The organism is Romboutsia sp. Marseille-P6047, from assembly GCF_900604535.1.
GTDB lineage: Bacteria > Bacillota > Clostridia > Peptostreptococcales > Peptostreptococcaceae > Romboutsia_E.
This window is the reverse complement of record NZ_UWOT01000015.1, coordinates 1-57671: the sequence shown is the minus strand read 5'-3', so window position 1 is coordinate 57671 and position 57671 is coordinate 1. Positions and strand designations below refer to the sequence as shown.

Below are 57671 nucleotides of genomic sequence, written 5' to 3'. Positions count from 1 at the left end.
AAGGTACAGATAATACTAAAAGATAGAAGCAAAACTCACAATAGGGTCTATGATAGTGAGCTAATTCTAAGTGGTCTATTAAAGTGTCCTGTTTGTGGAGCATCAATGACAGTAAGTAGGTCAACTAGAAAAAGAAAGGATGGAACAAAAGCAGTAAATGAGTACTATGCATGTGGTAATTGGAAGAATAAAGGAACAGCAGTGTGTAATTCAAATTCTGTAAAAGCTGAGATAGCAGATGAAGTTGTAATTAATAAGCTGATAGAAACAGTAAACAATGAGCTACTACTAAAGAAGGTAATAAATAACATCAACAAGAACAAGTCTAATAAGTTAAAGCCAAAACTAGATGAAATGAACTTAGTAAATAAAGAAATTGATAAGTTAAATGGTAAGAAAAACTCCAGCATAGAGCTATTTGAAGATGGAATACTAACTAAAAATGAATTAGCAGAGAGAGTCAAGAAACTAAATGAAGAGATAGACACATTGAAGTTTAGATTAGATGAAATAAAGCAGGATGTAATGTTAGCAGAAGGAGAACCAGTACCTTTTGAGTTAGTAAGTAAAGTAATGAAGAAGTTTGGACAAGTTTTTAAGGAGAGTAGTACAAGACAGCAAAGAAAGCAGTTGTTGAGTTTACTTGTGTCAAAGATTACGATAGATAAGTCAAGAGCAATAGACACTATAGAGTTACAGATAAACGAAGATGTAATAAGATACTTAATGAAGGAAGGGTCATCTGAAGAAGATGAAGACCCTTCCTTTTTTAATGTTTCTATGCTTAATTATACTTGCTTGAAATTTGTAATATAATGTAGATATAAAAAGAGAAGAGGTTAAAAGTAGTGATTTAGGAGATGTAGGAAAATATTGCTTTATAAGTTGTTGGACAGAAGATGAACAAGAGAGTATTCCATTTTGGAATATGTATACAAAAAATATGTCAGGGGTTAGGATAAAGCTACCTTCAGATATGTTTAAAAAATACAAAGTAAATAATATTGGAAGTGAAGGTTATTTTTATAGTTATTTTAAGTTCAATGAAATATTTAGGCAAGATGGCATTATATCTCCAGATTGGACAAATATACTGAATAAATTTGAATATACAGATGATCTAACTTTACTATTTCCTAAATTACTATCAAGTAGTGGAGATGACATAAGTATTAAATTTGGTGAATTAGGTAGATATAAGAGAACTAATTGGTCATTCCAAAAAGAGTGGAGATATATGATTAAAATATTACCTGTAACATTAGAAGAAATGCAGTCAAATAATTACAATAGTTTTTGGAGAAAATTAAAAAGTAATGAAGGTTTAGATATAAATTGTTATTTTTTAAATATAGATGAAGGGAAATTTAAACAAATGGAAATAACATTAGGTCCAAATGTTACAGAGGGTGATAAGATAATAGTTGAATCATTAGTAAGTAAATACAATCCTACAGCAAAGATATTTAATAGTTGTTTGCATAATAAAATAAGAGTTAAATAAAAACGACTTCCCTTGAAGGTGTAATGGAGAACAGTATCATAAATAAGTGAGGTTTTACTGAAATTAGGTTAATGAATAAAGGGAGTTGAGAAGGAGAGGGTTGATAATACTGTCATTTAAGTAAGCCTTTATAGATAGAACTTTAGTGATAAATTATATGTGGAATTGGTATATAAATAATATTAGTAATTTAATGTTAAAAGTGTTAATTTATGAAATTAGCACTTTTATATTTATAATATAATTGAATCTTTATGTTATTATGTATTTATAAAATAAATTCATTTTGATATATATTATATAAAATGGAGGAAAATATAAATGAAAATTAATATATTAATTGTTGAAGATGAAAAAGAAATAAGGGAAGGCGTAAGTGAATATCTATCAGAAGTTGGATATAACGTTATAAGTGCAGAAGATGGAATGCAAGCAATAGAATTATTTAAGAATAGTAAAATTGATTTAGTAATTTTAGATATAATGCTTCCCAAAGCTAACGGATTTGTTGTTTTAAATAAAATTAGACAAGAAAGCAATGTTCCAGTAATTATGTTAACAGCAATGAGTGATGATTATACCCAAATTATGAGTTTTGATGAAAAGGCAGATGATTATATTACAAAGCCATTTTCAATAATAGTTTTACATAAAAGAATAGAAGCACTTCTTAGAAGGGGAGTAAAAGTTAGCGAAAATAAAAAGTGGTTCTATGGAGACATAGAAATTGATTTTGAAGGATACTCAGCAAGAAAGAATGGCGAAAATATAGATTTAAAACCTAAGGAAATAAAATTAATAGAGTTATTATTAAAGTATGAGGGAAAGGTTTTAACAAGAGCACAAATCTTAGATAATTTATGGAGTATTGAAGAATCACCAAATGATAGGGTTATTGATGTATATATTAAAAATATAAGAAAAAAGTTGTTATTAGATTGTATAGTAACAGTTAAGGGAATTGGATATAAATTTGAGGAGCAATGATGAATAAGTTAAAGTTATTTTCAAAAACATATATATTTACCATGGGGATAATAAGTTTAATAATTTTAATTTCAAATGTTTTAATTTATTTAGCATTACCCAAGGTATATGTGAATAATAAACAAAAGGAAGCTGATAAAATTATTGAAGCTTTAATTGAACAAGTAAGTAAATCTGATAATGAGGAATCATTTAAGATAGCAAAGAATTTTGCTGAAAAATATAATATTCAAGTTTTACTTACTATAGGAGATGAAAAAAAGGTATTTCAAGGTTTGGATAAAGTAGATATATATGTTAATGAAGAGGAAGTTACAGAAAACTATTTAATAATTCCTAATTTAAGTGGTGAAAATATTATAGAAAATTTTAATGATGAAAATAGAGAAGTTATAGGTGATGATGGATTCGGTCAATATATTAATATAAATAATTTATCAATAATAAAAAGTAGGGACTTTAAAAAAGGCAATGATGTAAATGGAAGTGCTAAAATAGTAATGGATTTAGAATCATTTACAGAAACAAGAGATGTTATATTAAAAATACTTCCATATTCTATTTTTATAAGCTTGCTTATAGCACTTATTGCATCATATATATATGCAAGAAAAATTACAACTCCAATAAAAGAAATTTGTGATGTTACAAAAAAAATGGAGAATTTAAATAAAGAAGCCTTTTGTAAGGTAGAAACTGAAGATGAAATAGGAATATTAGCAGCTAATGTAAATAGTTTATATGATAATTTATTAAATACAATTGTATCATTGGAAGAGGAAATAAAAAATGTAAGTGAATCTGAAAAAATAAAGGTGGATTTTTTAAGAAGCGCATCACATGAACTTAAGACACCACTAATGAGTATGAATATAATGATTGAAAATATGTTATATGATATAGGAAAATATAAAAATCATTATATATATTTAGAAAAATGTAAGGATATAGTTAGTGAATTAAGTAAAATGGTTCAGGAAATTTTAGATACTTCAAAACTTAATATAATAAATAAAAAAGATGAAAGTGTATTAGATTTAGGTAGTTTAGTTCAAAAGAACATAGAACCATATAAATTAATAGCTAAGTCAAAGAAAATTAATATTAAAGTTAATTTAAAAGAGTCTTTTAATATTAAAGTAGATGAAAAATTATTTACTAAAGTAATTTCTAATATTATTTCTAATGCAGTAAATTATACTGATGAAGGAAAGGAAATAAGAATATATATAAAAGATAAAAAGCTTATTATGGAAAATGATTGTAAGCCAATTGCAGATGAACATTTAGCACATATTTTTGAGGCATTTTATAGAGTTGATTTTGATAGAAATAAGAGTAGTGGGGGAAATGGGTTAGGATTATACATAGTTCAACAAATTTTAAAAATGTATAATTTAGATTATTCTTTTAAATCAATATTAACGGGAATGAGTTTTGAAGTTAATTTTAACAATGAAATAGTTAGAGAATCACAGGGATATTAGACTGTTAATATCCTTATTTTTTATAAAAAATAATATAATTAATAAGATTATTAATGAATTTTATAAATTTAATTTTTTAATTTCATAAATATTTCATATTAGGCTAATAGAATGTACTCAAGTTAATAAACAAGGAGGACATAAATATGAATGTATTTAAGAGATCAATATTATATATAACAAGAAAAAAAATAAAAAGTATTATTATGCTATTTATATTATTTGGAATAGCAACGGCAGTTTTAAGTGGGATTTCAATTAAAAAGGCAGCAAATATAGCAAGACAAGATTCAAACAAGGATATGGCAAATACTTTTGAATTACAAGCTAATCTTGAGAGTAATTTTGAAGGAACAATTCCAGAAAGTTTAATTGATAAGGGCTCAAAGGTAGAAGGTGTTAAGAATTATGATGCAGCAATTCAAGGAGTTGGTTTAGATTTAGAAAATGTAAATTATATAAAACCTGAAAAAAATGTAGTTCAATATAATGATGATTATAAATATGAAAAACTTTTTTCTGTAGAAGCACATAAAAATTCAGAATATGATATTAAGTTTATAAGTAAATCATTAAAGCTTATTGATGGTAGACATATTGTTGCTACTGATAAAAACAAGGTATTAATTCATAAGGCTCTAGCAGAAGCAAATAATTTAAAAGTTGGAGATACTATAAAAGCAACAAAGAGTGCTGTAGATTTTAATGCATCAACTTTATCTAAAGATGATTATGACCTTGAAATCGTAGGTATTTTTGAAAGTGAAAATACTGAAAGAGTTGGACATAAATTAGAAATGTCAGAAAATCTTTTAATTACTGATGTAGATACTATTAAAACTTTATATGGATATTCAGATGGAAATGTAAAATATACAAATGCTACTTTCAATACAGATACTGATGTAGATAAAGTAACATCAAAATTTAAAGATATTTCTGCTGATTGGAATAAGTATACAATAGTAAAAAGTGAAGATACATTTTTAGCTTTATCTAAGTCTTTTGATTCTTTAGATAAGATTATAAATATGGTTTTAATTGGAGCAATAATAGCTGGAATAATAATACTTTCATTAGTGTTAGCATTTTGGATTCAAGGAAGAGTTCATGAAACCGGTATATTACTTTCAATAGGAGTTTCAAAGTTTAATATTATTTCTCAATATATAATTGAATTATTACTTATAAGTATACTAGCTTTTGGAGGATCATATTTATCAAGCAAGGTAATTTCACAAAATATAGGAAATACAATAGTTGCACAAGCAAGTAAGCAAGCGGTTCAAGACGTTAAAAATGGATTTGGAGGACTTTCATTAGGAAATGATGCTAATAGTTCTTTAGCAACTCGTACAGTAGATGAAATAGATGTAAAAGTAGAGTTTGAAGAATTAATTTATGTGTATGTTATAGGAACAGTTATTATTATACTTTCAGTAATGGCATCATCAGCATCAATAATTAGATTAAAACCAAAAGAAATATTATCCAAAATGAGCTAGGAGGAAGATAAATGTCAATTTTAGCATTAAATAAAGTTAATTATTCATATAAAAATGGAAAAAGAGTTTTAAATGATATAAGCATGGAATTTGAAGAAGGAAAATTTTATGCTATTTTAGGGGTTTCTGGTTCAGGAAAAACAACATTATTATCATTACTGGCTGGATTAGATGAACCTAGAAATGGTGAAATATTATATAATAATCAAAATATAAAAGTAAAAGGGTATGAGAATCATAGAAAAAGCAATATTTCATTAATTTTTCAAAATTATAATTTAATTGATTATATGACACCTTTAGAAAATTTAAAGATAGTTAATCCTAAGGCAGATAAGAAAATTTTAAACAATTTAGGATTAACTGATGATGAAGTTAATAGAAACGTATTACAATTATCAGGGGGGCAGCAACAGCGTGTTGCCATTGCAAGAACACTTGTTACAGATTCACCAGTAATATTAGCAGATGAGCCAACAGGAAATTTAGATAGTGATACAGCTGATGAAATTATAGAAATATTAAAAGTAAGTGCACATAAACATGAAAAATGCGTAATAGTGGTTACTCATAGTAAGGAATTAGCTAAAAAAGCGGATGTTGTACTTGTGTTAAAAAATAAAAAACTAATACAGATTAATTAATAAAAATTAATAAGCTTTTATAAGAGGTGGCTTAAGTATGGAAGTAAAACATTTTAAAGATATAAATTTAATAAGTAAAGTATTATATGTTATTTCAATAATTATATTAGTATATACATTATTAACTATATATAATTCACATGTATATATATTATCACTTGTAGCATCAAATAGGATTGTGGTAAGTAAAAGTATATTAATGGTAATAACATATTACATTAATTCATCATTACCATATGCATTTTATTCAATAGCAACATTTTCTATGGGATATATTATCAGTGGATTAAATGTTAAAAAGGAAGTAAAAAAAGATATAAAAAGTGATTTAGAAGACTTTGATAAATTAAATAAAGATGATAATGAATTAGAAGAATTAATAGAATATTTAAAAGATTAACTAGCTGTTAAGGATTAATTTAGAAAACTCTTGATATTCACTTGAGAAAGTTATTATGATGTTAGGGGAATGGGGTAAGATGGTAAAGGATAACAAGCAATTGGATATAAAGTAAGTTTTGAGAAGGAGTATCAGTTAAGGATGCTCCTTCTTCTTTTAGGTTAAGAAATTTTGGAGCAACTATGTTGAATTTGAACATTACTATATAGAATAATATGGGGATGTAGCTCGTAATTAAATTATAATTTTAAAAGTATATTAGAAAAGGAGAAAAGTAATGAGCAAGTTTACAACCTCACTTAACACCGATACGGAGAACCGTATCACAAATAAATGATACGGTTTTTTTTAGAATAATAACAAAGTTTAGTTATAACAAATGTTAAAAATTATAAACTTTAATTTAATAAACTAATTAGTGTTTATAATATAGAATTAAAAATAAATATGTAAGGACGTGTTAAAATGAATACTCAAAAATATGATAAAGATAATCCTAAATTGGTTAATTCAATGGTATGTGCAATAGACATACTTGGATTTTCGCAAATGATAATAGATTCATGTAGAGATGGATATGGAGATGAGTTATTAAAAGATATTAACTATCTTATAAATAAGAATAAGCAATGTATAATTCCAAATAAATATAGCAAAGGTAATATAAAAATATACACTGATAATATGATAATAGGATACCCTATAAAAGATGATGGAGAAGCCGAATTAAATGAAATTCTGGATAATGTATCAGAATATCAGTTTAATCTATCATTAGAAGGACTTTTTGTTAGAGGTGGTGTAAGTGTTGGTGAGTTTTATATAAATGAAGACATTGTATTTGGTCCAGCTCTTTTAGATGCGCATAACACAGAGAGTAAGCTTGCATGTTATCCAAGAATTATACTAGATGATAAAACTGTAAAAAGATTAAAGAAATATATAAATTATTATGATGTAGCACCACAGTACAATAAAATACTTATAGATAGTGATGGGCAATGGTTTTTAAATTATTTAAATACTATATTTAAATATTATAGAGAATGTAATAATGAATATGAATTTGAGAGAATACAATTAGAACTATTACTTAGACATAAAGATAAAATTGAAGAAATGTTAAATATTCATAGAAAGAATATAAGAGTATGGGATAAATATGTATGGACAGCTAATTACCATAATTATTTTTGTGATCTGAATTTTCCAGATGAAAAGCAATTAAAAATATCAAGAAAGAGTTTACTTTCATGGCCAAGTCAAGTTTTAAGTGATGACTTATAAAATATTAAGTAGTCTATTGAATGGTATTTTGTATGATAGAATAAAAATATATTTAAGAAGAAGGAGTCATTATGGCTAAAGCAAGAAAAATGCTTGGAAAAGCAGATTCACCCTACATTGTTTCTCTTATGAGATTAATAGAAACACAAAGTAAAAAAACGATTGTAAAATGGTGTAATGAATATGCGAAAGATTATATTTTACCTATTTATGAAAACGAGTATCCTAATGATACTCGTTTAAGAATGGTATTGGACGCTTCTAATCAATGGTTATAAGGAAATATAAAATTAACAGAAGCAAGAAAAATTATTAAGGAGGCTCAAATAGTTGCAAGGGAAGTAGAGGAAAATCCAGCTGCACAAGCTGCAGCTAGAGCAATAGGATCAGCGACAACAGCAATTAATAATGTTACAAGTTCTTTAGGACTTGCATTTTATGGTTGTGCAGCAATAGCATACTAATCCATAGGTGTTAATGGAACGATAGAAATTTATGATGAAATAGCAGAAAAAGAGTGTAAAAAAATGGAGGATGCTTTACATAAAATTGCTATAATAGGTGAGACTAATCCAGCAAAAATAAAGTGGAACTGCTAGATATAAGTGTGCATCATTTTGACAAAATTAAATAAATGATATAATATAAACTTGAAAATTAGTCTGAAAGTTATGTTTATTAAATAAATTACAAAAATATAAATATAGTTAAATCTAAAAAATAAGGTCAAGGAGTTGAAAAATTTGATATTATATGAGAAAAAAGAAAAAGAAAATAGTAAGGATTATGCTTACAGAGTATTAAAAGATAATATTATGACTTTAAATTTAAAACCAGGTGAATTACTAAGTGAAGCTGATTTATCTGAAAAGCTTGGAATATCTAGAACACCAATAAGAGAAGTATTAATGAGACTAAAAAATGAACATTTAATAGAAGTAAAGCCTCAAACAGGAACATATATATCATTAATAGATATTAATATGGTTGAACAAGCTTTATTCATGAGATATACACTAGAAAAAGAAGTATTAAAAGAAGCATGCAATGGACTAAGTGAAGATATTATAATTGAGTTAGAAAAAAATTTATTTGCTCAAAAATTAATAAGCAATAAATCTAATTCAGCAATTGAATTCCATAAGTTAGATAAAGAATTCCATGAGTTATTATTTAGAGGAACTAATAAAGGTGATATATGGGATTGCATATTAAATATGAGCACTCATTATAATAGAATGAGATTATTAATTGAATTAAAAAATGATAAAAAGAAAAATATAGAAGATCATGAAAGGTATTTAAATTTAATTAAAAATAAATCAATGGACGGAATTGATGAAATTATAACATCTCACATCAAAGATTCTACCCAGGACTGGTTAGCTATTGCACAAGAAAATGATTTAATAAAGTATTTAAAAAGCAGTAATTAGTTATAAATTTTAAATGTAAAAATAGAGGAGGTTAATGGATTATATTTCATTGTCCTTTTTTTATTTTTATAGATAAAAATATTTGGGAAAAAGCTTGCATAATTTTGTTATGTATGCTAGTATACAAGTATGAATAACTTGCATATAATATATATAAACTTGGGAGGCAAAATATGAAATTACCATTTAATGTTGATTTAAAAAATAAAGTAGCAGTAGTAACAGGGGGAACAGGAGTACTATGTGGAGCTATGGCTGATGCTTTAGCTGAATGTGGAGCTAAAGTAGCGATACTTGCATTAAACCAAGATGTATGCAATGCCAAAGCTGAAGAAATAAAAGCTAAAGGCGGAATTGCTATAGGTATAGAAACAAATGTATTAAATAAAGAAAGCATAAAAAATGCTCATGAAATAATATTAAAAGAATTCGGTCCATGTGACATATTAATAAATGGAGCTGGTGGAAACCATCCAAAAGGAACTACAACTAATGAATACTTATTACCAGAAGATTTAAATAATGAAGAATTAACTACTTTCTTTGATTTAGATCCAGAAGGTGTAAATTTTGTATTTAACTTAAACTTCTTAGGAACATTACTTCCATCACAAGAGTTTTCAAAAGACATGATAAATAGAGAAGGTGCAACAATAATAAATATATCATCAATGAATGCTTATACACCTCTTACAAAAATACCTGCATATTCAGGAGCTAAGGCTGCAGTAAGTAACTTTACTCAATGGTTAGCAGTACATATGTCAAAGGTTGGAATAAGAGTAAATGCAATAGCGCCAGGATTCTTTGTAACAGCACAAAATGAGAGATTATTATTCAACGAAGATGGAACTCCAACACCAAGAAGTGAGAAAATATTAAATAGCACTCCAATGGGAAGATTTGGAGAAGCAGAAGAACTATTAGGTACTTTATTATACTTAGTAGATAGTAAAGCATCAGGATTTGTTAATGGAGTATGCATACCAGTTGATGGCGCATTCTCAGCTTATTCTGGAGTTTAATCTTTACGATATAGGGGGCATATATTATTATGTTAAACAAAATAAAAGAAGAAGGTATAGTAGCTGTAATAAGAGCTAAAGACCATGAAGAAGCTATTGGATATATAAATGCTTGTGTAAATGGTGGTGTAAAAGCTATAGAACTTACTTATACAATACCAAATGTAGTTGAGCTAATAAAAAATGTTAGTGAAAACTATAATGATGTATTGGTTGGTGTAGGTAGTGTATTAAATAGAAAAATGGCAAAAGATGCTATAGAAGCAGGCGCAAGTTATGTTGTAAGCCCTGGGTTTTCTGATGAAGTAAATAGTGTTTGTAATGAAATGAATACATTATATTTACCAGGGTGTATGACAGTAACAGAAGTTATGAATGCATTAGATAAAGGAAATAAGATGATTAAGTTATTTCCAGGGGAGGTTTTTGGACCTAAATATGTTAAAGCATTAAAAGCTCCAATACCTCATGTTGAAGTTATGCCAACAGGTGGTGTATCTATAGATAATATAGAACAATGGTTTGAAATGGGAGTTTCTTGTGTAGGAGTAGGAAGTTCACTATTAGGAGCAGGCTCTTTAGATGATATAGAAAATTTAGCTAAAGAGTTTAAATCTAAAATTGCACAAATTAGAAAATAATCAAAATAATAAAGTGCTAGCCTTTGGAGAAGTTATGCTTAGACTTACTCCTACAAACTTCCAAAGGGTTATACAAGCACAAGAGTTTGATGCAACTTATGCTGGGGGAGAAGCTAATGTTGTTTGTAGTTTAAGTATGTTTGGGCATAATACAAAGTTAGTTACAAAATTACCAGATAATGCTTTGGGGGATAAAGTAATAAGGTCTATGAGTAGTTTTGGTGTTGACACAAAAGATGTTTTAAGAGGAGAAGGAAGACTTGGTATATATTTCTTAGAGCAAGGTTTTGGGGTTAGAAACTCTAATGTAATATATGACAGACAATATTCTTCTATATCATTAGCAAAGAAAGAAGAGTTTAACTTTGATAATATTTTAAATGGTGTCAAAATGCTACATATATCAGGGATAACACCGGCTTTAAGCTCTAATTTGTATGAAATATCTGTTGAGCTTATAAAAACTGCTAAAGAAAAAGGTATACTAGTATCATATGATTCTAATTATAGATCAAAACTTTGGTCTTTAGAGGAAGCTAGAAGTTTTATGCTAGAGATACTACCTTTTGTTGACATAGCATTTTTAGGAATATTAGACTTTATAAATATATTAAAGTATGACGTAATAGAAGAAGAAACTTTTGAATCAAAATTAAAAGATTTATACAGTGAACTATTTAAGCAATATCCAAATATAAAGTTTGCATCATGTACAAAGAGAACTGTGAAATCAGTTAATAATAATTTATTACAAGGATTTTTCTTTGACGGCAAGACGTTAAGTGCATCAAGAGTACATGATATTGACATATTAGATAGAGTCGGTGGAGGAGATGCATATACAGCTGGAATCTTACATGGAATTTTAACTAATATGAATAGCAATGAAATTGTTGAGTTTGGAACTTGTGCAGGCGCTTTAAAACATAGTATAAAGGGCGATATAAATATGGTGGATTTAGAGCAAGTACAGGCTCTTATGAATAGTGGAATTGAAAACATAAATAGATAAATATAAAGGAATATATATATATAATTAGGAGGAATAGTATCTATGGAAATGACATTTAGATGGTATGGACAAGATGACCCTGTTAAAATAGAGTACATACGTCAAATACCAGGAATGAAAGGCATTGTAACGGCTATATATGATATACCAGTAGGTGAAGTATGGCCTTTAGAGAGAATATTAGAGTTAAAGAAAACGGTTGAAAATGCAGGATTAGAACTTTCTGTAATAGAAAGTGTTCCAGTACATGAAGATATAAAGTTAGGATTACCAACTAGAGATAAATATATAGAAAACTATTGTCAAACTATAAGAAACTTAAGTAAAGCAGGAATAAAAACTATATGCTACAACTTCATGCCAGTATTTGACTGGACTCGTTCTGATTTAGAATATGAGTTAGAAGATGGTTCAACTTGTTTAATATATGATGAAGAACAGGTTGCTAAAATGGACCCAGCATTAGGGGAATTAGAATTACCAGGATGGGATACTTCATATGGTGAAGGCGGATTAGGTGCATTACTTGATCAATATAAAGATATTGATGAAGAAAAACTTTGGGAAAACTTAGAGTACTTCATAAAAGGAATAATGCCAACAGCGGAAGAAGAAGAAGTTAAAATGGCTATACATCCAGATGATCCACCATGGTCAATATTTGGACTACCAAGAATAATAACAAATACAGAAAACTTAGATAGATTCTTAGACTTATATGATAGTTACTACAATGGGGTTACTTTATGTACAGGATCTTTTGGTGCAAGTAAAACTAATGATGTAGTTGAAATGATAAAACATTTTGGACAAGAAAGAAATAGAATACATTTTGCTCATTTAAGAAATGTTAAAATAACAGGAGAAAGCAGCTTTAATGAAGTTGCTCACTTATCAGAAGAAGGATCATTAGATTTCTATGAAATAGTTAAGGCTTACTGTGACTATAATTTTGATGGACCATTCAGACCAGATCATGGAAGAATGATATGGGGTGAAACTGGAAGACCAGGATATGGTTTATATGATAGAGCTTTAGGAGCTGTATATATAAATGGTATTAAAGAAGCTATAAATAAAGGCAAAAAATAATAATAATTAATAAAAGCTCTTGTTTTAGCAAGGGCTTTTATTTTAAATAATATTTTATGAGGAGTAGTAAAATGAGAAAATTCATGGACGATAATTTCTTACTATCAACAGATACAGCAATAAATTTATATCATAATCATGCTAAAAATATGCCTATATGTGACTATCATTGTCACTTAAATCCAAAAGAGATAGCAGAAGATAAGAGGTATAACAATATAACTGAAATTTGGCTAGGTGGCGACCATTATAAATGGAGAACCATGAGAAGTTTTGGTATAGAAGAGAAATATATCACTGGAGATGCTAGTGACTATGAAAAGTTTGAAGCTTTTGCAAAGGTTATGCCATATTTAATAGGAAATCCAATGTATCACTGGTCTCATCTAGAGCTGAAAAGATATTTTGGAATAGAAGAAACATTAAGTCCAAAGACTTGTAAACTTATATGGGATAAATGTAATAAAATAATAAATAGTGATGAATTTAGTGCAAGAGCTATGATAAAAAAATCTAATGTTAAGTATATAGGAACAACAGATGACCCAATAGATAATCTTGAATATCATATTCAGATATCAAAAGATAAAAGCTTTGAATGTGAAGTTAGGCCAAGTTTTAGACCTGATAGAGTTCTGAAAATACAATTAGAAGGATTTTCTGAATATATAAGCTTATTAGGAAAGACAGAAAACATAGATATAAATGATTATGAAACTTTATTAAAAGTACTAGAAAAAAGATTAGATTTCTTTGTTGAAAATGGGTGTAAAATAACTGATCATTCTTTAGAGAGAGTTTACTTTAGAGAAGCTACAGCTGAAGAAGTTAATGATATATTAAAAAAGGCTTTAGCTAACGAAGAACTATCTAAAGAAGAGATAGAAAAATACTTTACATTAACTATGATAAGTTTAGCAAGAATGTATAGTAAACGTAATATGGTAATGCAGTTACATATAGGAGCACTTAGAAATAATAACACTAGAATGTTTAAAAAGTTAGGTGCGGATGTAGGATTTGATAGTATAGATGATGGAGAAATAGCAACAGGTTTATCTAGATTATTAGATGCATTAGATATGACATATGAACTTCCAAAGACTATATTATATTGTTTAAACCCAAAAGATAATGAAGTTTTAGGAACTATGATTGGTAATTTCCAAGGCGGAGGAGTTTCTGGAAAAATTCAATTTGGTTCTGGATGGTGGTTTAACGATCAAAAGGATGGTATGGAAAGACAAATGATGGCTTTATCTCAACTGGGTCTTATAAGCCAATTTGTGGGTATGCTTACAGACTCAAGAAGCTTTTTATCGTATACTAGACATGAATACTTTAGAAGAATTTTATGTAATTACATAGGATGTTTAGTAGATAATGGCGAATACCCTAATGATATGGAAATATTAGGTGAAATTATAGAAAATATATGTTATAACAATATAGAAAAATATTTAAAGAATTAAATATAAATATATTTATTTAAAAAGATATATTACTTTGATAAGGGTAGAGTAATATATAAAAAGTCTTGGCATAATAAAATGGCCAAGACTTTTTATATGAAGAGTTTAATTATAATGTATAAAATTTTCTCTAATTAAATAAGTTATGAATAAAAGAATAGTATCTCTTATTTGAGTATAGGTATATATATGTGCAGATTTCTTTATAAAAGTAATCATCTTTCATTACAAAAAAGACTATATATAAAAGTAGGTAAAATATAAAGATATGTAAGGAAGGGATTACTATGAAAAACTTAGAGTTTAATATTACAAAAAGAGATGAGAAAGTAAATAAAGTTAGACATGATGGAGAAATTCCATGTATACTTTATGGACAGAATTTAGATAAATCAATATCAGCTAAAATAACTAAAAGAGAAATGATAAATATACTAAACTATACAGACAGTTCTATTCTAAATCTAAACTTAAATGGGGATATAAAAAAGTGTGTAATTAAAGAGTTACAAAGAGATCCTTTTGGAAATATAATACATATAGATTTCCAATGTATAAAAAAGGGTGAGACCATAAAATTAAAAGTACCAGTTAATTTTATAGGTCAAGAAGGATTAGAATCAAGACGATTGTTAATAGAAGATTTTATTTCGGAGATACCATTACAAGGAGAAGCAAGTGAAATACCACAAAATATAGAAATAAATGTATCTGAGTTAGAATACGGTGATCAAATACTAGTTAAAGATATAAATATACCTAAGAGTGTAAAAGCAGATATTAATGAGGAATTAATGATTGCTAAAATTGGTTCAGTTAATACAAATGAAGGTGAAAAATCAGAAAAAGACGAAGATGCAAATATATATAATTTTTAATATATAACATAAAATATAGTTAGCAGGATAGTTTGTCAATCTTATGAGAATATGATATTATAAATACCTGTAAAAGAATTAAAAATGACAACGATGAACGGAGGAAATGCAATTATGAATTTACCAAATTGTCCAAAATGTAACTCAGAATACACTTATGAAGATGGAAGTCTTTTAGTATGTCCAGAATGTGCACATGAATGGAACCCTTCAGCATCAGAAGCTGAGGAAACAAGTGTTATAAAGGATGCAAATGGAAACATATTAAATGATGGAGATGCTGTAACAGTAATAAAAGACCTTAAAGTAAAAGGAAGTTCTTCATCTATAAAAATTGGAACAAAAGTAAAAAGTATACGTTTAATACCAGATGCTGCTGATGGACATGATATAGAATGTAAAATAGATGGTTTCGGAGCTATGAAACTAAAATCTTCAGTTGTTAAAAAAGCTTAATAAATTGAAAAAAAGATGGAAATGGATTATCATAACCATCTTTTTTATTTTATAAGATAAAGAATGAAGCTGCAATTATTAGATATACAGCTAAAAGCTGAATCCCCTCTAACCAATTAGATTCACCATCATGAGAAACTCTATTTGCTATTACTACTGAGGCTATTAGTGCAACTAATTCAAATTCATTAAATACAATGCTCATAGGGGTAAATATTAATCTTAAAAATATTAATATAGGCGCCACGAATAATATTATTTGTAAACTAGACCCAATAGCGATTTCTAAAGCAACATCCATTTTATCTTTTCTAGCCATAACTATAGCCGTACTATGTTCAGCGGCATTTCCTATTATAGGTATTAAAATTATACCTACAAAAAACTCACTCCATCCTAAACTAGCTGTTATAGGTTCAATACCATTTACTAAGAATTCACTTTCAACTGCTATTAAAACAGTTGATATAACTAGTATAAATATAGATTTTTTTAGTGCCCATTTAGATGATTCACTATCTTTTTCTTCATTGATATATATATCTTTATGAGTGTTAAATGAAAATAGTAAGCTTAAAGCGTATATAATAATCATTACAATAGCAACAAAAATACTTAAACCTTCATATCTAGTATTTAATAAACTTGGATCAACTGTATGTGTAAATATAGCTGGAATACACAATCCGAGAACTGCAAATAATAACATACTTGAAGTAACTTCAGTTACCTTTTGATTAAATTTTTGTGTTTTATATTTTAATCCACCAGCTAACATACTAGCACCGATTACTAATAATATGTTTCCTATAACAGCTCCAGCAATAGATGATTTAACGACTTCAAATAAACCTTCTTTAAGAGCGAAAAATGAGATTATAAGTTCGGTTGCATTGCCAAATGTACCATTTAAAAAACCACCTATTTTAGGTCCTGAGTAAAATGAAATTTCTTCTGTGCCTTCACCCATAAGACCTGCAAGTGGAATTATAGATAGGCATGATAATAAGAACATTATAGAGCCAGATGCATTCATAAATTTAGCTATAAAGCTTATAGGTATAAATATAAGCATATACTTTAAAATTCTCATAAATTACCTCCTTATAAGAATAACCTTATAATTAGGTTGTCCCTAGGTAAGATAAATTATGAGAAGTTATTAAATATAAAGAGCTATACTAGTTGAGATTTAAATTAGAAGTTGAATCATTTTTAGGTTTTGATGAGCTAATGCTATTTAAGATCATACCTAATACTATTATAGCTAAACCTATAAGGCCATTTAGTGTAGGAATACTACCACCAAGCATAAATACCTCTCCTAATATAGCAAAAATAACTTCTCCAGACTGTGTAGCTTCAATAATTGCCAATTGAGAAGAATTATTTTTAACTAGTTCTGTAGCCTTAAAAAATAATATTGTAGCAATTACACCAGAAAAAATAGCAACTATCATAGATTGTATAATTTGACTATAACTAGGAAAACCAACATAGGAATAAGCAAAAGATGAAATTATTATCCAAAATGGCATACTACATAAGGTCATACCAAAGACTCTTTCTGTAGTAGTTAGAGAATTATTACATATAGACATCATTTTTCTATTTCCTAATGGATAAGCAAATGCTGCCATTAAAATTGGAATTATTGACAATAAAACCTGATTTAGATTAACATATGTAGCTTGTTCATATTGAATTAAAAATACTCCTAACAGTATAATACAAGACATTAGTAAACTCTTGATAGGAATTTTTTGTTTAAATAGAGGTGTCAATAATATACCTGCAATTATAGTTATTTGCCAGCAACCAGCAACTAGCCAAGATTGACCGTAAGACGAAGCAAATGTAAGTGGAACATAAAATAATCCGAATCCTATTGTACTCCAAATTAACCAATATGAAGTGTCGTTTTTAATTGAATTTAAGACCCTATGAATTCCTTTTTGTTTTAGTACGATAATATATAATACTGGTAACATAAATATGTATCTTAGTGATGAACTCCACATCCAGTTTCCTACAGAAATATTCATGCTACTGTTGAGTATGAATGTAAAAGCAAAGAATATTGAAGAAACTATTCCATAAATTAATGCTTTTTTCATTTATATCCTCCTTAAAATTTAATTAAATTATAGTATAATATGTATAATTTTATTATACGATTCAGCTTAATATTGTACATTATAAAATACAAAAGTGCAATATAACGCACAAAGGCAAGGGAGGATTTATGGAAGAATTAAACTCAATAATTAGTGCTAATTTATATAAAATAAGAAACGAAAGAAATTTAAGCTTAGATGAAGTATCTTCAATTACAGGAGTTAGTAAATCTATGTTAGGTCAAATTGAACGTGGAAAGTCTAATCCAACTATATCAACATTATGGAAAATATCAACAGGATTGAAAGTCCCATTTTCATCATTTATGGAAAAAAATAAAGCTAAGTATGAAATAGTAAATTATAAAAATATAAAACCTATATCAGAAGAGAATGGAAATATGAAAATTTATACGATTTTTCCATTTGATATAAATAATAAGTTTGAAATTTTAAATATAGAATTAGAAGAAGGATGTGTTCACAAATCATCTAATCATATTGATGGAGTAGAAGAGTACGTTATTGTAAATGATGGTGATTTAGAAATTAAACTTGGTTGTGATTATATAATATTGAACAAAGGGAAAGCAGTAAGATTTTTTGCAAATATAAACCACATGTATACTAATATTGGAAAAGGTAAATGTAAGTTTCAAAATATAATTGTATATACAAGGTAGTGTATTTATGTGTATGGTTATAAATAAATTTATAATAAAATATATAGAAAAATGTTTATAGTCTAAAAAATAAGGATAAATATAATATTGAAATAATTTATACTTAGGAGGATTTCAAAATGAAGGCATTTGTAGATAAAGACATATGTATAGGATGTGGAGCATGTACAGGTATATGCCCAGATGTATTTGATATGGATGATGATGGTTTAGCAGTTGCTATAGAAGGTGAACTAAATTCAGAATTACAAGATTTAGCTGTTGATGCTCAAGATAGTTGTCCTGTTTCTGCTATAACTGTTGAATAATAATTTAATAAATAATTTAACAAAAAATATCTTAGAGTTTCATATGAAAACCTAAGATATTTTTTAGAATAGAAATAGAGAATAATAGGAATGATTTAGAATAGATGTGAAATATATAATTTTAAATAAAGATATTTTATTAAAATAAAGAGGTAAATGCTATGGATATATTTACAATAGGACATTCAAATTACTCAATTGATAAGCTTATAGACATGCTTAAATTTTATAATATAAATTGCGTTGTAGATATAAGAGGAACACCCTATTCTAAGTATAATATTCAATATAATAAAGATAATATAAAAAATACTTTAATTAAGTCTGGGTATGTGTATATTTACATGGCAAAAGAGTTTGCAGCTAAAAGAGAAAATAAAATATCATATAATAAAGAAGGTTATTCAGATTTTGAAAAGGTTGTAAAAGAAGAAGATTTTATTAATGGAATTAAGAGATTAAAAAATGGATGTAAAAAAGGTTATAGGATAGTTCTTTTAGGTGCAATGCAAGACCCTATAAGATGCCATAGATCGATTTTACTTGGAAGAGAACTTGAAAAGCATGGTTTTAAAATAAATCATATATTAGATGATTACACTATAAAAAATCAAAGATATATAGAAGAAAGAATATTAGATAAGTATTTTGAAAATAGACATCAAATAACAATAGAGAATTTAATTGGACCATCACTTTCTAGAGAAGAAATGATAGATGAAGCATATAGAATGGCTAATAAAGATATTGGATATAGGATAGAACATATAGGCGAGTAATTATACTCGCCTTTTATAATTTATTTTATCTTTTCTTTATCCCAAATAAATAGTCTTTCAGAATTATTTAAAGCACCAAAAATATTTTTTTTAGAACCAGGAATTTCTTTATTTAAATTTGATATAAGTTCTTTAATATCTTGTCTATTAGTTTTACCGTCTGCAGGACAAGGGTTTTTTATAATTGGATAATTAAAGTCTTTTGCAGCTTTTTTAGTCATATATTCATCTATATAAACCATAGGTCTTATTATTGTTAAATCTTGTCTGTCCATATGTGTTTTTGGAGAAAAGCAATTTACTCTTCCCTCATATAACATAGACAATAAAAATGTTTCAATTGCATCATCTTTATGATGACCTAATGCAACCTTGTTACATCCTAATTTTTTTGCATTATCATTTAAGGCTCCACGTCTTAAATTTGCACATAAAGAACATGGATTTTTTTCTTTTCTTATATCAAATACAATTTCCTTTATATCTGTTTGTACCTCATAAAATGGTATATCTAAATCCTCACATAATTTATATAAAGGTGAATTATCCACTCCTCCAGGATTTAAAGTAATTGCGATTAATTCAAATTTTTCTGGTGAAAATCTTTGGTAATTTTTTAATATATGAAGTAATGTAAGGCTATCTTTTCCGCCTGATAAACCAACAGCGATTTTATCATTCTCTTGTATCATATTAAAATCTTTTATTGCTTGACGTGCTTTGCTAAGTAACTTTTGCATATATGTCTTCCTCCTTTTTAGAAAGTAAAATCTAAACGATGCAAATATTATAACAAAATTAAATAATATGAACAATTAGAATGAATTTTTAAAAAATTAAAATATTTACATTGGATATAAAGTGATATATAATTCATGTAAACTGAATATTTTAACGTCTAAAGAAATACTTTAGACGTTTTTATGTATAAAAATATAAAACTATTTATAATATTTCTATGGAAATAAAATTTATAATAAGGGGGATTTTAAATGCAAAAAGTAGAAAGTTTTAAATTAGATCATACAAAGGTTAAAGCACCGTATGTTAGAAAATGTTGTGTTTTAGATGGATTAAAAGGTGATAAGGTAAGTAAATTTGATTTGCGATTCTTACAGCCTAATGTAGAATCATTTGGGACAGCTGCTATGCATGCATTGGAACATTTATTGGCAACATATTTAAGAGAAACACTAGATAATATAATTGATTTATCTCCAATGGGATGTAGAACAGGATTCTATCTTATAGTATGGGATGATGTAGATTCGTCTGTAATTAAAATTGGTCTAGAAAAAGCATTGAAAATGGTAATAGATTCAACAGAAGTTCCAGCTGCTACACCAATTGAATGTGGTAACTATAAGGATCTATCTTTATTTGGAGCAAAAGAATATGCAAAAAAAGTATTAGAAGAAGGATTCTCTTTAAATATATATGGAGAATAAATGATAGCAAAAGGGTCTAATAACTGTGAAAATTAAAGATTATATTAAAAATAATATATTAATATTTGATGGAGCAATGGGAACTATGCTCCAACAAAATGGATTAGAAATAGGAGAAAATCCAGAGTTATTTGGCTTAAAAAATCCAGAAGTACTAATGAAAATCCATAAGATGTATCTAGATGCAGGATCTAATGTAATAACAACAAATACATTTGGAGCAAATGAATTAAAATTAGATAAATTAGGATATACAGTTGAAGAAGTTTTAGATAGTGCTATAAAAATTGCTAAGATGGCTATTGAAAAAGCAGATAACTCTAAACCTAGATTTGTAGCACTAGATATAGGCCCGATAGGATAAATGTTAGAGCCTACGGGTAAATTAAGCTTTGATAGAGCTTATGAAATATTTAAAAGGCAAGTTATACAAGGGGTAAAGTCAGGGGTAGACTTAATTATAATAGAAACAATGATGGATCTATATGAGGCAAAAGCAGCAGTTTTAGCAGCAAAAGAAAATAGTGAGTTACCAATATTCTGTACAATGACTTTTGATGAAGATGAAAGAAGCTTTACAGGATGTACACCAGAAAGTATGGTTGAAACTATTCAAAGCTTAGGTGTAGATGCAATAGGAGTTAATTGCTCTTTAGGCCCTAAAAAACTTATACCTATAATTGAGAAGATAACTAAAATAGCAACAGTTCCAGTAATAGTTAAAGCTAACGCAGGATTGCCAAATATAATAGATGGTAAAGCATATTATAATATGAATGAAAAAGATTTCTATAAAGGAGTAGAAGTTTTTATAAGGCTAGGAGTTAGAATTATAGGTGGATGTTGTGGAACAAGTCCAAAATTTATAAAAGAGATATGTGACAATATTAACAATATAAAATTACATAAAACAAAAAATGATTATAAATCCAACATTAGATACAATAGGTAAAAAGTAAAAATTAGGGTAGATATTTCCACCTCAATTGATTAAATCAGCTGAAACAGTAAAATTTTCTTTAAATATAATTAAAGATCATTTATTAAAAGAAAATAAAAATAATATATCAAAAGGAAAAATAATTGTAGCAACAGTACAAGGTAACATTCATGATATAGGAAAAAATATAGTTAAGATAATGTTAGTAAATTATAGATATAAGGTCATGGATTCATGAAAAGATGTACCTATAATGGATATTGTACAAAAAGCTAAAGAATATAATGTAAAACTTGTAGGATTAAGTGCATTTATGACTACAACACTTAAAAATACTATAAAAGTTTTAAGAGAAAATAGAATAGATACAAAAGTTTTTGTAGGTGGAGCTGTTTTAACAGAAGAATATGCTAAGAATATAGGTGCAGACTATTATTCAAAAGATGCAAAATCAGCAGTTGAGATAGCAAAGCTTAGTTTTTAACTTAAAATAAAAAAATAAGGGTTTAACCCTTATTTTTTTTGTAAAAATCTGTATAAATGAAATTTAAAATCGAAAAATGTAGAAAAAAAGCATAAGAATGTGATAAAATGGGAAGGTGATTCTTAGGGAGGGTACGAAAAGATATGATGGAAAATAACCAAAGGTATACATTAGTTTTCGGAGTATCAGTTTTTGATATATGTGGATTTACAGATAGTAACTATAGATGTAATGATTCTAACCCAGGAAAAGTAAGGACATCATTCGGAGGAGTATGTAGAAATATAGCTGAATGTATGTCAAGGGTAGGAGTTAATACTCAGTTTATATCTATCCTAGGTGATGATGAAGCTGGTAAAGCAATGCTAGAACATTCTAAGCAAATGAACTATGATATGAGTAATTCATTAATTATAGAAGGTGGACATACACCTACTTATATGGCCGTTTTAGACGAGCACGGAGAAATGGTGTCTGCAGTAGTAGACATGAAAATAATAGATAAATTTACAACTGAATTTATTGATTCTAAGGCTGATATAATAAGAAACGCCGAATATATGATACTAGATTCAGATAGACCTGATATAGTAGAATATATATTAAAGAACTTTAGTGGAAACACTAAGTTTATATTAGACCCTGTATCAGCGGCTAAAGCAAAAGAAGTAAAACATTTAATAAAATACTTCCATACAATAAAGCCAAATAGATATGAAGCTGAAATAATGTGTGGAATGAAAATAAAAAATGATGAAGACTTAAGAAAAGCAGGAAGATACTTCATCGACTTAGGTATAGAAAATGTATTTATAACATTAGATGAAGATGGAATCTACTACAATAATGGAGTAGAAGAAGGTAAAATTAAAGCTAATGATGTAAATGTTGTAAACGTTACAGGTGCAGGAGACTCATTTGTAGCAGGTATAGCATATGGATATGCTAACAAGTGCAACTTAATAGATACACTAAAGTTTGCTATATCAATGTCTACAATAACTATATCTACAGAAGAAACTATTCATCCAGAGATGGGATTTGATTTAGTTCAAAAGTACGTAAATGATATAATTTGGAGTGAAGTAAAATTTGATAAATAAAGATTTTACTAAATCGAATAAATTATATATAATTTAAGTACAATAAACCTAGTATTAGAAATTAATCTATATTATAATATAGATAGATTAATATAAAATTTTGTCGTCAACAAAGTTAAAATAGGCTAAGTTTTTATAACTTAGCCTATTTTTTTATATATAGATATTTTACTAGAAAGCCCAATTTCCATCCTTAAATATTTGTATAGTATCTCCATTATTTGTTTCACCAATAATATTCATATCAGAAGAACCTATCATAAAATCAACATGAGTTAAACTATCGTTTATTCCGTACTTATCAAGATCTTCATCTTTTATATTATCACCATTTTTTATACAAGTCTTATATGCAGAACCTATTGCAAAATGACAAGATGCATTTTCATCATATAAGGTATTAAAGAATACTATATTAGTATCAGATATAGGAGATTTAAATGGAACTAAAGCAACCTCACCTAAATAATGAGAACCTTCATCTGTTTCTATAAGCTTTCCTAATGTCTCATAACCTTTTTTAGCAGTATAGTCTATTATTCTACCATCTTTAAATGTTAAGGAAAAATTATCTATAACATTTCCACCATAAACTAGTGGTTTTGTACTATAAACAATTCCATTAACTTTAAATTTATGAGGTAAGCAAAATACTTCTTCAGTTGGTATATTAGGATTAAATTTAACTCCATTAGGGTCAACCGAAGCACCACTTAGCCATATATGACCCTCTGGTAATTCCATAGTTAAATCAGTTTTTTCAGATTTAAATTTTAAAACTTTAAAGTTTTTATCATTTAAGAAATCCATTCTTAGTTTTAAATCATCATTATGTTTTTTCCATGCTTTAATTGGATCTTGCCCATCAACTCTAGAACATTTAAATATAGCATCCCATAGTTTATCTATAGCTTCATTTGAGGATACATTAGGGAATACTTTTTTTGCCCAAGCCTCAGTAGGTACAGATACGATACTCCACTTACACTTATCAGTTAATGTATAAGATCTCCATTCTTTTAAAGCTAATCCAGAAGCTTTTTGATAATTAGCAACTCTTTGAGGATCAACATCCTTTAATAAATCTGGGTTAGCAGCATGAATACTTAAAAATGCACCTCCCTTTTTAGCAATATCAACATATTGATCAGCTATCCATCTTGGGAATTCATTAAACACTTCTTTAGGTGCATTTAAGTATCTTATTAGAGTACATTCTTCATCAGACCACTCTACATATACATTTTTAGCACCTATATCATAAGCATGTTTAACAACTTTTCTTACAAATTGAGCACACTCGATTGGTGATCTAACAAGCAATTCTTGACCGGGTTGAATATTAACACCAACTTTAACTGCTAACTCAGCATACTTATCTAAATTTTTATTAAAATCCATATAATACCTCCAATGTTAAGTTAAGTAAAATTTATATATATTTTATTATATCATACTTATATTTTAGGGAATAACTAAGAGAAAAATACTTATTTTAAATTGATTTATATAATAATAAGTAATGTGTATATTTATAGGTAAAAATAATATAAATTAATATAGATTTTATATTAAATATATGTACAAAAATATTTAAAAGAATTTATAATAGAGTAATGGAGATAAATCGATGAAGTAAGGCAATTTAAAATAAATTGTTAAGTTAGGAGGAAATAGATGGAGTTATATGATGCTATTTTTTATAGAAAATCTATAAAAAATTATTCAAATAAAAGTATAAAATCATCATTAATGGAAGAAGTTAAGTGTCTATGTAGCAATATAACTTATCTAAATGAAGAATCAAATATAAAAGCACATGTAATAGATAGAGGGCATTTAATTCAATTTTTAATGGGAAAATCATGTGATATAAAAGCTCCTCATTACATAGTAATAACATCTAATAAAGGTGAAGATTATTTAGAAAATATCGGTTTTGCAGTAGAAGAGATTGTGTTAGGGTTAACATCTCTAGGAATAGCTACATGCTGGATACAATCTAATTTAAAGAGAGAGGACGTACTAGAGTTTATTAATTTTGAAGACATAGATATTGAAGATGAAGATTATGAACAGAAGTTAGAGAGACCATATGTTATAATTGCATTTGGATATGCAGAAAAAGAAGAAAAGCTTTTTAAATCTATGAATTCAGAACCAGACAGAAAAAGATTAAAAAAGATTTGTAAAAAAATTGATAAAAAGTGGATTAAAGTTCTTAAAGCAGTTAGATTCGCTCCTTCTATTAAAAATAGCCAGCCATGGGTATTTTACGCTAAAGATTATGGATTTGATGTATATGAAGAGAAGCCTAAAAAAGGTATAGTAAACGAATCAAAAATAAGTATGGGTATAGCATTAAAACACTTTTATCTAGCATGTGAAAGGTTTAATATAGATGTAAAGTTTGAAAAAATAAATTTAAAGAAAAAAAGAGGCAAAAATTATATTTGTAGTATAATTGAAAATAAATCTATTGAATAAAAGAACTGTTGACATACTTTAAATTTAATGTAATAATTGTTTTAAGAAAAATAGATAAAGCTTTAATTTACTCCAGAGAGAGTTTTAAGCATTATATTAGTTAAATAAAAATAAAATACACCTTAAATTTAGTCCAGAGAGTCTAAGAAGGTTATATAATATAAACTTGATTACATTATAACCCTTTATCTGGATGATAAAGGTTTTTTTTATAAAAATAAAAAATGAATAAAGTCTTTTAAAATAGTCCAGAGAGGCTGAGAAAGATATCTAAAAACTAATTATGGATTTAAAATTAAGTTTAGATAGAGTCCTTATACCTCTTTATAGGTATAAGGACTTTTTTATTAGATAAAGGCTTTATTAAAAAGGAGAAGGCATATGAGAAATGGTAAAGAAAAATTAATAGTTGCAATTGACACTAATGAATTTGATAAAGCTAGAGAGTTAATAGATAAGTTAGAAGATAGTGTAGATATATTTAAAGTTGGTTTAGAGCAATATGTAGCAACAAGAGGAAAAACAGTAGATTACTTAAATGAAAAAGGAAAAAAAGTATTCTTAGATCTTAAGTTTCACGATATACCAAATACGATGCAAAGTGCAGTAAGAGCAGCAGTAAGAGATAAGGTATGGTTAATGACAATACATGTATCTGATATGGAAGGTATGAGACAGTGTGCTTTAGCTGCAAAAGAAGAAGCAGAAAAATTAAATATAGAAAAGCCAATAATAGTTGGAGTTACAGTTTTAACATCTTTAAGCAATCAAGATTTACAAGATATAGGATGTAACATGAATACAGAAGAATTAGCTATAAAGAGAGCTAAGTTAGCTAAGGAAGCAGGAATAGATGGAATAGTTTGCTCAGCTCAAGAAGTTGATAAGATAGTAGAGGCTTGTGGTAAAGATTTCGTGACAGTTTGTCCAGGAATAAGACCTGCATCGTCAGAAGTAGGAGATCAAAAGAGAGTTGTTACTCCAGCTGATGCAATAAACAGAGGAGCTCACTACTTAGTTGTCGGAAGACCTATAACTAAAGCAGAAAATCCAAGAAAAGCAGCTGAAAAAATAGTAAATGAAATAGAAAATGCTTAGGGGGTAGGTTAAATGAAGGGTAAATTAATATTAGAAGACGGAACGATATTTGAGGGAAAAGCCTTTGGATATTTAAAGGATAGCGTAGGGGAAGTAGTATTCAATACATCAATGACAGGTTATGGTGAAGTTTTAACTGACCCATCATACTATGGTCAAATAGTTACAATGACATATCCTCTTATAGGAAACTATGGAATAAATTTAGAAGATGTTGAGTCGAAAGGTGTTCATGTAAAAGGATTTATAGTAAGAGAAAAGAGTGACACTCCTAATAACTTTAGATGCGAAATGGATATAGATACATACTTAAAGCAAAATAAAGTAATCGGTTTAGAGGGGATAGATACGAGAGCTTTAACAAAGATATTAAGAAATAACGGTACAATGAGAGGAATAATAACTTTAGAAAATACTTCATTAGAAGATGTTAAGGCTAAGTTAGAAAGTTTCTCAAATACACAGGCAGTAAAGACAGTAACAAGAAAAGAAATAGAACGTATAGAAGGAAATGGACCTAAAGTAGCAGTTATGGATTTTGGTGTTAAGCAAAATATACTAAGATCATTTGCATCTCGTGGTTGTGATGTAACAGTATTCCCTGCATTAACTAAGCCAGAAGAAGTATTATCTATAAACCCAGATTTAATATTCTTATCAAATGGGCCTGGAGATCCAGAAGATTTAGAAGAAGTAATAGAAAATATAAAAGAATTAGTAGGTAAAAAGCCAATAGTAGGAATCTGCTTAGGACACCAACTTTTAGCTTTAACATTAGGTGGAAAAACAGGAAAACTTAAATTCGGACATAGAGGTGGGAACCATCCAGTTAAAGATTTAGAAGAAGGGAAAGTATTTATAACATCTCAAAATCATGGGTACTATGTATGTGAGATGCCAGAAAATATGGAAGTTACTCATATAAACTTAAATGATAATACAGTGGAAGGTATGAGACATAAAGAATTACCAATATACAGCGTACAATATCATCCAGAAGCTTGTCCTGGACCAAAAGATAGTGATTATGTATTTGATAAATTCTTAGAATTAGTATAGTTGTTATAAATATTTAAGAGATTAAGGAGATTAAGATTATGCCTAAAATAGAGAGTATAAAAAAGACATTAGTACTGGGATCAGGGCCAATAATAATAGGTCAAGCGGCTGAATTTGACTACTCAGGAACTCAAGCGTGTCAGGCTTTAAAAGAAGAGGGAGTAGAAGTTATATTAATAAATAGTAACCCTGCAACGATAATGACGGATCAAGAGATTGCAGATAATATATACATAGAGCCATTAACAATAGAATTTATAGAAAAAATAATAGAAAAAGAAAGACCGGATAGTTTATTAGCAGGAATGGGTGGTCAAACTGCTCTTAATTTAGCTGTTGAATTACATGAAGCAGGTATACTTGAAAAGTATAATGTTGAAATAATAGGAACATCTGTTGAATCTATAAAAAAAGGTGAAGATAGAGATACATTCAGAGAAGTAATGAGACAAATAAATCAACCAGTAGTAGTAAGTGATATAGTAACTGATTTAGAAAGTGGATTAGAATTTGCAAATAAAATAGGATATCCAGTAGTTGTAAGACCTGCATACACATTAGGTGGAACTGGTGGAGGTATAGCTGAAACCGTTGAAGAATTAACAGAAATACTTACTCAAGGTTTACAATTAAGTCCAGTTAAACAAGTACTACTTGAGAAAAGTATAAAGGGTTGGAAAGAAATAGAATACGAAGTAATAAGAGATGGTAATGGAAACTGTATAACAGTATGTAACATGGAAAATATAGACCCTGTTGGAGTGCATACAGGAGATAGTATAGTTGTTGCACCTAGCCAGACTTTAAGCGATAAAGAATATCAAATGCTTAGAAAAGCATCTATAGATATAATAAATGCAATAGAAGTTAAAGGAGGATGTAACGTTCAAATAGCGCTAAATCCTCATAGTTTAGAGTATGCAATAATAGAAATAAATCCTAGAGTTTCAAGATCTTCAGCTCTTGCATCGAAAGCTACAGGATATCCAATAGCTAAAGTTGCAGCAAAAATAGCTTTAGGATATACATTAGATGAAATAGAAAATGCAGTAACAAAGAAAACTTACGCATGTTTTGAACCAACTCTTGATTACGTAGTAGTTAAGATACCAAAGTGGCCATTTGATAAGTTTAAGCAAGCTAACAGAAAGTTAGGAACAAAGATGATGGCAACAGGTGAAATAATGAGTATAGGAAGTAACTTTGAAGCAGCTATGCTTAAAGGTATAAGATCTCTAGAAATAGGAAAATACTCATTAGTTCATGCTCCTTCTGAAGAAAAGAGCTTAGAAGAATTAAAGGCTAGTATAGTAGTACCAGATGATGAAAGACTATTCGACTTAGCTGAAATGATAAGAAGAGGCTACAAAATAGATATGATAGAACAAATCACTGGTGTAGATAAGTGGTTTATAAATAGATTCAAATGGATAGTAGAGCAAGAAGAAAAGTTAAAAGGAATGAAGATAGAGGACTTAACTAAAGAGTATCTTCTTGAATTAAAGAAAAAAGGATTCTCAGATAAGGGGATATCTGACTTAATGAAAATAAGTCCAGAGAAAGTTTATGAATTAAGAACTTTATATAGCATAAAGCCTGCATATAAGATGGTTGATACTTGTGGTGGGGAGTTTGATGCATTATCTCCATACTACTATTCAACTTATGAGCAATATGATGAAGTTGTAGTAAATGACAAGAAAAAAGTTGTAGTTTTAGGCTCTGGTCCTATAAGAATAGGTCAAGGTATAGAGTTTGACTACTGTTCAGTTCACTGTGTTAAAGCACTTAGAAAGATGGGAATAGAAACTATAATAGTTAACAACAACCCAGAAACAGTAAGTACAGACTTCGATACATCTGATAAATTATACTTCGAACCATTAACAGAGGAAGAAGTATTAAACATAATAGAAAAAGAACAACCAGATGGAGTAATATTGCAATTTGGTGGTCAAACAGCTATAAAGTTAGCTAAATTCTTAGATGAAAAGAGAATACCAATACTAGGTACAAATTTTGCAGATATAGATGCAGCTGAGGATAGAGAAAAGTTTGATGAATTATTAGAAAAATTAAATATAAATAGACCGAAAGGGAAGGCTGTATGGTCAGTTAAAGAAGGTATAGAGGAAGCTAGTAAATTAGGATACCCTGTACTTGTTAGACCATCTTATGTACTTGGAGGTCAAGGTATGGAAATAACTTATGAAGAGCATAAGTTAGAAGCATACTTACAAAGTGCATTTGAAAGAGATAAGAAAAACCCAGTACTTATAGATAAGTATTTAACTGGTAGAGAAATAGAAGTAGATGCAATTTGTGATGGAGAAGAAATATTAATACCAGGTATAATGGAGCACTTAGAAAGAGCTGGTGTTCACTCTGGAGATAGTATAACTATGTATCCTAGCCAAAATGTATCTGATGAAATAAAAGCTAAAATATTAGACTATACTAAGAAAATAGCATTAGAGCTTAACGTACTTGGAATGGTTAACATACAATTTATAGAATTCCAAGGGGAATTATATATAATAGAGGTTAACCCAAGAGCAAGTAGAACAGTTCCATATATAAGTAAGGTAAGTAAAGTGCCAATTGTTGATTTAGCAACTCAATGTATGTTAGGAGCTAAGTTAAAAGATTTAGGATATGGAACAGGAGTATATAAAGAGCCTAAGTTAATATCAGTTAAAGTTCCAGTATTCTCTATGTCTAAGTTATCTAGAGTTGACGTAAGTTTAGGGCCTGAAATGAAATCTACAGGAGAAGTTTTAGGTGTAGGGGAAACTTTAGAAGAAGCGCTATATAAAGGATTTATAGGTGCAGGAAAGCAAATGTCTGATGAAAGAGGAGTTGTGCTTGCTACTATAAATAATTATGATAAAGCTGAATTTATGGAAATAGCAAAAGATATGAAAGAACTAGGATATACATTTGTGGCTACATCAGGAACAGCTAAGAGTTTAGAAGAAAATGGAATAGAAGCTACTGTAGTCAATAGAGTAGAGGAATCTAGACCAAATATATTAGATGCAATAAGAAATAAACAAGTTGATATAGTGATAAATACTCCTACAAAAGGTAATGACTCAACTAGAGATGGATTTAAAATAAGAAGAACTGCAACTGAGTTCTCAACTGAAGTAATGACATCTTTAGATACATTAAAAGCTTTAGTGGGTGTTAAGAAAAAGCAAATAAACAAATCTAGATTAGAAGTTTATGATATAGCAAAGTAAATATTAGATATATAAAATAGCTACCTTAAGTATGAGGTAGCCATTTTATATATTAAGCATTATTATATCTCTAAGTTGAGAATTTATATATTTTAATTTATCAAAATCTGAAATTCCATCTTCGTCTAATATAAGCTTTATTGATTTTAAAGCACTTTTTAATTTAAATTCTTCTTCTCTTTGTAATTCAAGTATTCCTTCAACTATACTTTGTCTATTTAATTCAATCATATTTATACCCCCTAGAATATATTTATCTAAATTATGGACATAAATAGAAAAAATATACCTAAAGACTATAAGCTATTAATTATTTTATAGCTTACAGTCTTTAGGTTAACTTATATAAATAGACTAAATTTTTATCTCCTATAAATTCTTCTTTTGAGATTTGTACCTTCACAATAGAATCTAGGATGTATATATGGAGCAAATTTACTAAATGTTAATTTAAATTTAGAAGTTCCAAACTCTTCCTTTGCAAGTTGACCAGCATCAAAATACACTACTAACCCATCATTTTCAAGATAAAAAGCTTGATCATCAGTAATAAAAAATTCAACATTCTCAAAGTATAAATCTTTATTCTGGTTTATTTTATAATTTACATAGTCAGTAATAACTTTTATATAATCTACACCTGGATTAAATATATCTTTTAAAGCGATTTTATTTCCAGTAAGTAAATCATAATTATAGTTATACAATGTATCGTACCTAGGTAAATTATTTCCGGAAAATCCTAATACATTGATAATAACACTAAGCAAATGATTTTTATTAAAGGTAACTGCAAAATTAGAAAATGCGCTATAAATTCTTTTTTCTTCAGGTTTATTATCAGCTACAGTTGAGTTATAATCCTGTTCTTCTTTTGCAAGGCCATCTCTAAAATCATTAACATCTTCTTTTATAAGATTACTTATATTATTTAATATAGATGGATTTGCGAAGAAATATCCGGTATTAAAATTAAAGAAAGCTGGATATTGAATATTGTAGTGAAAAGTAGAGCCTCTAGAAAACTCTTCATTGAAATCAGTATAAATAAGATTATACAGACAATTACTTGCGGGTTGAGAATTAGACACAAAGAATCCCCCTTTATTTAGATTATCAATTACAATATAATATGCGATGAAAATTTAAATTATTAATAATAAAATAAATAAAATAATGTTTGTAAGAAAGCAAATGAAAGTATATAAACTATTTAAAAGAGCGAAAATATAACTAAATATGGTATAATACAGAAGATTAAAAAGAATTTTTGACAGGAGGAATATAATGTTAATATTAGCAGATAAATGGAAAGATTATGAACTTATAGATATGGGTAACGGAGAGAAATTAGAGCGTTGGGGTAATATAGTATTAAGAAGACCAGATCCTCAAGTTATGTGGCCGATTAGAAATGAAAGTGGGTTATGGAAAAATCCACACGGTCATTACCACAGAAGTGAAAGAGGTGGAGGACACTGGGAAACTAAAAAGAAATATCCTGAAAAGTGGACTATCAGTTATAAAAATTTAAAATTTAATATAAGCCCAACAGGATTCAAACATACAGGTTTATTCCCAGAGCAAGCAGCTAACTGGGATTGGTCTATGGAAAAGATAAAAAATGCTGGAAGACCTATAAAGGTATTAAATCTTTTTGCATATACAGGAGGAGCTACAGTTGCATGTGCAGCTGCAGGAGCTGAAGTTTGTCATGTAGATGCATCTAAAGGTATGGTTACTTGGGCGAAGGAAAACTTACACACATCAGGACTTGGAGATAGAAAAGTAAGATTTATAGTAGATGATGTTGTTAAATTTGTGGAAAGAGAAATAAGAAGAGGTAATAAATACGATGCTATAATAATGGATCCTCCATCTTATGGAAGAGGACCTAAGGGAGAAGTATGGCAAATAGAAGAAAAATTATATGGATTAGTAGATTTATGTACTAAGGTATTATCAGATAATCCTTTATTCTTCTTGATAAACTCATATACAACAGGTTTATCTCCAATAATATTAGAACATATACTAGATGCTACAGTAGCTAGAAAAGCTAAGGGTGGTAATATATATGGTGGAGAAATAGGAATACCAACATCAAGAGATGGAAAAGTTCTTCCATGTGGTATATTTGGAAGATGGGAGAGTAAGTAATGGTAAAAGTTATATATGAAGATAACCATCTATTAGTTGTAGAAAAGCCTGTGAATATACTATCACAAGGTGATGACACTAATGATAAGGATATGGTTAACCTTCTTAAAAACTATGTAAAGGAAAAATATAATAAACCAGGAAATGTGTTTATTGGATTAGTACATAGATTGGATAGACCAGTAGGTGGAGTAATGGTATTTGCTAAAACTTCAAAAGCAGCATCTAGATTATCAGAACAAGTTAGAAACAAAAGTTTTAAAAAAACATATAGAGCTGTTATACATGGAGCTATGAATAAAAAAGAAGATACTTTAAAAGATTATCTTTATAAAAATAAAAAAACTAATATGGTCAGTGTTGTAAATAAGAATCATAAAGATTCTAAAAATGCTGAATTAAATTATGAGACTTTACAAGTTAAAAATAATTTTAGTTTGGTTCAAATAGATTTGAAAACTGGAAGACCACATCAAATAAGAGTTCAATTTGCAAGTAGGAAACATCCTTTATTTGGGGATCAAAGATATGGTCAAAATGTAAATAAAATTGGGCAACAAATTGCACTATGGTCTTATAAAATAGAAATAGATCATCCTACAACAAAAGAAAAAATGGAGTTTATTTGTGAGCCACCAAAAGAACTTCCATGGAATTTGTTTGATAAATAAAAGGGCTTTATAAAATTTATTTTGTGTACTACATAAAGACAGAATAATTATTCTGTCTTTATGTTTATATATTTAAAAATAAACTTTATAGATGCTCTATTTTTATTTTAAGATATGAAGTTTAAAAATAATAATATATTTGATAAGTAATATAAATATTGATTAAACTATTATAGTATAATAGTTTAATCAAATAATAAAAACTTTAGTATGTAAATGAGGAATTAAGTATGAATAATTATGTGGGATTTTATATTGAAGAACCTGTTGGAAACAATGTTTTTTCTTATGATGAAAGAGAAAATAAGAAGATATTTATTCCAAAACTAATAAAAGGAACTTTAAATGATGTTGTTTTAGGTGAAAATATTGTATTTAATGAGATTGATGAAGGTAATGAAATAAAGGCTAAAGGCTTAAAAAACATGGTTCACTGTAATATAGGTGATAAGGATGTATATGTTTTTGATAATCACAATCATGCACTTTATTTTTGGATGAAAAGTCTTAATCTAAATCATTTTACTAAGGGATGCAAATTAATTCATGTAGATCAACATAAGGATATGAGAGAACCTATAAATTATGATGTAGATTTATATAATATGAAAGATGTATTTAGATATACAAATAAAGTTTTAAATGTGGGTAACTTTATAAAGCCGGCTTTAAAATATGGTATTTTTTCTGAGGTTATAATAATAGATAGTTCATATGGATTTGATATAAATATAGATGGAGAATATATACTAGATATAGATTTAGATATATTCTCAAAAGATATGGATTATATACCTTATGACTTAAGGTTAAATAAAATAAAAGACCTTATAAAAGGTGCGAAAGTTATAACCATAGCTACCAGTCCTTACTTTATAGAGCAAGACTATGCTATAAAAGTATTAAAAGAATTATTTAATTATGATATAATAGAATAGTTAATTATTTATACTATAGTATAAGTTAGAAATTTAAGTAATTTATATTATAAAAAAGAGATAAATTTTAGGAGGATTCAAACATGAGTTTATTTACTGAATGGAGATCTTTAAGTGAAAACCATGACAGCCAAGAAGCTGAAATAAAGTTCTGGGAAGAGTACTTAAAGGTAGAGACAACTATATACAATGAAATATTAAACGACAAAATAGAAGTATTAGAAGGAACTGTAGCTGAGTTAGCTGAAAAATTCAATACTTCAAATGAATACATAATGGGATTCTTAGATGGAATAAGTGAAAGCTTACAAGAAGATATAGATTTAGAATCTATAGAAGCTGACACTAAGGTTACTGTTAAAATAGATTTCGAAAAATTATTCTACAACATGGTAGCTGTAGAAGCACACTGGTTACATACTTTACCAGGTTGGGAAGGAATATTATCTGTAGAGAAGAGAAAAGAATTAACTAAGGCTTTCAAAAACTCTAAGACTATAGTTAAAGAAGACAAAGTAGGAAGAAACGATGCTTGTCCATGTGGAAGTGGTAAAAAATATAAGAAGTGTTGTGGAAAATAATTTGAATATAATGGAATAAATAAGGGTATTCTCATTGAAGTATTAAGAAATAATATCTTAGTAATTCAACTGAGAAGTACCCTTTTAGTTTTTGCATATAAGTGAAATATCTCTAGCAATTTTAGAGGCTAATTCAGCATTAATATAAAGTTGTTTTATGTGGGAATTTTCATCGCTGTCTACAATAAGATTTGAATTTATTATCAAAAAACCACCATCAAGATTTAAGTCCTTTTTTATTTTAAAAATTTTTGAAATTTCAGATGTAGAATTTATTTTATATTTTGCAGCTTTGTTATTTAAAACTATTATATTGTGAGACTCTAAGTAATTTAATGTAATGTCTAAATCCATATCAGTGTTTACTTTATTAGATATAATAAAAATTTCATTAGAACATAGTTTTTGTAAATCAGATGGAACTTGTATCTGATTATAGTTTGTTTTAAAAATTCCATTTATCTTATTAGTAAGAAGTACATTTATATTTGCTAGGTTAGCTATTGTTATAGCAGAAGATAGTGTTGTAGTACATGTTAAACTATGAGATATAGCAAATGGTAAATCAGTTATACTTGCTGATTGAGTTTTACTGTTAGTTAATAAAATATTAAGTTCTTCTTCAGTAAGTCCAACTTTTAATATTCCATTTATAATTGCAGTTGTAGCAGGTATAGCCCCATTATTTCTTATAATTTCACAAATTTTATTTGAAACTTCTATATTCTTAGGGTAATTAGTAGTATTGATGATTGAATGAGACTCTAAGGCTACAACTGGGTAGCCAAAAGAGATTGATTTTTGAACTTCAGGATGTATGTTTAAATATTTTTCTAACATAATGATAGCTCCTTTAATGTTTCTTCTAAGTTAATTCCATCCGATGAAATAAATTTATCTTTTCCTATTTTTATAAATACACGCTTTACTCCTTTATTTAAAAAATAGTTGCAACATCTAGATATATCATCTTCATTATAAATTTTTATATCTGATAGTATCTCAGCTTCACTTTGACTTAATTTTATAAAATCAAATCTTTCAACCATATTTTTAACTTTAATACACTTTGAAGAAGATACAGTGTCTATTAAAATTGGAATATGAGAGTAGAATTTTGTTATAAAGTCTATAGTTTTTTCTGGTAAATTTGTATCTAGTATAATAGCAATAGAATCGCTTATAGCTGAATGCTTTGAATTAATAAAATTAACATCGATTTTCTCTGTAATATCCATATGAGATATAGCAAGTTGCATATCATTTAAATTATTGAATATTGATATATATATTGATGTTGAATCATCACTTGATATATAGCAATCATCTACATCTATACCATAACTTTTACACTCTGATAAAATTGTATTACCATACAAATCATTTCCAATTGCAGATATAAGTTTTGTATTAAATCCTAATTTACGAATATATTCAGCTAAATTCATACCAGCGCCACCTACAGATAGGTTTATCTTTCCAGGATTCGAATCAAACATTACTAGTTTATTGTTTGACATCCCTTCAATATCTATACTAGAACCTCCAATTATAGTGATATAGTTTTCTTTTTTTATTATGTATCCTTTTCCCTTAATGTAACCCTTTTTCATGAGATTTGTTATATGTACAGCAACGGAAGACCTAGTTATAGAAAGTATGGATGCAAGTTCTTTTTGAGATATTAATGGATTTTTTTTTAAGATACTTAAAATTTCTTTTTCTCTGTCAGTCATATTATCACCCCAAATAGATAATTACTTATTTTTATAAGTATTGGTTTCAAAATATGTTATCACCATATTTTCTATTTTTCAACAATAAAATGTTTTATATTCATCAATAAGGAACAAAAAACATTGATGGACATATTATAAAGTAAGATAAATTTTGCTTGGGAGGACAGTCATGAAAATAGGGGATATAGTAGCGAGAAAGTCATATAATAAAGATATTATATTTAAGATAGTTGGGTTTAATATAGATGAAAATAATAAAAAAATAGCTGTATTAAAAGGGGTTGCATTTAGGGTTTTAGCAGATGCATATTTAGAAGATCTAGAAATTGTACAGATGCCTGATATGAATGATATTTTAATAGATAGAAATGTAGAAAATTTATTATATAGATCAGTGAAAAAGGCTAGAGAAAGACAAAAGAAAAATATGAGGGGATTACCAAAAGCTCAATCAAATACTAATATGTATGGAATGCCAGGTAAAGTACTTCAAATAGATGGAGATAAAGAATATTTAAAGATATGCCTAGATGTATACACTCAATTAGGAATACCAGCTGTTGGAGTTTCTATATCTGAAGCAAACCAATATAAAGAAGTAAGAAGTCTTTTAGAAAAGCATAATCCAGATATATTGGTAATTACAGGTCACGATGCACTTACATCAAAAAAAGGAAATATAAAGGACTTAAGTAATTATAGAAATTCATTAAACTTTATAAAAGCTGTTAAAGAAGCCAGAAAGTGGGAACCAAATGTGGATAATCTTGTAATATTTGCAGGAGCGTGTCAGTCAAATTATGAACAAATAATAAAATCAGGTGCTAACTATGCAAGTTCACCAGGTAGAATAATGATTCATGCTCTAGACCCAGTATTTATAGTAGAAAAAATAGCCTGCTCTAGAATAGATGTTGTTGTACCAATCGATGAAGTTATAGAACAGACAGTCACTGGATATAAAGGAATTGGTGGTTCAGAAACAAGAGGAAAATTTAGATGGGCTATGCCAAAAACAATTTTATACTAAAAAAAACAATATTATACTGTATTCTTAAAAAATACTATTGACTTTTTATTAAAAAATATATAAAATTATTAGTTTAAACGTTTGACAATTAAATAAAAACATGGTATTATGTAAACATACAAACGTTTAAAGAAGGTGATATTGTGGCTACTGTTCAAACTTTAGATAAGATAAGATAAGATCAAGTTTGGAAAGACATTTAGGAAAGAGGATAATACTAAAGGCTAACAAGGGGAGAAAACAAGTTATAACAAGAAAGGGAGTACTTGAAAAAGTTTATCCTAGTGTATTTGTTGTAAGATTAGACGACAGTCAAAATGGATACTCAAGAGTATCTTATAGTTATTCAGATTTATTAACAGCTAATGTTAAGTTACAAGTGTATAAAGGTAGAGAGAAAGATAAATTAAACGCAAGTTAAAATTATACCTATTAAAAATAGGTGTAATTTTTTTTTTGTCTTATAAATATAAATATAGTGTGATAACTTATATTTTTTATATACAAGGGGGACAAATATGGAACTAATAAAAGATGTTATAAAGATTGACAATAGAATGGACTTTGGAAAATTTCAAACATTTATAGAGTTAGAGGCAGTAGTGCCAGATAAAAAATCAGATGTGTATGACATTGTAAAAACAGAGGGGTACATAGCTCTGAAAAAAATAGAAATTGCAGATGGGAAAGTAGTGTGTAGAGGTAGTTTTAATTATAATGTGATTTATATAGCTGATGATAAGAATACTATTTCAAATGTAGATGGTAAAATTGACATAAATGAGGTAATAGACAAAGATAATGTTACTCAAGACATGGAGTATATGTTATACCCTGAAATAGAACATGTTGATTGTACAATAATGAATGAGAGAAAGATTAGAATAGGAGCTTTGATCAATATAAAAGGTAGCCTATTTGAAAAGAAAAGACTAGATATAGTAAAAGATGTATCTCAAGTAGAGGGAATACAAAAAAGTAGAAAAGAAGTTAGTTATCAAGATATAGTGGGTATAGAAAAATCAGAGAGTGTTATAAGAGATACAATAACTATAAATACAGAGGAAGTACAATCAATTATAAGTGTGAATCCATATGTAAGAATAAAAGAAAGTAGAGTTAGTGATAATAAGGTTATAATTGGTGGTGTACTAGATATAAATCCTCTTGCATGCACTTATGATGGAGAGCTTGTAGAACTAGATAAAGTAGATATTGATTTTACTCAATTTATAGAGGTTCCTGGGGTTTGTGATGGTATGAATGAAGAAACATTACTATCTATAAATGATTTTAATTATATATTTAAGCAAAATGGTGATAGCAATACTGGTATATTAGAAATTGATTGTACTATAAGTAGTAAAGTAAAAGTGACAGATGAAGTTGCACGAGAAGTATTACAAGATGCATACTCACCACAAAAAGTACTTAAGTTTGATCATAGATTAATAGAACTAAACAAAGTATTAGCTAGTGATACAGAAAGTTTTGTAGTTAGGGATACTATAAAAAATGATAATGAAGATATACAAATAAAAGATATTGTAAGTGTTTGCCCATCAATTTCAATCGAAAATGCATATATGGAAGATGGTAAAAGCATAATACAAGGTATAATAAAAATGGATATACTATATGTTCCTGTAGAAGGATTAAAAATCGTATATAAAATAAGTGAAGAAATACCGTTTGAACACGATGTTGAAGTTGATGGTTTATCAGATACTTCGTCTGTATTCAATACAGTATGCATAGAAAAAGTAGAAGTTGATTTAAATAGAGACCAAATAGATGTGTCTGTTAAAGTTAACAGATTCATAGAAGTAATAGATAAAAAATCAGAAAGTTTTATAATAAAAGGTGAAGATTGCGGAGATTATGATTTATCAAAGGCACCAAGCATTATAGTTTATATATGTAAAGAAGGGGATAGTCTTTGGAATATAGCTAAAAAATATAATACAACAGAAGAAGAAATTTCTGAACTTAATGATTTAAAAGATGATGATATATTAAAACCAGGAAAATGCTTAATATTAGAGAAGAAAGTAGTTATGGTTGATTAATATTATATAAAAATAAAATAATAGGGTGTTATAATGCCCTATTATTTTATTTTTTGTAGTATAATATTTATAAATAGGAATGCATTATACGATATATAAAGGAGGCTAAAATGAATTCTATAGAATTAAAGAGCAGGGCAAAAATAAATTTATCAATAGATGTCCTAGGTAAAAGACAGGATGGATATCATTTAGTCGAAATGATAATGCAGACAATAGACCTGTACGACATCATAAAAATTAAAGAAGTTAATAATAATGACATAATAATAAACAGTAATAGCTCAGATATTCCATTAGATGGAGATAATATAGTTTATAAAGCTGTAGATCTACTTAGACGTACTTTTTCTATAGAAAAGGGAGTTGAAATTTTTATAGAAAAGAATATACCTATAGCAGCAGGAATGGCTGGAGGTAGCTCTAACGCAGCAGCAGTATTAGTAGGTCTTAATAAGATGTGGAATTTAAACTTATCGGATAAAAAATTACAAGAACTTGGATTTAAATTAGGAGCGGATGTACCTTTTTGTATAGTAGGAAATGCGGCTTTAGCTAAAGGTGTCGGAGAAGAGCTTACATACATAAAAGGTTTACCTAAAGATGTTAGTATATTAGTTTGCAAGCCAGAGTTATTTGTTTCGACAAAAGAGGTATACGAGGGATTAGACTTAAGTAATATCAAAATTAGGCCTAATAATGAATACTTAATACAATGTTTAAAAAACAATGATATAGATTCTATATCAAGAAATATGGTAAATGTACTTGAAGCAGTTACCAGTAAAAATCATGCTCAAATAAAAGAAATAGAAGAAATTATGAATGAAAATAAGGCATTAGGTTCTATGATGAGCGGAAGTGGTCCTACTGTATTTGGTTTATACAAAAATAAGGAAGATGCTTTAAAAGGGAAAAAGGAATTACTGAAGAAATATAAACAAGTATATGTAGTTAATAGTAGTGAGAAAGGAGTTGAAATTAATGGATAATTTAACTAAATTAAATTTAGATGATTATAAACCATTAAGGGATGTAGTATTTGAAAACTTAAGAGAAGCTATACTAGAAGGTAACTTAAAACCAGGTCAAAGATTAATGGAAGTTCAACTTGCAGAACAATTAGGTGTTAGTAGAACACCAGTTAGAGAGGCAATAAGAAAATTAGAGCTAGAAGGTTTAGTTGTTATGCTACCAAGAAAGGGAGCATATGTAGCAAATATGTCTCTAAAAGACGTAATAGATGTATTAGAAGTAAGAGCTAGCTTAGAAGGGTTATCAGCATCTCTTGCAGCGGAAAGAATAAGTGATATAGACTTAAAAAAATTAAAGAAAATAGCAGAAGAATTTAAAGAAAGTACTATAAATTCTGATATAGAAACTTTATTAAAAAAAGATGTTGAGTTTCATGAATGTATATTTAAAGCCGCGAATAATAAAAAGCTACATCAAGTAATAAATTCTTTATGGGAACAAGTGTATAGATTTAGAGTAACATACATATCAGATTACGATTCATCTTTAAGTATAGTTGAGGAGCATCAAAATATATTAGATGCGATTGAAAAAGGGGATTGTGAATTAGCTAAAAAATATGCTACGGAACATATAGAAAATGCAGAGCATTTCATGATAGATAAAGCAGTAAATAATAAAGAGTTATAAGAGAAGGGAAACCTTCTTTTTTTATTGTATAAATTCCTCTAAAATGGAGATACTCAAAATAGTAAAATATTTAGGGGGATATAAAATATGAAAGAGAGAATAATAAAAACTAGATTGGTAATTCTAATTTTAAGTTTTATAGGCATTATTTCAATAATGTCTATATCTATAAAAGGTGAAGTTGATAAAATAGATAGTAGTACAGAAAGTTACAAAGAAAAGTTGATAAGATTTCATGTTATAGCTAACAGTGATAGTGATGAGGATCAAGAATTAAAATTAAAAGTAAGAGATGAAATTATAAGTTATTTACAACCAAAGTTGGGAAACTCAAAAAGTATAGAGGAAAGTGAAAATATAATAATCAATGAGTATGAGAATTTACACAAAATAGGCAAAGAAACGATAGAGGCTAATGGATATAGCTATGATGTTAAAGTAGGAATTGAATATAGTAACTTTCCAACAAAACAATATTCTAACGTTATTTTGCCTGCAGGAGAGTATAAGGCATTAAAAGTTGTAATAGGAAACGGTACAGGTAAAAACTGGTGGTGTGTAATGTTTCCTCCATTATGTTTTGTAGATGAAGAAAATGGAGTAATAGATGAGGCTACAGATGAAAAACTACAGTCTATATTAAGTGAAGATGAATACAAATTAATTACCACTAAAAATAAGGAAGAGGAAAGTGTTGTTAAATTTAAATTCAAGATAGTAGAAGTTATGAAGGGGATATTTTAATCATCAATCAAAAAAAGGAGTGAATTTAACTATGGATAGGTGCTATAAAATTATAGTATCTCTACTAGTTTTTATGTGCATAATTATTGGCACTAGTAAAGGTTTTGCAGAAGGGGATGATTTTGAAGATAAATCAATACCAGCTGTAAAGACAAATAAAAAAGAAGAAAGAAAGGCCGTAATAAATTTAACTAATGAAGAAATTTTATTGTTATCAAAATTGGTAACAAGTGAAGCTAGAGGAGAGAGCTATGAAGGACAGGTTGCTGTAGCAGCTGTTGTAATAAATAGAGTAAAAGATTCGAGGTTTCCAAACTCAATAGAAGATGTTATATATCAAAAAAATGCGTTTTCGGTAGTGAAAAATGGATCAATAAATATGAATCCAACTGATGAAGCATATAAAGCTGCTCAAGCAGCTTTATATGGAGAGGATCCAACTGAAAAAGCTGTATACTTTTGGAATCCAGAAATTTCTACGTGTAAATGGATTCAAAAGCTTAACCCGCATATGAGAATAGGAAATCATGTATTCGCAAAATAGTTCATTATGCATTTGAAAATAAAGAAGCCTTGCTTCTTTATTTTTTTGTTAAAATACACTATAATAATCATTTAGATAACAAATTGAATATAATTAAAAATTAATAATATAATTATTAAATAGAAGGGATAAAAATTATGGCAAAACTTAATGTAGCTTTAATATTTGGAGGAAAATCAGGAGAGCATGAAGTTTCATTATCTTCAGCAGCTTCTATATATGAAAATATAAATAAAGATAAATATAATGTATTTACGATAGGTATAACTAAAGAAGGAACATGGTTATATTATGAAGGAAACTCAGAGGATATAAAGAGTGGTAAATGGGTTGAATTAGCTAATAGAAATGTAGAAATAAATCTAGTTCCAATGGGAAATAAAGAAGTTGGCATATTATTTGAAAATGGAATAGTAAAAAAGATAGATGTATTATTCCCAGTATTACATGGACCATATGGTGAAGATGGAACCGTTCAAGGTTTATTTGAAATAAGCCAAATACCATATGTAGGTTGTGGGGTTCTTGCGTCTAGTACGGGAATGGATAAACTTATTTGTAAAACTATATACTCAGAGATTGGATTACCACAAGTTGAGTACTGTTCTACAAGTAGATGGGTATTTAATAGTAGGCAAGAAGATGAACTAGACAAAATTGAAAGTAAATTAAATTTCCCAATATTTGTTAAGCCTGCAAACTTAGGTTCTAGTGTAGGTATATCGAAAGCTACAAATAGAGAAGAACTTTTAGCTGGAATAAATGAAGCATTAATATATGATTCTAGAATCGTTTTAGAGCAAGGTATAGATGCCAGAGAAATAGAAGTTGCTGTATTAGGTAATGAAGAAGTTGAAGCATCTATAGCTGGAGAAATAAAGCCTGCTAAAGATTTTTATGATTATGAAGATAAGTATATAAATGGATCATCAACTTATGATATACCAGCTAATATAAGTGAAGATGATATGGAAAATATAAGAAGTATGGCTATAAAAGCATTTAAAGCATTAGATGGTAAAGGTCTTTCAAGAGTAGACTTCTTTATAGATAAAAATTCAGGAAAAATATTTATAAATGAGATAAACACATTACCAGGGTTTACTAATATAAGCATGTATCCTAAAATGTGGGAAGCTACAGGTTTAGGATATTCTAAACTAATAGATAAACTTATAGAACTAGCATTAGATACAAAAAAGTAAAGTAGGTGTTAATATGGATAATAGACCTATAGGTGTATTTGATTCAGGCTTAGGTGGATTAACTGTTTTAAAAGAGATTATAAAAGTTTTACCTAATGAAAATATAGTTTATTTTGGAGATACAGCAAGAGTTCCTTATGGACCTAGATCTAAGGATACTATAATTGAGTATACTTTTCAGGCAATAAACTTTTTGATATCTAAAAATGTAAAAGCTATAGTTATAGCATGTAATACGGCTACAGCGAGAAGTTTAAAAGAAGCAAAGCAAAAATATGATATACCTATTATTGGTGTAATCGAAGCAGGTGCAAGAGCTGCTGTATATTCTACAAGAGATAAGATTATAGGTGTAATAGGGACACAAGGTACTATAAGCTCCAAGTCTTATGATTTAGAAATACAAAAATTAGATAAAGATATTAAAATTGTTTCTAAGGCATGCCCTTTATTTGTTCCTATAATTGAAGAAGGGTGGTCGAATACAGAAGTAGCATACTTAACAGCGAAAGAGTATTTAAATGATCTACTAGTGGAAGGTATAGACTCATTAGTTTTAGGATGTACTCATTATCCTATATTAAAAAGAACTATAGGATCAGTTGTAGGAGATAACATTAAATTAGTGAATCCTGCAAAAGAAACTGCAAAAGATTTAGAAATTATACTAACGCAAAAAAATATACTAAGATCTAAGGATTGTAATAATTCGACATATGAGTATTATGTATCAGACATACCGGAAAAATTTGTTAGTATAGGTCAGCAGTTTTTAAAAAGAGAGATGAATGATGTAAAGAAAATAGATATACAAAAATATTAAGTTATTAAATAGTATAAACTTTAGATATAATTATATCTAAAGTTTATATTTTTAGGAGGAAAATTTACTATGGATGTAAAAATCAATATAAACACTATTCAGTATGATGAGCATAGTAAAATAGATATTATTAATGTGAATACTGTAGGAACTCTACATGAAAAAAATGATGCTACATATTTAATGTATAAAGAAGATAATGAAGGTGTAGAAATTACAACAAGCATAAAGGTTTCTAAAAAAGAAATAACCATAAAGAGATTTGGAGCAAGTAATTCAACTATGGTTTTTGAAAAAGGAAAGGTTCATACCAGTAATTATAAAACTCCATACGGTTTATTTTTAATAGAAACACATACTAAGCATTTAGATGTAGATAATAATAGTGAAAATAATTTTAAAATTGAGTTAGACTATAATTTAAAAATGAATGATATGTTTAACGGAAGAAATAAGATAACTATAAATGTAGAAAAATAAGAGATAAATAAATAGATATAAATTTTATACAAGGTAGTTAAAATACTACCTTTTATTTAATTTATTTGGTATTATTATATCTATATAATCTTTTATATCTTTAATTAAAAATGATACAAGGGTTTATGGTTTTTTTATAGAAACTACTTATAGTAAAAGTTAAAAAAATAGTAATGAGGTATAATTATGATATTTGAGAAAGTACTAAGTACTGTAAATAAATATGAATTAATACAAAAGGGTGATAAGATTGTAGTTGGATTATCTGGAGGTCCAGACTCTGTTTGTTTATTACATATTTTAAATAGGATGAAGGAGGAATGGGATTTAGAGATTTATGCAGCTCATTTGAATCATCAAATAAGAGGTATAGAGGCTCAAAAAGATGCTTTTTATATTTCTAAGCTTTGTGAAGAGTTAGGAATAACATTCTTTATAAAGTCAATAAATGTTCCTGAATATTGTGAAAAAAATGGAGTATCAATAGAAGAAGGGGCAAGACAGCTTAGATATGAAATGTTTTATGAGATAAAAAATAATACTAGAGCTAATAAGATAGCAATAGGTCATAATTTAAATGACCAAGCTGAAACTATATTAATGCGTATGATGAGAGGTACTGGTCTTCAAGGATTAAAAGGAATAGAATATATTAGAGATGGTGTTATAATTAGACCTATTTTAGATGTTGAAAGATATGATATAGAAGAGTATTGTAAACAAAATAAATTAAATCCTAGGATAGATCAAACAAACTTAGAAAGTATTTATACTAGAAATAAAATTAGATTAGAACTCATACCTTATATGAAGGATAATTTTAACTCTAATGTAATAGAATCTATAGTAAGGATGGGAAATAGCTTAAGAAGTGATAATGATTACATAGAAACTGAGGCAGTAAATAAATTTAATGAAGTATCTAATTTAAAAAGCGATAGTGTAGAACTTAAACTAAATAAATATATTAATTTACATAATTCTATTAAAGTTAGAGTTTTAAGAAATTCTATCAAGCACATATTAGGAGATACAAATTTTATAGATCAAAGGCATATAGATGATATTATTGAATTAGAAGATGAATCTAAAATTGATAAAATGATAAATTTACCAAGAGGTGTATTTGTATATAGAAAAAAAGATAGTTTAATAATAACAACTAAAGAAATTGTTATTGAAGACATAGAATTTTGCTATAATATACCTAGCAATGGATTTATCAAAGTAAAAGAAATAGGTATGGTTATCGAGACACAAGTAATAAGTGTAGATAAATATAAAATGAGTAAATCAGATAAATCATGCAAATGGTTTGATTTTAATAAAATAAAAGGGGGTATAGTTGTAAGAAACAGAAAAGCAGGAGATAAAATTAAACTTTCTGGAGGAAGTAAAAAAATTAAAGATTTATTTATTGACATAAAAGTGCCAAAAGAGGATAGAAGTAAAATTCCTGTAATTGCCGATCAGCAAGGAATACTAAGTGTTGGTGATTTAAGACACAGCGAAAATTATAAAATCGATTCAGATACAAAAGAAGTCTTAAAGGTTAGCTTTAAGAAACTATAGAATAAAAACAACTTATGAAAGGAGGGCTTCTTTTGAACAAACTTTTAAAAGGAGCAGGTTTCTATCTGCTAATATTTATAATCATAGTAGGTATAGTTCAATTTTCTGGTTCACCAACTGAAGAAGTAGAACAACTAAATTTCTCTCAAGTTTACCAGGAGTTAACTGACGAAAACATATTAAGCTTACACTTTATAGATCAAACTGCAGTAGAAGGAACTATAAAAGATACAAATAAGAAGTTTACATCATACATACCTGAGGAAATAATGGGGGATAAATTTGCTGACACAGTACTACAACAAGCAATGGATGGCAAATTAGTTGTTGGAGGAGAAGCAAAACCATCAACACCATGGTTTGTTGATATGCTACCAAGTGTACTTATATTATTCCTGATGTTAATTTTCTGGTTTATATTTATGAATCAGTCTCAAGGTGGAGGCGGAAAAGTTATGAGCTTTGGTAAATCAAAAGCTAAAGTTCATAAAGATGACGAAAAAACAAGAGTAACATTTAAGGATGTAGCAGGACTAACAGAAGAAAAAGAAGATTTACAAGAAGTTGTAGACTTCCTAAAAAATCCAAAAAGATATATAGACCTAGGTGCTAGAATACCAAAAGGTATACTTATGGTGGGTCCTCCTGGTACAGGTAAGACATATTTATCAAGAGCTGTTGCTGGAGAAGCTGGTGTACCATTCTTTAGTATAAGTGGTTCTGATTTTGTTGAAATGTTTGTTGGGGTAGGAGCTTCAAGAGTTAGAGATCTATTTGAACAAGCAAAGAAAAATTCTCCAGCTATAATATTTATAGATGAAATAGATGCTGTTGGTAGAAAAAGAGGAGCAGGTCTTGGCGGAGGCCATGATGAAAGAGAGCAAACTTTAAATCAATTACTAGTTGAAATGGATGGATTTGGTGTTAATCAAGGTATAATTATAATGGCAGCAACAAATAGACCAGATATATTAGACCCAGCGTTACTTAGACCAGGTAGATTTGATAGAGAAATTGTTGTTGGAGCACCAGATGTTAAAGGTAGAGAGGCGATATTCAAAGTTCACTCTAAGAACAAACCATTGTCAGAAGATGTTAAGCCAGATGTTTTAGCAAGAAGAACACCAGGATTTACACCTGCTGATATAGAAAATATAATGAATGAAGCAGCAATATTAACTGCTAGAAGAAGAGATAAAAAGATTCATATGGAAACTATAGAAGAAGCTATAACAAAAGTTATGGTTGGTGTAGCCAAAAAATCTAGAGTTATAAGTGAGAAAGATAGAAAACTTACAGCTTATCATGAAGCAGGTCATGCAATATGTATGCATGTACTAGAAAATGTAAGTCCAGTTCATCAAGTTACAATAATACCTAGAGGTAGAGCTGGAGGATTTACAGAACCTCTTCCAAAAGAAGATCAAATGTATGGTACAAAGTTAGAGATGGAAGAAACAATTGTAATGGCTCTAGGTGGTAGAGTTGCTGAAGAATTAGTTATGGAAGATATATCAACTGGAGCTTCTAATGACTTAGAAAGAGTAACTTCTATAGCAAGAGGAATGGTTACTAAATATGGTATGAGTTCAAAACTTGGACCTATGGTATTTGGAGATAATGATGATGAAGTATTCCTAGGAAATAGTTTCGCAACTAAGAGAAATTATTCTGAAGAGGTTGCTTCTGAAATAGATAAAGAAATAAGACGTATTGTTGATAAAGCATATAGAGAATGTAGACATATACTACAAGAAAACATGAAGAAGTTAGATTATGTTGCAAAAGCTTTATTAGTATATGAAACTCTAGATTCAGATCAATTTATTAAAGCATTTAATGAAGAATTACCTTTAGATGTTGATTCAGCTAGTGAAGGTGCTTCAAAAGTAAGTAAAGAAGATGCTATAACTGAGGAATATAATGTTATAGAAGAATCTAAAGATATGAAAGATGATAATGTAATAGAATTGAGAAGAGATTTTAAAAATGATGATAAAGAATAAAAAGAACCCTATATAGGGTTCTTTTTTGTAAAATATAAGTGATGAGGTGTGAAATGAGAGAAAAAGTTATAAATATAATTTTGGATAATGATAAAGAGTTTATATCAGGTGAAGAAATATCAAAACAGTTAGGTATATCGAGAAGCGCTGTATGGAAGCATATTAAATCATTAAAAGCAGAAGGATATGATATAGAATCGATTAATAAAAAAGGATACAGACTCAAAGAAAAGCCTAAAGATTTATTGAGTTCTCAAAATATAGTTCATGGGTTAGATACAAGATTTATAGGTAAAAATATTATACATTTTGAAACTATAGATTCTACAAATACCTATGCAAAGAAAATAGCCTCAGAAGAAATTGACGGAACTGTAGTAATAAGTGAAGAACAAAGTAAAGGTAGAGGTAGGTTAGGTAGAATATGGGATTCTAAAGCATATGAGGGAATATGGATGAGTATAATATTAAAGCCGAATGTATTACCTTATAAAGCACCTTTTATAACGATTTTAGCTGGAAGTTGTATTGCAAAAGCATTAAATAATTTAGGTGTAACCGTAGGAATAAAGTGGCCTAATGATATAATATTAAATGGGAAAAAGCTTTGTGGTATATTAACTGAGTTATCAGCTGAAATAGAAAGGGTTAACTATGTTATTTTAGGAATAGGTATGAATATAAAAAACTTAAGCTTTCCCAATGAAATAGAAAATATAGCAACATCTTTATATAAAGAAGGATATAAGGTATCGAGGGTTGATATTGTAAGAGAAATATTGTGTGAGTTAGAAAAATACTATACTGAGTATATAGTTGATGGAAATAGCAAAAATATAATTGAATTATATAAAAACTACTCAGTTGTTTTAAATAAAAAAATATATATAATAAAAAATGATGAAAAAGAACTTGTTGAATGCATTGATATAAATTCAGAAGGTAACTTAGTTATTAAAAAGCAAGATGGCACTATTACTGAAGCAATTTCGGGCGAAATTTCGATAAGAGGTGAGCATGGATATGTATAATAACATACTAGATATAAAAGGATTGAAAGTAGGACAGGTTGAAGATGAAAATGGATTAACGGGTTGTACTGTTGTAATTTGTGAAAAGGGTGCGGTATGTGGTGTTGATGTAAGAGGAGCAGCACCGGGTACTAGAGAAACGGATTTATTAGATCCGGTAAATTTAATACAAAAAGTACATGCTGTAGTTCTTTCGGGTGGGTCTGCATTTGGTTTAGAGTCAACCTGTGGAGTTAGTGAATACTTAGAAGAAAGGAATATAGGATTTGACGTTGGAGTTGCTAAAGTACCTATAGTAGTAGGTGCGGTATTATTTGATCTAGCAACAGGAGATCCTAAATGTAGGCCTGATAAAAAAATGGGTTACAAAGCTTGTGAAATGGCAAGTGATGTTGTTTTAAATCAAGGGAATTATGGAGCTGGGTGTGGAGCTACAGTAGGAAAGATAAAGGGACCTGAATATGCTATGAAAGGTGGAATAGGAAGCTATTCTATAAAGCTAGAAAATGGACTGGTTGTTTCAGCTCTGATTGCAGTTAATGCATTTGGAGATGTATATGAAAATGGTGAAGTAATAGCTGGTGTTTTAAATGATTCTAAAACCAGAGTATTAAATAGTTATGAACTAATGAAACAAGGGATAAGTAAAGGTGGGTTTAGTATAGATAACACAACTATAGGTATAGTAGCTACTAACGCAAAACTAGATAAGGCTGGATGTAAGAAGATATCTCAAATGGCTCATGATGGTTATGCAAAAGCGATATTTCCTATACATACATCTCATGATGGAGATACTATATTCACAATGGCAACAGGAGAAATTGAAACTGATATAACTCTATTAGGTTCTCTTGCTGTAGAAGTGGTTGAAAAGAGTATTATAAATGCTATAAAAAATGCTTCGGGTGTAAAAAATATATTATCATATAAAGATATGCCGATATTACAAGTTTAGTTGACAATGCTATATCACATTGATAAAATTATTGTGTTACAGCTGGCATCCTAATTAGGAGCCTGACTAATATCAAGAGAAGATATTCAGTAAAAACTTAAAAAATTAGAAGTCCGGCATCTTTATGAGCTGGAACGGAGGTGTATTTTATGATGAACTCACAAGCATCAGCAAGAAAGAAAGTAAATGTTAAAAGAATGACTATTATAAGTCTGCTTTCGGCAATATCGATTATGCTATCGATGATTCCCTTAGGGTACATACAAATAGGTCCCTTAGCAATAACTACAATGTGTATACCTGTTATAATAGGTGGAATTATAGAAGGGCCTATAGTAGGAGCTACGGTAGGACTTATATTTGGTCTTACTAGTATGTTTAGAGCAATGGCAGGTATGGCAGGAATTACAGGATTTGTATTTATAAATCCATTAGTTTCGGTATTGCCAAGGATTTTTATTGGTTTAGTAGGATGTTACTCTTTTAGGCTATCTATGAAACTAATAAAAAATACTTATGTATCAGGTTTGATAGCAGGAGCTATGGCATCTATTACTAATACAATTGGAGTATTAGGAATGATATATGTGCTTTATGCAGCAGAGTATGCAAAAGCTTTAGGGCAAAGTGCAGGAGCAGCTAAAACACTTTTACTAGGAATAGCTACAACTAATGGTATAGCAGAAGCCTTAGGTGGAGCTTTAGTTGTATCGGCTGTAGTTGCTGTACTTAAAAAAAGCAAAAAATAGAAAGAAGGTTAATATAAATGCTTTTAGTATTCGACGTTGGAAATACCAATATGGTATTAGGTATATATAAAGACAAAGAATTAGTTAAGGATTGGAGAATAAACACAGATAAAGAAAAAACATCTGATGAATATGGTATATTAATTAGTAGTTTATTTAAATATGAAAATATTGATATGAATGAAATTAAGGATGTTATAATATCTTCGGTTGTACCTAATGTAATGCATTCTCTTGAAAATTTTTGTATAAAATACTGTAACAAACAACCATTGATAGTAGGACCAGGAATAAAAACTGGATTAAATATAAAATATGATAACCCTAAGCAAGTTGGAGCAGATAGAATTGTAAATGCTGTTGCTGGCATAGAAAAATATGGTTATCCACTAATATTGGTTGATTTTGGTACTGCAACGACGTTCTGTGCCATATCAGATAAAGGTGAGTACTTAGGAGGAACAATTGCTCCTGGTATAAAAATATCTAGTGAAGCTCTATTCCAAAGAGCATCAAAATTACCTAGAGTCGAGTTACTAAAGCCTGGAACATCAATATGTAAGACTACAGTTTCAGCGATGCAATCTGGGATAATATATGGATATGTAGGTTTAGTAGATAAAATAATATCTATGATGAAAGATGAGTTAAACTGTGGACCAGTAAGAGTGGTTGCTACAGGAGGTCTTGCGCCTTTAATAGCATCTGAAACTAATAGTATAGATAATGTAGATAAATTTTTAACTCTAGAAGGTTTAAGGGTTATATATGAAAAAAATAAAGAATAAAATATTTAGATAGGAATTGGAGCAAAAATCCAGTTCCTTTTTTATGATAATATATATATACTTATTTGAATAGATACTATGTGAATTGTATATTAATTTAATCAAATGAACACAATCATAATGAAAAATGGTATAATTGAAAAGTTTATAATTATATATTTGTGGTAAAGAAATAATGATTTAAAATATAGAAAACTATGAAGGAGAGACAAAATGAAAATAGGGAATGTCGAGTTAAAAAATAAAGTATTCCTATCACCTATGGCAGGCGTTACAGACCTTCCTTTTAGGCTAATATGTAAGGAACAAAACTGTGGTATGTTGTATACTGAGATGATAAATGCGAAAGCTTTATGTTATGATGATGAAAATACAAAGAAAATGTTAAAGATAGAAGAAGAAGAACATCCTATTGCAGTTCAGATATTTGGGTCGGACCCAGAATTTATGGGAAGAGCAGCACAAATAATGAATGAATATCCAAATGAAATATTAGATATAAATATGGGATGTCCAGCGCCTAAGGTAGTTAAAAATGGTGATGGATCTGCGCTTATGAAAAATCCTAAGTTAGCAGAACAAGTTTTAAAATCTGTTGTAAAAAACTCAACAAAACCTGTTACTTTAAAAATAAGAAAAGGTTGGGATGATAGCAGTGTAAATGCTGTAGAAATAGCAAAAATAGCAGAAGCGAGTGGAATAAGCGCATTAGCTATACATGGAAGAACTAGAGAACAGTATTATTCAGGTAAAGCTGATTGGGATATAATTGCAGAAATAAAGAATGCAATTAACATACCTGTTATAGGAAATGGAGATGTTTTTACTGTAGAAGATGCTCAGAACATGCTAGAAAAAACAAAGTGTGATGCTATAATGATAGGTAGAGGGGCTCAAGGTAATCCATGGATATTTAAAAGAATTAATCACTATATGCAGACTGGAGAGATATTACCAGAACCTACACTAGAAGAAAAAATAAATACAGCTAAGAAACATTTAAATCTTGCAGTTGAAGAACATGGAGAGTATGTAGCTGTAAGGGAAATGAGAAAGCATATAGCGTGGTATCTAAAAGGTTTAAAAGGTTCAGCTAAAGTGAGAGATGAAATCAATAAAATAACAAGTTATGAAGATGTTATAAGAAGGCTTGATGAGTACATGGAAGATGCCTTGACATTAGTATAATAGTGACTTATAATATACCGCATAATAAAGTAGATATAAAGAATTTTAAAATAAATGGAAATTCTTAATTTAACAAAGGAGTTGTGGGGTTATGGAACAAAAAAATGAAATACTTTTAACTCAAGAAGGTTATGACAAATTAGAGGAAGAAGTAGAATTACTTAAAACAGTTAGAAGAAAAGAAGTTGCTGAAAGAATAAAGGTAGCTATATCATTTGGAGATTTATCTGAAAATGCTGAGTATGATGAAGCAAAGAATGAGCAAGCCCAAGTTGAAGAAAGAATAATGAAGCTAGAAAATATGATAAGAAAAGCTGTTATCATAGATGAAAGTCAGATAGATCTTAATGTTGTTACTATAGGTTCTATAGTAAAAGTTAAAGATGTTGAGTTTGATGAAGAAGTTGAATATACAATAGTAGGTTCAGCTGAAGCAGATCCATATGATGGTAAAATATCAAACGAATCTCCAGTAGGAAAAGCCCTTTTAGGGAGATCAGTAGGAGAAGAAGTAGACGTTCAAGTTCCAGATGGAACAGCGAAGTTTAAAATATTAGAAATAAGAAGATAAGCTGGAGGAAGAAAAATGAATAAAGATCAACACGTTGAATTACAAGAAGATCTTAGTGAAGTTCTTCAAGTGAGAAGAGACAAACTAGCTAAGCTACAAGAAATGGGTAGAAATCCTTTCCACCAAAGTAGATATGACAGAACAAGCAATTCAATGGCTATAAAAAATAACTTCGATGAGATGGAAGGTAAGATAGTTAAGATAGCTGGTCGTATAATGAGCAAAAGAATACAAGGTAAAGCAGGATTTATAGATATACAAGATCAAGAAGGAAGAATCCAATGTTATGTTAGGTTAGATAGAATAGGTGAAGAAGAATATTCTATATTCTCTACATATGATATAGGTGATATAATCGGTCTTGAAGGTGAAGTATTCAAAACTAAAAAAGAAGAGATATCAGTAAAGGCTAATGAAGTAATTTTATTATCAAAGTCTTTACAAATACTACCAGAAAAGTATCATGGTTTAAAAGATCAAGATTTAAGATATAGACAAAGATATGTTGATTTAATAGTTAATCCAGAAGTAAAGGATGCTTTTTTAACTAGAACTAAGGCTCTTAAAGCGCTAAGATCGTTTTTAGATGAAAGAGGTTTCTTAGAAGTTGAAACTCCTATACTAAATACTATAGCTGGTGGAGCTAATGCTAGACCATTTATAACTCACCATAACACACTAGATATACCTATGTACTTAAGAATAGCTAATGAGTTATACTTAAAGAGACTTATAGTTGGTGGGTTTGATAAAGTTTATGAAATGGGAAGAATGTTTAGAAATGAAGGTATGTCTGTAAAGCATAACCCAGAATATACAGCTATGGAATTATATCAAGCATATGCAGATTATACTGACATGATGGAGATAACAGAAAGCCTTATATCTCATATGGCTGAAGTTGCTACAGGTAGCATGGTAGTAAACTATCAAGGTACAGAAATAGATTTTACACCACCATGGAGAAGAATGACTATGGAAGAATGTGTAAAGGAGTATTCTGGTGTAGATTTCTCTACAATAAATACTGATGAGGAAGCTTTAGCTGTTGCTAAAGAAAAAGGTATAGAAATAACTCCAGGAATGAGAAGAGGGGAAGTAATTAATGCTTTCTTTGAAGAGTTTGGAGAAGATAAACTAATACAACCTACATTTATAACTCATCATCCAGTTGAAATATCACCTCTTGCTAAGAGAAGTGTAGATGATCCAAGAAGAACAGATAGATTTGAAGCATTTGCAAATGGGTGGGAATTAGGTAATGCATTCTCAGAATTAAATGACCCAATTGACCAAAGAGGAAGATTTATGGATCAATTAAGAAAGAAAGAATTAGGCGATGATGAAGCTTGTGATATGGATGAAGACTTCTTAAATGCATTAGAAGTTGGTTTACCTCCTACAGGTGGATTAGGAATCGGAATAGACAGAACAATAATGTTATTAACTAACTCAACATCTATAAGAGATGTATTATTGTTCCCTACGATGAAACCGATAGAAAATAAAAAAGCAGACGAAGAATAATATTATTATATTTAAAAAGTTGTATGTCACTAAAGTGATGTACAACTTTTTTTAGAAATTTATCTAAAAAATTATACATGTCAGGTGCGCTGTAAGTATTAAAAATATTATTAAAAATTAATAAACTACAAAAACAGATATATAATATGATAAAAAATGTAAATAATAAGAGGATTAAATTGATAAAACAAGAAATTTTTAAGAAGGAAAATAGAATATTAAATTAGAATAAATAATAAAAAAATCTTGTTGGGGGTAGTTATATGTATCAAATTATTAATTGGATATGTTATATATCTGTAAGTTTTTTGGTGTTAGAAATGATGATATATTTATGTAAGGATGTAATAAAAATAAATAAAATGAGTAATAAAATAAGCCGTAGAAGTGTTGGGAAATCAAGGGTTATAGCGAGTGAACATATTTATAGTAATAAAATTGCAAAATAAATTTAAAAAAAGTATTGACCATATTAAATTTAGGTGATATAGTATTACTTGTCCTTAAGAAAAAGGAAAACGGCTTAAGAAAAAATGAAAAAAAGTCTTGACTAAGAAATAAAAACTTGGTAAGATAATTAAGTCGAAACAATGAACTTTGAAAATTAAACAGTAGGTTAATTTATATAACTAATTCTTATTTAAGAATTAAAACACAAACAACCAAGCCAGATATTCAGATAATGATTAGCTGAGCGATGGACAACTTTTATTTGAGAGTTTGATCCTGGCTCAGGATGAACGCTGGCGGCGTGCCTAACACATGCAAGTCGAGCGAACTTCTTCGGAAGTGAGCGGCGGACGGGTGAGTAACGCGTGGGTAACCTGCCCTATACACACGGATAACGTACCGAAAGGTACGCTAATACGAGATAACATATTTTTATCGCATGGTAAAAATATCAAAGCTCCGGCGGTATAGGATGGACCCGCGTCTGATTAGCTAGTTGGTAAGGTAACGGCTTACCAAGGCGACGATCAGTAGCCGACCTGAGAGGGTGATCGGCCACATTGGAACTGAGACACGGTCCAAACTCCTACGGGAGGCAGCAGTGG

The 57671-nt window shown here is 28.5% G+C and carries 59 protein-coding genes, 1 rRNA gene and 2 pseudogenes (1 of these 62 running past the window's edge); 54 read left to right on the top strand and 8 right to left on the bottom strand.

Annotated features, from left to right (window positions below; translation table 11 throughout):
* From EIH23_RS13460 to EIH23_RS13380, 17 genes and pseudogenes are all read left to right on the top strand, one after another.
* A protein-coding gene (locus tag EIH23_RS13460) for a recombinase family protein (protein ID WP_122640932.1) crosses the window boundary here: on the top strand, window positions 1–816 show its 3' end. It extends 831 nt beyond the left edge of the window; the window shows 816 of its 1647 coding nt (coding positions 832–1647); the start codon falls outside the window, past its left edge; its stop codon occupies window positions 814–816.
* A 112-nt stretch (window positions 817–928) separates the two neighbouring features.
* Window positions 929–1504, top strand: a complete 576-nt coding sequence (locus tag EIH23_RS13455) for a hypothetical protein (RefSeq protein WP_122640930.1) — start codon at window positions 929–931, stop codon at window positions 1502–1504.
* A gap of 327 nt (window positions 1505–1831) precedes the next feature.
* On the top strand, window positions 1832–2491 hold the full coding sequence (locus EIH23_RS13450; RefSeq protein ID WP_206425659.1) for a response regulator transcription factor: 660 nt from the start codon (window positions 1832–1834) through the stop codon (window positions 2489–2491).
* The gene (locus EIH23_RS13445; protein WP_164489082.1) at window positions 2491–3978 is read left to right on the top strand and encodes a sensor histidine kinase; all 1488 of its coding nucleotides are present in this window, start codon (window positions 2491–2493) and stop codon (window positions 3976–3978) included. The genes EIH23_RS13450 and EIH23_RS13445 overlap by 1 nt, the downstream gene beginning before the upstream one ends.
* A 146-nt stretch (window positions 3979–4124) precedes the next feature.
* On the top strand, window positions 4125–5483 hold the full coding sequence (locus EIH23_RS13440) for an FtsX-like permease family protein (protein WP_122640925.1): 1359 nt from the start codon (window positions 4125–4127) through the stop codon (window positions 5481–5483).
* Window positions 5484–5494: 11 nt separating this feature from the next.
* Window positions 5495–6127, top strand: a complete 633-nt coding sequence (locus EIH23_RS13435; RefSeq protein ID WP_122640923.1) for an ABC transporter ATP-binding protein — start codon at window positions 5495–5497, stop codon at window positions 6125–6127.
* A 37-nt stretch (window positions 6128–6164) separates the two neighbouring features.
* The gene (locus EIH23_RS13430) at window positions 6165–6527 is read left to right on the top strand and encodes a hypothetical protein (RefSeq protein WP_122640922.1); all 363 of its coding nucleotides are present in this window, start codon (window positions 6165–6167) and stop codon (window positions 6525–6527) included.
* A gap of 465 nt (window positions 6528–6992) precedes the next feature.
* A complete protein-coding gene (locus tag EIH23_RS13425; protein WP_122640920.1) occupies window positions 6993–7814 on the top strand; it encodes a hypothetical protein in 822 nt (273 codons plus the stop codon).
* 71 nt (window positions 7815–7885) lie between these two features.
* Window positions 7886–8278 (top strand): annotated as a pseudogene (locus tag EIH23_RS17035) (putative immunity protein).
* A 279-nt stretch (window positions 8279–8557) separates the two neighbouring features.
* Window positions 8558–9250 (top strand): GntR family transcriptional regulator, encoded by a 693-nt coding sequence (locus tag EIH23_RS13415; protein WP_122640918.1) that lies wholly within the window; start codon window positions 8558–8560, stop codon window positions 9248–9250.
* A 173-nt stretch (window positions 9251–9423) separates the two neighbouring features.
* On the top strand, window positions 9424–10275 hold the full coding sequence (locus EIH23_RS13410) for an SDR family oxidoreductase (RefSeq protein ID WP_122640916.1): 852 nt from the start codon (window positions 9424–9426) through the stop codon (window positions 10273–10275).
* 29 nt (window positions 10276–10304) lie between these two features.
* Window positions 10305–10916 (top strand): bifunctional 4-hydroxy-2-oxoglutarate aldolase/2-dehydro-3-deoxy-phosphogluconate aldolase, encoded by a 612-nt coding sequence (locus EIH23_RS13405; RefSeq protein ID WP_207734782.1) that lies wholly within the window; start codon window positions 10305–10307, stop codon window positions 10914–10916.
* Window positions 10897–11928, top strand: coding sequence for a sugar kinase (locus EIH23_RS13400; protein ID WP_122640912.1), 1032 nt, complete (start codon window positions 10897–10899; stop codon window positions 11926–11928). Before EIH23_RS13405 ends, EIH23_RS13400 begins: the two co-directional genes overlap by 20 nt.
* A gap of 42 nt (window positions 11929–11970) precedes the next feature.
* The gene (gene uxuA / locus EIH23_RS13395) at window positions 11971–13020 is read left to right on the top strand and encodes a mannonate dehydratase (RefSeq protein ID WP_122640910.1); all 1050 of its coding nucleotides are present in this window, start codon (window positions 11971–11973) and stop codon (window positions 13018–13020) included.
* A 71-nt stretch (window positions 13021–13091) separates the two neighbouring features.
* Window positions 13092–14492, top strand: a complete 1401-nt coding sequence (uxaC, locus tag EIH23_RS13390; protein WP_122640908.1) for a glucuronate isomerase — start codon at window positions 13092–13094, stop codon at window positions 14490–14492.
* Between the two features lie 287 nt (window positions 14493–14779).
* The gene (locus EIH23_RS13385) at window positions 14780–15370 is read left to right on the top strand and encodes a 50S ribosomal protein L25 (RefSeq protein WP_122640907.1); all 591 of its coding nucleotides are present in this window, start codon (window positions 14780–14782) and stop codon (window positions 15368–15370) included.
* 111 nt (window positions 15371–15481) lie between these two features.
* Entirely contained in the window at window positions 15482–15826 is a 345-nt protein-coding gene (locus EIH23_RS13380) for a zinc ribbon domain-containing protein YjdM (RefSeq protein ID WP_122640965.1), read from the top strand.
* A 49-nt stretch (window positions 15827–15875) separates the two neighbouring features.
* Here EIH23_RS13380 and cax read toward each other — a convergent pair whose 3' ends face one another.
* Window positions 15876–16919 carry a calcium/proton exchanger gene (cax, locus tag EIH23_RS13375; RefSeq protein ID WP_122640905.1) on the bottom strand — a complete coding sequence of 348 codons (1044 nt, stop codon included), beginning with the start codon at window positions 16917–16919 and terminating at the stop codon, window positions 15876–15878.
* Window positions 16920–17007: 88 nt separating this feature from the next.
* Window positions 17008–17943, bottom strand: coding sequence for a DMT family transporter (locus EIH23_RS13370; RefSeq protein ID WP_122640903.1), 936 nt, complete (start codon window positions 17941–17943; stop codon window positions 17008–17010).
* A 128-nt stretch (window positions 17944–18071) separates the two neighbouring features.
* On the opposite strand from EIH23_RS13370, the gene EIH23_RS13365 reads away from it, so the two are divergent.
* The 3 genes from EIH23_RS13365 (at window position 18072) to EIH23_RS13355 (ending at window position 19713) form a co-directional block, all read left to right on the top strand.
* Window positions 18072–18626, top strand: coding sequence for a helix-turn-helix domain-containing protein (locus EIH23_RS13365; protein WP_122640901.1), 555 nt, complete (start codon window positions 18072–18074; stop codon window positions 18624–18626).
* Between the two features lie 119 nt (window positions 18627–18745).
* A complete protein-coding gene (locus EIH23_RS13360; RefSeq protein WP_122640899.1) occupies window positions 18746–18934 on the top strand; it encodes a ferredoxin in 189 nt (62 codons plus the stop codon).
* 161 nt (window positions 18935–19095) lie between these two features.
* Window positions 19096–19713, top strand: coding sequence for a DUF488 domain-containing protein (locus EIH23_RS13355; RefSeq protein ID WP_122640898.1), 618 nt, complete (start codon window positions 19096–19098; stop codon window positions 19711–19713).
* Between the two features lie 20 nt (window positions 19714–19733).
* Here the strand turns inward: EIH23_RS13355 and EIH23_RS13350 are convergent, their stop codons facing one another.
* Entirely contained in the window at window positions 19734–20453 is a 720-nt protein-coding gene (locus EIH23_RS13350) for a tRNA 2-thiocytidine biosynthesis TtcA family protein (RefSeq protein ID WP_122640896.1), read from the bottom strand.
* A gap of 252 nt (window positions 20454–20705) precedes the next feature.
* On the opposite strand from EIH23_RS13350, the gene EIH23_RS13345 reads away from it, so the two are divergent.
* From EIH23_RS13345 to EIH23_RS13335, 5 genes and pseudogenes are all read left to right on the top strand, one after another.
* Window positions 20706–21161: an S-ribosylhomocysteine lyase gene (locus EIH23_RS13345; protein WP_122640895.1), complete on the top strand. Its 456-nt coding sequence runs from the start codon at window positions 20706–20708 to the stop codon at window positions 21159–21161.
* Window positions 21162–21237: 76 nt separating this feature from the next.
* Window positions 21238–22113, top strand: a pseudogene (locus EIH23_RS13340) (homocysteine S-methyltransferase family protein).
* A 34-nt stretch (window positions 22114–22147) separates the two neighbouring features.
* On the top strand, window positions 22148–22339 hold the full coding sequence (locus EIH23_RS17030) for a hypothetical protein (protein WP_330566296.1): 192 nt from the start codon (window positions 22148–22150) through the stop codon (window positions 22337–22339).
* Window positions 22340–22354: 15 nt separating this feature from the next.
* A complete protein-coding gene (locus EIH23_RS17025; protein ID WP_330566295.1) occupies window positions 22355–22585 on the top strand; it encodes a cobalamin-dependent protein in 231 nt (76 codons plus the stop codon).
* A 143-nt stretch (window positions 22586–22728) separates the two neighbouring features.
* Entirely contained in the window at window positions 22729–23688 is a 960-nt protein-coding gene (locus tag EIH23_RS13335) for a carbohydrate kinase family protein (RefSeq protein ID WP_164489081.1), read from the top strand.
* Window positions 23689–23859: 171 nt separating this feature from the next.
* Here EIH23_RS13335 and EIH23_RS13330 read toward each other — a convergent pair whose 3' ends face one another.
* Window positions 23860–25089 (bottom strand): aminopeptidase, encoded by a 1230-nt coding sequence (locus EIH23_RS13330; RefSeq protein WP_122640894.1) that lies wholly within the window; start codon window positions 25087–25089, stop codon window positions 23860–23862.
* A 276-nt stretch (window positions 25090–25365) separates the two neighbouring features.
* Here EIH23_RS13330 and EIH23_RS13325 point away from each other — a divergent pair, with 276 nt between their 5' ends.
* From EIH23_RS13325 to carB, 4 genes are all read left to right on the top strand, one after another.
* Window positions 25366–26175, top strand: a complete 810-nt coding sequence (locus tag EIH23_RS13325; protein ID WP_122640893.1) for a nitroreductase family protein — start codon at window positions 25366–25368, stop codon at window positions 26173–26175.
* Window positions 26176–26556: 381 nt separating this feature from the next.
* A complete protein-coding gene (pyrF, locus tag EIH23_RS13320) occupies window positions 26557–27273 on the top strand; it encodes an orotidine-5'-phosphate decarboxylase (RefSeq protein WP_122640892.1) in 717 nt (238 codons plus the stop codon).
* A 12-nt stretch (window positions 27274–27285) separates the two neighbouring features.
* Entirely contained in the window at window positions 27286–28332 is a 1047-nt protein-coding gene (locus tag EIH23_RS13315) for a carbamoyl phosphate synthase small subunit (protein ID WP_122640891.1), read from the top strand.
* 38 nt (window positions 28333–28370) lie between these two features.
* A complete protein-coding gene (gene carB, locus EIH23_RS13310) occupies window positions 28371–31577 on the top strand; it encodes a carbamoyl-phosphate synthase large subunit (protein ID WP_122640890.1) in 3207 nt (1068 codons plus the stop codon).
* Window positions 31578–31622: 45 nt separating this feature from the next.
* On the opposite strand, the gene EIH23_RS13305 is transcribed toward carB, so the two are convergent.
* Both EIH23_RS13305 and EIH23_RS13300 read right to left on the bottom strand, forming a co-directional pair.
* Window positions 31623–31808 (bottom strand): hypothetical protein, encoded by a 186-nt coding sequence (locus EIH23_RS13305; RefSeq protein WP_122640889.1) that lies wholly within the window; start codon window positions 31806–31808, stop codon window positions 31623–31625.
* Window positions 31809–31939: 131 nt separating this feature from the next.
* Window positions 31940–32668: a DUF3298 and DUF4163 domain-containing protein gene (locus EIH23_RS13300; RefSeq protein WP_122640887.1), complete on the bottom strand. Its 729-nt coding sequence runs from the start codon at window positions 32666–32668 to the stop codon at window positions 31940–31942.
* Between the two features lie 196 nt (window positions 32669–32864).
* On the opposite strand from EIH23_RS13300, the gene EIH23_RS13295 reads away from it, so the two are divergent.
* The 4 genes from EIH23_RS13295 (at window position 32865) to EIH23_RS13280 (ending at window position 35927) form a co-directional block, all read left to right on the top strand.
* Entirely contained in the window at window positions 32865–33737 is an 873-nt protein-coding gene (locus tag EIH23_RS13295) for a class I SAM-dependent methyltransferase (RefSeq protein WP_122640885.1), read from the top strand.
* Window positions 33737–34408 carry an RluA family pseudouridine synthase gene (locus EIH23_RS13290; RefSeq protein ID WP_122640884.1) on the top strand — a complete coding sequence of 224 codons (672 nt, stop codon included), beginning with the start codon at window positions 33737–33739 and terminating at the stop codon, window positions 34406–34408. The genes EIH23_RS13295 and EIH23_RS13290 overlap by 1 nt, the downstream gene beginning before the upstream one ends.
* Window positions 34409–34638: 230 nt before the next feature.
* Window positions 34639–35346 carry a UPF0489 family protein gene (locus EIH23_RS13285; RefSeq protein WP_122640882.1) on the top strand — a complete coding sequence of 236 codons (708 nt, stop codon included), beginning with the start codon at window positions 34639–34641 and terminating at the stop codon, window positions 35344–35346.
* A gap of 83 nt (window positions 35347–35429) precedes the next feature.
* Window positions 35430–35927, top strand: coding sequence for an SEC-C metal-binding domain-containing protein (locus EIH23_RS13280; protein WP_122640881.1), 498 nt, complete (start codon window positions 35430–35432; stop codon window positions 35925–35927).
* A gap of 84 nt (window positions 35928–36011) precedes the next feature.
* Here EIH23_RS13280 and EIH23_RS13275 read toward each other — a convergent pair whose 3' ends face one another.
* Together EIH23_RS13275 and EIH23_RS13270 are read right to left on the bottom strand one after the other, a co-directional pair.
* Window positions 36012–36767, bottom strand: coding sequence for a pseudouridine-5'-phosphate glycosidase (locus EIH23_RS13275; protein ID WP_122640879.1), 756 nt, complete (start codon window positions 36765–36767; stop codon window positions 36012–36014).
* Window positions 36761–37663, bottom strand: coding sequence for a PfkB family carbohydrate kinase (locus EIH23_RS13270; protein WP_122640878.1), 903 nt, complete (start codon window positions 37661–37663; stop codon window positions 36761–36763). The genes EIH23_RS13275 and EIH23_RS13270 overlap by 7 nt, the downstream gene beginning before the upstream one ends.
* A 172-nt stretch (window positions 37664–37835) precedes the next feature.
* Here EIH23_RS13270 and yabG point away from each other — a divergent pair, with 172 nt between their 5' ends.
* The 21 genes from yabG to EIH23_RS13165 all read left to right on the top strand — a co-directional run.
* Window positions 37836–38696, top strand: coding sequence for a sporulation peptidase YabG (gene yabG, locus EIH23_RS13265; RefSeq protein ID WP_122640877.1), 861 nt, complete (start codon window positions 37836–37838; stop codon window positions 38694–38696).
* 187 nt (window positions 38697–38883) lie between these two features.
* Window positions 38884–39117 carry a Veg family protein gene (locus tag EIH23_RS13260; protein ID WP_207734783.1) on the top strand — a complete coding sequence of 78 codons (234 nt, stop codon included), beginning with the start codon at window positions 38884–38886 and terminating at the stop codon, window positions 39115–39117.
* A 97-nt stretch (window positions 39118–39214) separates the two neighbouring features.
* The gene (locus tag EIH23_RS13255) at window positions 39215–40765 is read left to right on the top strand and encodes a DUF3794 and LysM peptidoglycan-binding domain-containing protein (protein WP_122640874.1); all 1551 of its coding nucleotides are present in this window, start codon (window positions 39215–39217) and stop codon (window positions 40763–40765) included.
* Between the two features lie 110 nt (window positions 40766–40875).
* Complete coding sequence (ispE, locus tag EIH23_RS13250) at window positions 40876–41757, top strand: 4-(cytidine 5'-diphospho)-2-C-methyl-D-erythritol kinase (protein ID WP_122640873.1); 882 nt, start codon at window positions 40876–40878, stop codon at window positions 41755–41757.
* Window positions 41750–42430 carry a GntR family transcriptional regulator gene (locus EIH23_RS13245; protein ID WP_122640872.1) on the top strand — a complete coding sequence of 227 codons (681 nt, stop codon included), beginning with the start codon at window positions 41750–41752 and terminating at the stop codon, window positions 42428–42430. Before ispE ends, EIH23_RS13245 begins: the two co-directional genes overlap by 8 nt.
* Before the next feature lie 87 nt (window positions 42431–42517).
* Window positions 42518–43174 carry a stage II sporulation protein R gene (spoIIR, locus tag EIH23_RS13240; RefSeq protein ID WP_122640871.1) on the top strand — a complete coding sequence of 219 codons (657 nt, stop codon included), beginning with the start codon at window positions 42518–42520 and terminating at the stop codon, window positions 43172–43174.
* A 31-nt stretch (window positions 43175–43205) separates the two neighbouring features.
* Complete coding sequence (locus tag EIH23_RS13235; protein ID WP_122640870.1) at window positions 43206–43718, top strand: cell wall hydrolase; 513 nt, start codon at window positions 43206–43208, stop codon at window positions 43716–43718.
* A 137-nt stretch (window positions 43719–43855) separates the two neighbouring features.
* The gene (locus EIH23_RS13230; protein WP_122640869.1) at window positions 43856–44923 is read left to right on the top strand and encodes a D-alanine--D-alanine ligase family protein; all 1068 of its coding nucleotides are present in this window, start codon (window positions 43856–43858) and stop codon (window positions 44921–44923) included.
* 13 nt (window positions 44924–44936) lie between these two features.
* A complete protein-coding gene (gene murI, locus EIH23_RS13225) occupies window positions 44937–45746 on the top strand; it encodes a glutamate racemase (RefSeq protein ID WP_122640868.1) in 810 nt (269 codons plus the stop codon).
* A 69-nt stretch (window positions 45747–45815) separates the two neighbouring features.
* Window positions 45816–46226 carry a DUF1934 domain-containing protein gene (locus tag EIH23_RS13220; RefSeq protein ID WP_122640866.1) on the top strand — a complete coding sequence of 137 codons (411 nt, stop codon included), beginning with the start codon at window positions 45816–45818 and terminating at the stop codon, window positions 46224–46226.
* 186 nt (window positions 46227–46412) lie between these two features.
* Window positions 46413–47798, top strand: a complete 1386-nt coding sequence (tilS, locus tag EIH23_RS13215; RefSeq protein WP_122640864.1) for a tRNA lysidine(34) synthetase TilS — start codon at window positions 46413–46415, stop codon at window positions 47796–47798.
* A 32-nt stretch (window positions 47799–47830) separates the two neighbouring features.
* Complete coding sequence (gene ftsH, locus EIH23_RS13210; protein WP_122640862.1) at window positions 47831–49804, top strand: ATP-dependent zinc metalloprotease FtsH; 1974 nt, start codon at window positions 47831–47833, stop codon at window positions 49802–49804.
* 53 nt (window positions 49805–49857) lie between these two features.
* On the top strand, window positions 49858–50835 hold the full coding sequence (locus tag EIH23_RS13205) for a biotin--[acetyl-CoA-carboxylase] ligase (protein ID WP_122640860.1): 978 nt from the start codon (window positions 49858–49860) through the stop codon (window positions 50833–50835).
* Window positions 50828–51793, top strand: coding sequence for a P1 family peptidase (locus tag EIH23_RS13200; protein ID WP_122640961.1), 966 nt, complete (start codon window positions 50828–50830; stop codon window positions 51791–51793). Before EIH23_RS13205 ends, EIH23_RS13200 begins: the two co-directional genes overlap by 8 nt.
* A 149-nt stretch (window positions 51794–51942) precedes the next feature.
* Window positions 51943–52542 (top strand): ECF transporter S component, encoded by a 600-nt coding sequence (locus tag EIH23_RS13195; protein ID WP_122640859.1) that lies wholly within the window; start codon window positions 51943–51945, stop codon window positions 52540–52542.
* Between the two features lie 17 nt (window positions 52543–52559).
* On the top strand, window positions 52560–53330 hold the full coding sequence (locus EIH23_RS13190; RefSeq protein WP_122640857.1) for a type III pantothenate kinase: 771 nt from the start codon (window positions 52560–52562) through the stop codon (window positions 53328–53330).
* A gap of 213 nt (window positions 53331–53543) precedes the next feature.
* On the top strand, window positions 53544–54518 hold the full coding sequence (dusB, locus tag EIH23_RS13185; RefSeq protein WP_122640855.1) for a tRNA dihydrouridine synthase DusB: 975 nt from the start codon (window positions 53544–53546) through the stop codon (window positions 54516–54518).
* A gap of 91 nt (window positions 54519–54609) precedes the next feature.
* A complete protein-coding gene (gene greA, locus EIH23_RS13180; RefSeq protein WP_122640854.1) occupies window positions 54610–55089 on the top strand; it encodes a transcription elongation factor GreA in 480 nt (159 codons plus the stop codon).
* Between the two features lie 15 nt (window positions 55090–55104).
* The gene (gene lysS, locus EIH23_RS13175; RefSeq protein WP_122640852.1) at window positions 55105–56616 is read left to right on the top strand and encodes a lysine--tRNA ligase; all 1512 of its coding nucleotides are present in this window, start codon (window positions 55105–55107) and stop codon (window positions 56614–56616) included.
* Between the two features lie 263 nt (window positions 56617–56879).
* Window positions 56880–57065 (top strand): hypothetical protein, encoded by a 186-nt coding sequence (locus EIH23_RS13170; RefSeq protein ID WP_122640850.1) that lies wholly within the window; start codon window positions 56880–56882, stop codon window positions 57063–57065.
* Between the two features lie 259 nt (window positions 57066–57324).
* Window positions 57325–57671: ribosomal RNA gene (locus EIH23_RS13165) — 16S ribosomal RNA — on the top strand; the annotation flags it as partial.

Coding starts and splice junctions, on each gene's coding strand:
- EIH23_RS13455 (WP_122640930.1), top strand. CDS start 929: ATGTATACAAAAAATATGTCAGGGGTTAGGATAAAGCTACCTTCAGAT.
- EIH23_RS13445 (WP_164489082.1), top strand. CDS start 2,491: ATGAATAAGTTAAAGTTATTTTCAAAAACATATATATTTACCATGGGG.
- EIH23_RS13440 (WP_122640925.1), top strand. CDS start 4,125: ATGAATGTATTTAAGAGATCAATATTATATATAACAAGAAAAAAAATA.
- EIH23_RS13435 (WP_122640923.1), top strand. CDS start 5,495: ATGTCAATTTTAGCATTAAATAAAGTTAATTATTCATATAAAAATGGA.
- EIH23_RS13430 (WP_122640922.1), top strand. CDS start 6,165: ATGGAAGTAAAACATTTTAAAGATATAAATTTAATAAGTAAAGTATTA.
- EIH23_RS13425 (WP_122640920.1), top strand. CDS start 6,993: ATGAATACTCAAAAATATGATAAAGATAATCCTAAATTGGTTAATTCA.
- EIH23_RS13410 (WP_122640916.1), top strand. CDS start 9,424: ATGAAATTACCATTTAATGTTGATTTAAAAAATAAAGTAGCAGTAGTA.
- EIH23_RS13405 (WP_207734782.1), top strand. CDS start 10,305: ATGTTAAACAAAATAAAAGAAGAAGGTATAGTAGCTGTAATAAGAGCT.
- uxuA (WP_122640910.1), top strand. CDS start 11,971: ATGGAAATGACATTTAGATGGTATGGACAAGATGACCCTGTTAAAATA.
- uxaC (WP_122640908.1), top strand. CDS start 13,092: ATGAGAAAATTCATGGACGATAATTTCTTACTATCAACAGATACAGCA.
- EIH23_RS13385 (WP_122640907.1), top strand. CDS start 14,780: ATGAAAAACTTAGAGTTTAATATTACAAAAAGAGATGAGAAAGTAAAT.
- cax (WP_122640905.1), bottom strand. CDS start 16,919: ATGAGAATTTTAAAGTATATGCTTATATTTATACCTATAAGCTTTATA.
- EIH23_RS13370 (WP_122640903.1), bottom strand. CDS start 17,943: ATGAAAAAAGCATTAATTTATGGAATAGTTTCTTCAATATTCTTTGCT.
- EIH23_RS13365 (WP_122640901.1), top strand. CDS start 18,072: ATGGAAGAATTAAACTCAATAATTAGTGCTAATTTATATAAAATAAGA.
- EIH23_RS13360 (WP_122640899.1), top strand. CDS start 18,746: ATGAAGGCATTTGTAGATAAAGACATATGTATAGGATGTGGAGCATGT.
- EIH23_RS13355 (WP_122640898.1), top strand. CDS start 19,096: ATGGATATATTTACAATAGGACATTCAAATTACTCAATTGATAAGCTT.
- EIH23_RS13350 (WP_122640896.1), bottom strand. CDS start 20,453: ATGCAAAAGTTACTTAGCAAAGCACGTCAAGCAATAAAAGATTTTAAT.
- EIH23_RS13345 (WP_122640895.1), top strand. CDS start 20,706: ATGCAAAAAGTAGAAAGTTTTAAATTAGATCATACAAAGGTTAAAGCA.
- EIH23_RS17025 (WP_330566295.1), top strand. CDS start 22,355: ATGGATATTGTACAAAAAGCTAAAGAATATAATGTAAAACTTGTAGGA.
- EIH23_RS13335 (WP_164489081.1), top strand. CDS start 22,729: ATGATGGAAAATAACCAAAGGTATACATTAGTTTTCGGAGTATCAGTT.
- EIH23_RS13330 (WP_122640894.1), bottom strand. CDS start 25,089: ATGGATTTTAATAAAAATTTAGATAAGTATGCTGAGTTAGCAGTTAAA.
- EIH23_RS13325 (WP_122640893.1), top strand. CDS start 25,366: ATGGAGTTATATGATGCTATTTTTTATAGAAAATCTATAAAAAATTAT.
- pyrF (WP_122640892.1), top strand. CDS start 26,557: ATGAGAAATGGTAAAGAAAAATTAATAGTTGCAATTGACACTAATGAA.
- EIH23_RS13315 (WP_122640891.1), top strand. CDS start 27,286: ATGAAGGGTAAATTAATATTAGAAGACGGAACGATATTTGAGGGAAAA.
- carB (WP_122640890.1), top strand. CDS start 28,371: ATGCCTAAAATAGAGAGTATAAAAAAGACATTAGTACTGGGATCAGGG.
- EIH23_RS13305 (WP_122640889.1), bottom strand. CDS start 31,808: ATGATTGAATTAAATAGACAAAGTATAGTTGAAGGAATACTTGAATTA.
- EIH23_RS13295 (WP_122640885.1), top strand. CDS start 32,865: ATGTTAATATTAGCAGATAAATGGAAAGATTATGAACTTATAGATATG.
- EIH23_RS13290 (WP_122640884.1), top strand. CDS start 33,737: ATGGTAAAAGTTATATATGAAGATAACCATCTATTAGTTGTAGAAAAG.
- EIH23_RS13285 (WP_122640882.1), top strand. CDS start 34,639: ATGAATAATTATGTGGGATTTTATATTGAAGAACCTGTTGGAAACAAT.
- EIH23_RS13280 (WP_122640881.1), top strand. CDS start 35,430: ATGAGTTTATTTACTGAATGGAGATCTTTAAGTGAAAACCATGACAGC.
- EIH23_RS13275 (WP_122640879.1), bottom strand. CDS start 36,767: ATGTTAGAAAAATATTTAAACATACATCCTGAAGTTCAAAAATCAATC.
- EIH23_RS13270 (WP_122640878.1), bottom strand. CDS start 37,663: ATGACTGACAGAGAAAAAGAAATTTTAAGTATCTTAAAAAAAAATCCA.
- yabG (WP_122640877.1), top strand. CDS start 37,836: ATGAAAATAGGGGATATAGTAGCGAGAAAGTCATATAATAAAGATATT.
- EIH23_RS13255 (WP_122640874.1), top strand. CDS start 39,215: ATGGAACTAATAAAAGATGTTATAAAGATTGACAATAGAATGGACTTT.
- ispE (WP_122640873.1), top strand. CDS start 40,876: ATGAATTCTATAGAATTAAAGAGCAGGGCAAAAATAAATTTATCAATA.
- EIH23_RS13245 (WP_122640872.1), top strand. CDS start 41,750: ATGGATAATTTAACTAAATTAAATTTAGATGATTATAAACCATTAAGG.
- spoIIR (WP_122640871.1), top strand. CDS start 42,518: ATGAAAGAGAGAATAATAAAAACTAGATTGGTAATTCTAATTTTAAGT.
- EIH23_RS13235 (WP_122640870.1), top strand. CDS start 43,206: ATGGATAGGTGCTATAAAATTATAGTATCTCTACTAGTTTTTATGTGC.
- EIH23_RS13230 (WP_122640869.1), top strand. CDS start 43,856: ATGGCAAAACTTAATGTAGCTTTAATATTTGGAGGAAAATCAGGAGAG.
- murI (WP_122640868.1), top strand. CDS start 44,937: ATGGATAATAGACCTATAGGTGTATTTGATTCAGGCTTAGGTGGATTA.
- EIH23_RS13220 (WP_122640866.1), top strand. CDS start 45,816: ATGGATGTAAAAATCAATATAAACACTATTCAGTATGATGAGCATAGT.
- tilS (WP_122640864.1), top strand. CDS start 46,413: ATGATATTTGAGAAAGTACTAAGTACTGTAAATAAATATGAATTAATA.
- EIH23_RS13205 (WP_122640860.1), top strand. CDS start 49,858: ATGAGAGAAAAAGTTATAAATATAATTTTGGATAATGATAAAGAGTTT.
- EIH23_RS13200 (WP_122640961.1), top strand. CDS start 50,828: ATGTATAATAACATACTAGATATAAAAGGATTGAAAGTAGGACAGGTT.
- EIH23_RS13195 (WP_122640859.1), top strand. CDS start 51,943: ATGATGAACTCACAAGCATCAGCAAGAAAGAAAGTAAATGTTAAAAGA.
- EIH23_RS13190 (WP_122640857.1), top strand. CDS start 52,560: ATGCTTTTAGTATTCGACGTTGGAAATACCAATATGGTATTAGGTATA.
- dusB (WP_122640855.1), top strand. CDS start 53,544: ATGAAAATAGGGAATGTCGAGTTAAAAAATAAAGTATTCCTATCACCT.
- greA (WP_122640854.1), top strand. CDS start 54,610: ATGGAACAAAAAAATGAAATACTTTTAACTCAAGAAGGTTATGACAAA.
- lysS (WP_122640852.1), top strand. CDS start 55,105: ATGAATAAAGATCAACACGTTGAATTACAAGAAGATCTTAGTGAAGTT.
- EIH23_RS13170 (WP_122640850.1), top strand. CDS start 56,880: ATGTATCAAATTATTAATTGGATATGTTATATATCTGTAAGTTTTTTG.